Source organism: Mucilaginibacter sp. SG538B (assembly GCF_013376065.1).
GTDB lineage: Bacteria > Bacteroidota > Bacteroidia > Sphingobacteriales > Sphingobacteriaceae > Mucilaginibacter > Mucilaginibacter rubeus.
In genome coordinates this window covers 1-57,671 of the sequence record NZ_JABMJI010000007.1, presented here as the reverse complement: position 1 = coordinate 57,671, position 57,671 = coordinate 1, and the positions used below count along the sequence as shown (strand labels likewise).

Sequence of the window (57,671 nt, the reverse complement as noted above, 5' to 3'; positions counted from 1 at the left end):
TGTCAATGTAGCCGGGGTTCCCTGGCAAATGGTTATTGTTGACGCTGCAGGCGATGGAGGAGGTGGGGGTGTTGAAACCTTAAGGAGCACCACATTACTAAGCGCCGGAGTTGTACATGCCCCGGAAGAAACCATACGGCGATAATAAGTATCATTTTTTAAGACCGGCGGGTCATAGTTTTTTGATACAGCACCCGGAATATCATTAAATGTTGCGTTATCTGTGGATGACTGCCATTGATATGAAAAAGTACCATCGCCCCCCCCGGGCACACTACCCGTAATAGCCCCCGGATTGCCAGTTGAACAAAATTGGGTAACAGCTGGCGCTACTATCGTATTGTTGTTTACCGCTGCTATCGGCCTTACGGTAACATCATAATAAGAATCATAATCTACTACGCCGGCGGTAGAGATCCTGCGGCGAAGGCTGTATACAATACTCGAAGCAGATGTATTTGTTAACGAAGATGTGATATAATCTTTTTGAGTATTTGCCGACGGTGCATTTACCCAGTTCCCGTTGTTATTTATTTGCCATAGATAACTGTCGGGCACGGGGTTTTTTATATCGCCGTTAAGTACAGCTGCAGCAGCGGAGCAAATGGTAATTGCCTGCAGGGGGGCAACCGTAATATGGTATGTAGTAAACCGTGGTTCAACAGACCGCGGCTCCGTGTTAACAGTCAATGGGTTTTCAAATGCCCGGCTAAAACCAGCGGACGGGAGAAAAAACAGGCAAAATATTGCCCATAATACTATTTTATATAGAAGTGCAGGTTTAGGGTGCATAGCTTAAATTAACGGATAATGATAATAATTATCTTTCATATTACTAAACTTTCAAAATATTTAATCACTAATCAAACGGTTTCAACGCCAACCAGCGTTAAGTTGACCCAATCAGTTATGTTAATTAATTATTTTATTGTTAATCCAGGTTTATTAATAACGTTATATTACAACGGTATCCTAAGCCCTTCTACGATATAATTAATTATAATGTTCACATTATCAAAAAATTTCAAACTAAGCTTTACTGCAATTGAAGCTGTTACAAATTTTACCTTTTAAAGGTGAGTGCAAACCCGTACCGGTTGAGTGCATGATGTAAAAAACCATGAGTTATCGATAATTCAATTTACATGAAGTACATTCAATAAGGGACTGATGAAGGGCAACCTGCGCCGGTAGCGGTTTTATTTAATTAACCATAAACGGTAAATGCAGCCCGGCTAATAACATAAACGGCAATATTATTGTGAACGCCGCGGCAATAAAACTATATAAAGGCCTGGAATACTATAGCAATTAATACAACTTAACTCATACCTTTTTCAGGATGCGATCAAATACTATATTAATATCTTCTGAAATTTTTAAAATATATGCCAAAAACACGTAAACCACGCCCACGATAACCGATCTGTAAATCATATCTGCAAATACATTCTTTAACGACGGAAGATAAAGCCCGATAAGCAGGCAAACCGTAAAGATCAGTAATATATATACGTGTGCCATTGCGAGAGGCTGCAGGTTAAACTTAATTTTAACAAATAACCAATAAGCAAAGTTTAGTACAAACATGGTGATCAGGTATGATAAGGCAGCACCCATCATGCCTAACAGAGGTATCAGGACCAAATTTGACAGCACACAAAAAACCACCCCCGAAACAATAAAAACAGTGGTAAGCTTGTAATATTTAGATACATTCATGATGTAGCCATTTAACCCTCCTGTCATATCAACCAGAAAGGCCACGCCCACTATAATAAATACATTGAAATAATTGGCGTACTCAGGTTTATGTAACAACATTATAATAAACGACCTGTTAATAACCAAGCCTATGAAAAGCAGGCAGCCGATAAGCATTTGTACTACTGATGTTTTGTAATAAATTTTACCAATCTTGGCCAAATCATTAGTAACCCATGACTGGGCTATTATCTGCAGTGAGGTGCGGCTCAATGCCTTGGCCGGTAAACTTATCACTACCGCAATGGCGAAAAACGTACCATAAATACCTACATAACTAAATGACTCTTTGGTAAGCATGCTCAGCATCAGGGTATCAAGGTTCTGGATCATTACAAAGGAGCTGCCACTTAATACCGTAAAAATGCCATAGCTCAAAAACGTTTTTCTTTCGCTTAGCAGCTGAGCACCAACAGTCGAAAACTTAAAGTGCCGGCCTTTGCTAATATAGGCAAGCAACACCAATACAGCCACCAGGTTAGCTGTTATATATATCATCAAAAAAACATGATAATCAACCAGCTTAATGGCTATGAGCAAAACGCCCGCGGTTGTGAACAAACGTAACCCTACTTCGCGCAAAAAGGAAGAAAGTACATTTTTAAATACCGTAAGCGCCAGGTTTTCCAGAACAGAAAATACAAGCGTAAAAAATGACAAAGGAATAAGGTAATAGAAATACCTGATTAGTAGCGGTGCTCCATTCTTATTCTTATAGTAACTAATAATAAAATCCTTAAAAACTACAAAAAGCACCGTGAAGATCGCAAAACCTATCAGGCTCCAAACAGTAACAAAAGATGCGAAACCGCCATGTTTTTTATCGTCGCTGCGATAGTAAGGGAAATATTTAAGAATGATATTACCAATACCTAATCCTGCAAACTGTGCATAAAGCAGCGATATAGTCCCCATTAAAATAAAAAAACCGATCTCTTCTGTGGTAAGGATCCGCTGAAAAAGAATGATAAGGTTAAAGAAACCTAAAGCAACTCCCGCATACAATATGAGGCTGTTAAAAAATCCCTGTTTTTGTAATAGGTTCATTTAATTTTGTTATTGCTGATGCTGCTTTGGATAATATGATCAAGCAAAGCGATGCGCATGTGAATATCATAATTATTAATCATGTGGTTCCGCGCCGCTTTACCCATTTGCACGGATAATTCAACCGATTCCGCAAGGATGCTCATTCTTTCGGCCATTCCGGCTATATTGTATTCATCAACCAAAAAGCCTGTCTCGCCATCAATAACAGCTTCCTTGATTCCCGAATGGCGGGTTGAAACTACCGGCAAACCTGATGATGATGCTTCGAGCACGGTAACCGGGGTACCTTCTTTGTCGCCATTGGCCGCTGTAACCGAGTGTTGTACAAATGCCCGCATGGTTTTCATTAACGTGCGTATTTCTTCAGGCTTTAATACCCCGGTAAGCGTAACCTGCTCATTAAGCCCAAGGTTGGCAATCAGCTCCCGGGTTTCATCAAACAGCGGTCCGCCCCCAACCATCCACAGCCTGGCATCGGGGTGTTTTTCCTGTAAAATTTTAAAGGCCTTAACTAAGGATTGAGGAGATTTCTTTTCAACAAAACGCCCTACGAATAAAAAATCTTTAGCGGAGGCTGATGTATCAAGTAAAGGGAAAGCAGCAGTATCCACTCCGCATGAAGCGGTAAACACTTTATCGGCAGGAGCCCCCATTTCTTTCAAAGTAGCAGCCATATCTACCGATACAGCAATAAAGGCACTCGCGTACTTAAATGCATCCTGGTAAAGTTCGGCATACTCAGCAACTGTATCGCGATGATAAACATCGGCTCCATGAAAATGAATAATCAGGGGAACTCCGGCTAATTTACAAGCTTCAGTAACAGATGCGCCAACCATGCCATATTCAGCAAATACAGCATCTATTTTATGCTCTTTTAAATATTTATACAAGGCGCAGGTACGTACCTTGATATTTTTCCTCTTAAAGATTCTTTTTTGGATGAGATAACTCAGCAAGCCCAGTTTTGAGCGGATCAGGGTTTTACCTTCATGATCATAAACAGGAAAGGCGCCGCCGTATAAAACTTTTTTATTACCAGCCAGGCCATCAATATGCGCTTGTATAAAGGTCTCGGAAAAAGCAGACTTATTGGGCTTTATGATGCATAAATTATACGCCTGGCTCATTTCAACCTAACTTTTTACGGACATAATACCGGCGGAAGAAACTGCCCATTTTATACATCGCCTTATTAAAGATCCTTCGGCTGCGTTGTGACGCGGTTACCGGTTTTGGATGAAAGAACGCGGCTTCGAAATCGTCATTTTTTTCCAATACGATGTGTGCATAATCGCCTACGTTCCACACGTTTTTGAGTTCGTACAGGATTACCTCAGTACCAGTATCTGCAGCCAATTTACCAATAACCTCAAAAGATATATGCTCATCAACAGGCTGCATGGTTTCGGGCTTATTAACTAACGACCATTTTAAGTTAGCCGGTGTAGGGACCGTTAAAACAATGCGGCCTTTATTGCGCAATATTTTTGCAAGCGCGGCATGAACAGCAGGCCTGTCTGTAACAGCTATATGTTCATACACATCCATAAAAACAATCAGATCAAACTGCTCATTAAAGGTATCGGGGGTAAGGATGCTTTCCTTAAAATTGAGCTTGCTGTCGCCAAAAAGCTTTTGAGCAATCTGGATAGACATCGTGCTGATATCAATTCCAGTAATAACGGCATCGGGCCAGTATTTACGCATCCGCGAACATATATTGCCCATACCACAACCTACTTCCAAAATGCGGACCGGTGCTGAAGGCGTAAAACGCCTAATAGTTTCCCACCCAAACTCAATACGAGGGTTCACTACTATGTAATCATTAAGCTTGTTTTTGACGTGCTCATCATAATAAGACACAACGTTTTCGCGGTTCGGATTTTCAGTCATTACAGAGGATATAAAGCTATGCTTTGCAGGTACAAAGTTAATAAATAATATTAAAGGGGGTTTTGGGCAACAATTATACAGATAGCGCAGCCACGCTGTACCTGCGTTTTATCTTAACAAAGGTGTATAATCGGTCGTAGCATTTCATGCGGCTAAATTAACAGTTTTATTGTAGTTTTTCACGAGTAGGCTTTAAAGTGAAACAGGTTCTTCCAAAAGGAAAAACCTGTTTCACTTTATTAATATGGTCGGAATTAATGTATTGCAGTATACAGTTTTTTAATTTCTTTATCCGAAAGCACCCTGTCATACAAACGCATATCGTCCAAAGCGCCTTTCAGGAAGTATCCGGGAGAGGGTACATCAGGATTATCTTTACCAATGTAAGCGTCTGCGGCTATCGTGATATTTGGAGAAGCAAACCCGTCAAATGTACTATCTTTTACACCATCAATATAAAGCGATAGGGTGTGAGTAGTATAATTATACACAGAGGTTACCATATGCCAGTTATTCAAAGCAACAGCTCCACTGGTAAGTATTGTTAAAGGACTGGCTCCTTCGTTAAAGGTAACCAATCCCAAACCACCCTGCCCGGTAGATACAAAGTCATACCCGGAGATAGAAAGATTCCATCCATTACCTAACCCTGGCAATCTTTTAGCTATTATCTGTGAAGCAAATGAATTATTATATGCATCAAGCTTCACCCAGGTAGTAATTGTAAAATCTGTATGAGATAGCCTGAGTGTTTGTTTGTCTTTGACAACGATGTAGCTATTAAATCCATTAAAATAGTAAGCACTATTAGCATTCCCAAATCTATCAGCAACCTGTGTTAAATTATATCCGGAGCCATTGTTACCGTTGCCAGACACGTCAGATGTATTGGCGCCAAAAGGATAATAAGCTATAAGGCCAACCTTAAGGCTGTCTTTAACGGTTACGATACAGCTTATTGATTTTGTTTTTTCAGCATTGCTCACCGAAACTTTTGCATTTCCTTCACCTTTGGCTTCGATACGGCCTAATTTGCTAACAGTTATAATTGAGGTATCTGATGACAACCAAACCAGCTTCGTTGTATCAAAATTTATAGGCCGAACCTTTACGTCTAATTGTACTGCCTGCCCGGTATACATGGTAAGCGTATCCCGCAATGAAATTTCACTAAGAGTTTTTGTACTGTCGGTTACCGGTTTAGGTTGGTCTGCAATTTTGGTACAGGACGTGTGTGCAAATGCATATAATGCTACCAGCAACGACAAAGGATAAAATTTCTTCATATGATAAGGTCATGGTTGTTAGCTGCAAATATAATAAGTTCATCTCAGTTACAAAAATTCCCACTGTCACCTCATCGCATTTTATAATAAATTAGTGTTAAAGTCGCATATTTTGCCGAAATTAATTATCCTTTATAATGGTTTTCATTGCTGCCTTTTTCTTAGCAGCTGTTTTTGTAGTCACCAGCACAACACCATTTACGGCCCTCTCGCCGTAAATAGCCACAGTATTTTTATCTTTTAACACACTTATCTGTTCGATATCGTTCGGATTAATTTTACTTAACGATGTACCCTGGGCCAGGGCTATCCCATCTATAATAATTAAAGGCGCTGATTTACCGCTATTCTTGTCACTAACTATCACATGCTGCCTGGTGGTATCAACAACCAAACCGCCATATATTGGCCTGTCTTCGCCCGGCGGATTTACAACATCCCCGGTTTTATTTTCGCCTGGCTTTGCAGATTTATCATCGGCCAGTGTAAAGCTTATCGGCACAGAATACTGTACTTTCACCGGCTTGCCATTCTGAATTCCAGGTTTCCAGGCCGGCGATATACTAAGCACTCTTAAAGCTTCTTCGTCGCAACCTGAGCCTATCCCTCTTACAACCTTCATGTTTGATAACGACCCATCTTTTTCAACAACAAAAGTTATGACCACCCTGCCCTGAACATTATTATCACGGGCGGCTTTGGGATACCTCAGGTTAGTCATCAGGAACTTTCCAAATGCTTCTAACCCACCCTTAAACTCAGGCACCCGCTCAACTGATGTAAATACCGGATCAGAACCTGATTGAGCCGAAGCTATTGAGAATGTTACAGGTGCAGTAGTCTTTGTAGTATCATCGCTGGGAGCAAGTGTAAAACTGATAGGCACTGAATATTGAGTCCTTACCGTACGATTTCCCTGCATACCGGGCTTCCAGTTAGGCGATAGTTTTATCACCCTTAATGCTTCGTTATTCAGATCATCCGTAATACCCTTTACAATCCTTTCATTTGAAAGCGTGCCATCCTTTTCAACAACAAAGGTTATGATCACCCTTCCCTGGATCTTTTGTTCTCGGGCTGTTGCAGGGTATTTTATATTGGTAGATAAAAATTTACCAAAAGCCCCCAGCCCGCCCGGAAACTCGGGCAAACGGGCAACCGCAGTATATACCGGTGAGGTATCAGCTGCTACAACCGGCCTTTCAAGTTTAAGAGGCTCATCAATAGTAATCTCCGCCACTTTACTGGCCGGCGTCGAGAAAACTTTATCGGCCTTAGTGTTGATGACCGCAATGGTATCACTATTATTAATTGTAGCTGATGACAGTACCATCATCAAAATAAACAGAGGGGCCGACAGTCCGTATTTAATAAGCGTTATGCGGTGCGATTTATTTTTTTGCAACATGATAATACGTTCTTTCAACAAACTTTTGTTAAAAAATGAATTAACCAAGTTGTGTGAAGGCGTATTGAATGTTTGGCTTAAAAGCAGCATGGCATAATCGGCCTTATCAGTACCGGCTTCAACAGCATGCCTGTCGGCTATAAATTCGTGAATATGCTTGATCGCCCGACGATAGAAATAAACAATCGGGTTAAACCAGTTAATGATCATCACCAGTTCAACCAGCAACACATCGGCCGAATGCCATTGTTTGGCATGTACATCCTCATGCGTGGCTATAGCCGCATTCTCCTCCCCATCGGCATTTAATTTCACGGTTTTGAAAAAGGAATAGGATACCTGTGATTGCGGCTGACTAATCACCTTTTTTAGCTTAAACAACTGCCAGATCAATCTGAGCGATAAAAAAACGATACCCGCCGCATATATAATAAACAACACCTCCCCTATACTAATAGGCGATTCTTCAATAGGTTTAAAGTGATAAACCAATACCGGGCTACTGTACAGGGTATACTTTACCTGCTGGGTAATAAATAGATTTTGCACCCAATTGGCCTGGATAACGGGTATCATAAATGATAGTAAAGCGGCACTTACCAGGTAAAGCCTGTTAAGCTGAAAAAAGGTTTCTTTACGAAGCAACAGCACATAAAACCCGTAAAACAGCAACAGGTATATGTTTACCAGTAATAAATATTGCCACCAGCTCATAATTACTTTTCTTTTAGTTTTTCAATCAGTTTCATGATCTCATCGGCCTCTTTCAGGTCGATCTTTTCTTTCTTTACAAAAAATGAAAACATGCGGTTAACGGAGTTGTCAAAGTAACCGCTCAGCAGTTTATCAGTGGCAAAATTCTGGTATTGCTCTTTGCTGATCACAGGGTGATATTCATGGCTTTTGCCAAACGCGGTATGCCCAACAAAACCTTTGGTTTCCAGGATGCGAATTATTGTCGACACCGTATTGTAGGCGGGCTTGGGCTCGGGCAACTGGTCGATAACGTCTTTAACATACCCTTTTTTTAACTGCCAAAGCACTTGCATAATCTGCTCTTCGGCGCGGGTTAACTCTTTAATTTCCATGTGCGTACTTTAAATATTAATACCTCGTGTATTAATGTGTTTAATTGGTCAAACTAAGGTAAGGGATGTATTTTATATTTGCAACTAAATTTTTAGTTATTAATTTATTAAACTTTTAATCACCATCTTCGTTAAGTTGATCACATCTAATTATACATGAACATAACCTTCCATGGTGCTGCCCGTAACGTAACCGGCAGCAAGCATTTACTCCGCTTAAACGACGGTACCAGCATATTATTAGACTGCGGCATGTTCCAGGGACTGGGCGAGCAAACCGAAGAAATGAACGAACATTTTGGCTTTAATCCCAAAGGTGTAACGCACATGATCCTTTCGCACGCGCATATTGACCATTGTGGTTTAATTCCGCGGCTGGTTGCCGAAGGATTTGAGGGAAACATTTATTGCACCCCGGCCACAATGGACCTTACACGCATCCTGCTGCTCGATTCGGCAAAGATCCAGGTACAGGACACCGAGTATAGTAACAAACACCGCATCCGCAAAGGCTTGCCGCTGCTTAATCCTTTGTACACCGAAGAAGATGTGATGGAGGCCCTTCGCCTGTTCAAAATTGTTGAATATGGCGAAGAGTTTGAAATTACCCCATCCGTAAAATTTAATTTTACGGATGCCGGGCATATTCTGGGCAGCGCGGCAGTGCATATTACCGTTACAGAAAACGGCAGGGATACCCACATTACTTTTAGCGGCGATGTTGGCCGTTATGACGATCTGCTGTTGAAAAACCCGCAAACATTTGAGCAGGCTGATTATATTTTACTGGAATCAACCTATGGCGATTCGCTGCATAAAGAACTGGAGCCTATTGAAGAGTCACTACTGGAGATCATTAAACAAACCTGCGAAGTAAAAAATGGCAAGGTGATTATTCCGGCATTCAGCGTTGGCCGTACGCAGGAATTATTGTACGCCTTAAACGGCCTGGAACTTAAAGGCATCCTGCCGGATGTTCCTTATTATGTAGATAGCCCGCTATCAGAAAAAGCAACCGAAGTATTAATGAACCACACCGAGGTTTATAACAAAAATGTGCAGGAAGTTTTAAAAACCGATGCCAATCCTTTTGGGTTTAAGGGTTTGCGCTTTATTGAAAGTGTGGAGGAATCAAAAGCGCTGAATAACGATCCGCGGCCCTGCGTCATCATCTCTTCATCAGGCATGGCCGAGGCCGGACGGGTAAAGCACCACATTAAAAACAATATCAATAATCAAAAGAATACCATTTTAATGGTTGGTTACGCAGAACCAAATTCATTAGGCGGCAGGTTATTGAGAGGTGATCATGAGGTACATATTTTTGGCGAAATTTATGAGGTAAAAGCCGAAGTCCGCTCAATCAAATCCATGAGCGCCCACGGCGATTATGACGACCTGCTCCATTTCCTGGCCTGTCAGGACCCGGCACTGGTAAAAACCGTATTTCTTGTTCACGGCGAGTACGAAGTACAGCAGCATTTTGCCGGGAAAATAAAAGCGCACGGTTTCCATCATGTTGAGATCCCGTATCAGCACCAGAAAATAGTTTTGGAGTAGGAAAATTAAAAAAGGCGTCATTGCGAGGCACGAAGCAATCCCCAAGAAGCAGAGCAGCTATGCAAGTTTATCCTGTACAGTCGGGGATTGCTTCGTACCTCGCAATGACGGCTGTAGAAGTCGTTCATTGATTTTTACCCTTTACTCACCTGCTTTATCACCGCGATAATATCCTCTTCGCCAAAAGCAGCTTCGGCGGCCTGGTAGGTTTGATAAGCAGTTTCGCCAAGCGGGGTAGCTAAACCGAGGTCTTTAGCCAGGCGCAGATCTTTAGCAATGTGTTTTAAGGCGAAAGCTGCCTGGTAATTATTGTTAACAATGGCATCGCCTTTTATTTTGATGAACGGGCTGCCCAGGGCACTGTTACTGATCAGCGTAATTAGTGCTTCGGCTTCAACACCGTTTTGCTGCGCCAGTGTCACTGTTTCGGCAAGGCCTTGTGCAACAATACCAAGCAAAGTATTGATGGCCAGCTTAGCCGCGTTACCTGCACCGGTACCACCAACCAGCATAACCAGTTTACCCATTTTTTCGAGGATAGGTTTAGCTTGCTCAAATGCACCGGCCTCACCTCCAACCATAATAACCAGCATAGCATCCTCCGCCTGTTTGACACTGCCTGATACCGGGGCGTCCAGGTAATAATTACCTTGAGCCTTGCATGCGGCTGCCATCTCCTTACTGATAGCAGGCGAAACTGTGCTCATGTTAATGATTATTTTGCCGCTTACTTTTGCGGCAAGTAAACCTTCATCACCATGAAAAATATCATTAATGGCCTTATCGTCTGATACCATGATAAAAAGAACATCAGCAGCATTCAACAATAAGGCAGGCGAAGCAGCTACACCAATGCCCTGTGCCTTAAACGCCTCTTCCTTATCCTTGCTTCGGTTATAAACACTGAGGGGATATCCTGCTTTAATCAATTGCTGCGACATTGGAATGCCCATTTTTCCTAATCCTATCCATCCTGTTTTAACTGTATTCATAGTAGCTATTTTGTTTTTGTTTTATATAGATTTTATTGATGTCAATTTCTCTCTTCTAAGTCATCTAAAAAGACGACAAAAAACCTAATTACCGAATATTTTTGCGGATGCGGCTCAACGATTGAGGCGTTACGCCAAGGTACGACGCGATATCGGTAAGTGACACTCTCCGGGCAACCTCGGGCTGCCGTTCCAAAAACAACCGGTACCTTTCCGACGAGTCGTAACCAAGATAGGTGTTGCGCGTTTTTATCTTCTCCATAAGCGTATGCTGCGAAATCTGATCGATCATTCCTTTGAGATAAGGCAGCTTTTCATATAAAGCCAGCAGGTTGTTTTTGCTAATAACCAATAATTCTGTATCGCAGGCGGCCTGAATACTTTCATCAGCGATCAGGTTGTTATTAAAGCTGTACAGAATGGTGCAAAACTGATTGTCCTTTAAAAAGAAATAAGTAACCTCATTTTCCTTCTCATTTCGCGCCATAATACGCAGTATGCCGTTGGTAATAAAAAAGAGCTGTCTTGCTACATGCCCCAGCTGCAAAAGCGTATCCCCTTCTTTAAATTTCATTGGCTCAAAGGCTTTTAGTATGAGCTCCTGATCATCAACCGGGATAGGTTTTAACTGCTGTAACCTGGCTATAAGTTGCTGTTGCATGATACAAAGATCAGGTAAAATTGAAGTAAAAGCATCAATAAAAAAAGTCCTTGCGAGGAACGAAGCAACAAGCCTCCTCTAAATCCTCCCCTGAGGGAGATTTTTATTTATCTCATTTTAAAGCCCTTCCTTCCGGGGAGGGTTTGGGTGGGGCTAACCCGCCTGCCCTATTTCCAATTTACTGATCTTATTGCCGGCACCAATCGTAAACTTAAAGTAGGTTTTGAAATCGCCCCACTGGTCGCTGTGAAATTTGCCGTATAGGTGCAGCCCGCCTTGCTCCACCTTATCGATACTGGTAAAACGTTCATGGCCTAAAGCTTTTTCAAAAAAACTTTTAAAGTCCATTTTATTACCATCATCAAAAAGCTGGGCATCATTGGTGAACAAAGCAAACCAAGCTTGTCGGTCACCGCTTTGCAGGGCATCGATGGCTTGTTTCACTACCGGGTTAGTTAACTTTTCGGCATTCATGGTATTGACGTTTTGGATAGTTGAAGTAGTTGCTTTTACAGATTGAGCATTTACAGCAGAAGTAATTAGCGTGCCGTATATGATATAATGATTAAGCGTTTTCATAACATGGTAGATGTATAATCAAATAATGCTGCTTTTTGAATTAAATACAGGTAGCAGCTTATAGCTAAGACTTTAAGCTGCTACCCTATGTTACTAAACTGACCATTAATTTGTTGCGCCGCCATTTACCAACAGGTGTTGTCCGTTCACAAATGATGAAAGATTGCTGGCGAAAAACTCGGCCACATTGGCCACATCTTCAACTTCGGCCAGGCGGCCCATCGGACAACTGTCAAGCAATTGTTTTCTTAATGCGGGGTAACTATCAGCTTCGGCAAAGATACCTGAATGATCAACAGCAAACGGTATGATAGAGTTAACTGTTACACCACGGTGACCAATTTCTTTCGAAAGGATATCAACCAAATACCTTGGCGTAGTTTTGCTGCCGCCATACACTGCCATTCCGGGTACCGGGAACGAGGTGGTGCTTGAGGCTATGTAAATAATGCGGCCGTTATCCTCAACATTTTTGGCAGCCTGCTGCATAGTAAAGTAAGTGCCTTTTGTATTAATGCCAAACACACGGTCGAACTGTTCTTCGGTAAAATCAGTTACCGGGGTTTCCACCAGTTCGATACCGGCGTTAGCTACTACGATATCTATTTTACCAAACGCTTCTTTAGCTTCTTTAAAAAGCCTTTCAATATCAGCCACTTTACTTACATCAGCCTGCACAGCTATTACGTTGGCTCCCATCGCTTTGATGTTGCTGACCACTTCATCGGCCGATACTTTATCGCGCGAATAGTTGATCACGATATCGGCGCCTAACGCTGCATAACGTTCTGCAATTGCTTTACCTAAACCACGGGCCGAGCCGGTTATTACTGCTACTTTATTATTTAATGAGTTCATGATTGTTTTTTTGATTACACCGATGAAGTTTGATTTCACCGATTGCGTTAATGATTCTATGATTATTATTCCTGTCTCTCGCTGTCTTGCTTCTTGACTCTTGCCGTCTTGCTTCTATCATTCCCCCTTCAGGGGGTTAGGGGGCTTACGCCATTGCGCCATTAGCACCGATATTTTGTGCTGAAATCCATTTAGCATCGTCGCTTGCCAGGAAGGTTACTATTTTGGCAATATCTTCAGGCTCACCGATGCGGTTAAAAGCTGATAATGACGCCAGGCGGTCGATCAGCTCCTGGGGTTTGCCTTTGGTAAACAATTCGGTATTTGTTGGGCCCGGAGATACTGTGTTTACGTTGATGCCCCTTGCTCCCACTTCTTTGGCAAATACGCGGGTTAATTGCTCCACCGCACCTTTGGTGGCTACATAGGTAGCATAAGTTGGCATCATAACGCGGGTAGTGGTTGATGAAAAATTGATGATACTACCGCCATTGGCCAGTTTAGTTGCGGCTTCGCGCATGGTATTAAATGTTCCGCGAACGTTGATATCAAACTGGCGGGTAAAATCCTCGTCGGTAGTGTCTTTTATTAATTTGGTAATCATGATGCCGGCGTTGTTTACCAATACATCAATTTTGCCGTAATGAGCTATCGCTGCGTCAAACATAGCTGCTACTTCATCGGCTTTGCTTACGTCGGCTTGCAGCGCAATGGCATCACCGCCTTGTTGTTTGATAGAGTTTACGGTTTGGTCAGCAGCTTCTTTGCCGCCTGCGTAGTTGATAATTACTTTAGCGCCTTCGGCTGCTAATTTGTGGGCTACTGCTGCACCGATGCCTCTTGAAGCGCCGGTTACTAATACTACTTTTGATGCTAATGTGTTCATGGTTTCCTTTGTTATTTATGTTTTGTTGCCGTTGATTGACAATACAAAGGTGGCAAGGGCGAGGCCCCTGAATGATACACATATCAAAGCATTACATACGAATATCTAAGAAGCTATTTAAAAACGATAATTTCCAAATGTAGAGACGCATCACATGCGTCTCCCGCATGCAATTTTCGCATGCCTTGCCTATGGAACACGGCTTATCCTACGGAAGACGCATGTAATGCGTCTCTACAAAAACCAACCTGTCCTGATGAGATTATAAAAACAGGGATTCCCGGCGATATTAGCTATATCCCCGCATGCGCCTTCCTGAACAGCACCGGCGACATATCCGTATGCTTTTTAAAATAATTACTGAAATGGGTAGCTTCAGAAAAACCCAGGCGATATGCAATTTCTTTAATGGAGAGTTTCGAGTTCTGCAACAGGGCCTTGGCCTCAGCTATAGTTTTTTCGGCAATCCAGGTGCTGATGGTTTTGCCCGTTTTTATTTTGATAACGTTACTCAGGTAGTTGGGATGAAGGCTTTGCGCGTCGGCGTAGTCCTGCACCCGGAAAGCCTGTTCGGCTGTACCATTGCTCAGGTCGCGGTAATGTTTTTCAAGCAGGCGTTTAAAGTTTTTTACAATTTCCGAGCTCCGGTTGCCTTCATATATCGGGTTATAATCTTTCCAGAAATATTCTTTGAATTTTAACAGTACCACCACAAACAGGTTACCGATGATCCGGTAACGATATGGGCTATCTGAATTGTACTCTTTCAGGATCTGGTGATATAAAATATCAAACTCCTCAAAAACTTCGGGCGTAAGTACACGGGCCGGAAATGTTTCGGCCAGCAGAAAAGGAAATTCGTCAAAAATATTGGCGTGCACGTTTTCCTTCAAAAACGATTCGCTTAGCGTAAACAGGTATACATCGCCAATACGCTCCCAGTTAAACGAACGGAAATGGCCCGGGTTGGTAAAGTAAATAGCACGGGGCTGCAGCTTATGATTTTGCTCATCAATGGTATAATCACCACTCCCATCTTTAATGAAGGCAAAAACAAAAAAGTTAAGCCTGCTCAAGGGCGATCTAAACGGCATTGGCTGATTGATATCTTTCAGATTAAAAACCGTAAAATCGGTATGTTTTATTAGCTCAAGCGGCAAGCCCAGGTGCTTGTATTGATCATAAAGTGTATTGAAGATCTGTTTTTCATTATCCTGGTGATGCATGGGGAGATGTTTGCATCAAAGCTATGAGGCCCAGAGGAGATTTGCAACAACAGGTTAATCAATAAAAAACGGCGCATCAGTTACGATACGCCGTTTTTATTTTATTGTCTAATATATTTTAATCAAAGCTTACGCTGCCATAACTGGTGCTGATGGTAATGGTTTTATCGCTGCCGCCTTTACCTAAATGGCCCTTGTAAGTTTTAGTCGGACTAAAACCACGTTCGCCATCGGCAGGGGTTTTGCTGGTGATGTTAACATCATGGCCGCTATAGTTAAAGCTACCGTAGTGAACAGTGATATCAAAATCAGCATTCTGGCCGTCACTCACTCCCAGTTTTACACTTGAGTAGGATGAATTAACCGAAAGGTTTTTCACATTTTTATCAACCTCTCCAATCTTTAACGCCCCACTGAATTTAACGTTGATATTACCCGATGTAGTGATACGGCCAATTTTGGCCGAGCCATAGCTTACATCTGCATTGAGTTTATCACAATCGCCAAGATTAAGGCTGCCATAAGCTACATCCAAATCGCTGCCGGTAAGGGTGCCGATAGTTGCACTGCCATATTTAACCCTGATCTGGCAAGCTGGGTTGCTTAAGGATTTGGCGTTAAGGCTGCCATATGAGTTATTGATATTGAGTTTACCGCTCAGGTCGGGCAACTCGGTATTGCCATATTTGTTGTTAATGGTAAGTGGGTTTCTGGCTGGCATATACACGGTATAATTAATCTCCATTTTGCGGAATGCGTTTCTTTTGCCAAACAATGATCCCCAGATGCCGCCCTCATTATCACCGTCGCCCTGATTAATGGATGTCCTGAATGAAACACCGGAACCATCTTTGCTATCCTTGATGCTTACGGCATCCAGCATCTTTTGCACCTTATCTTCGTCGTTGGCGCCAACTACGATCTGCACGTCAACTTTCACCTCACTTTTTGCCCAGGTAAACACCGTTACCTTACCATATTTATTATCAATGTTAATCACGTCATTGCCATCAACATTATAGCTTTTACTGTAGTTTTTGGTCTTCTCAATGATGTCCCCGTTTTGCAAATGTTTTTCATAACTCTCATCACCATCATAACTATAGCTAAAGTTCTGGTCGAAGTTTTTAAAGCCGAAGTTTATATTAGGACTAAGCATCTCAAATTTATCGGCAAACTTCAAGCTGTCAAATCCTTTAAACTTCATTTTAAATTTTAGCGTGTCGAGCTTTTTAAGTTTAAGGCTATCCTTAAACTTAAAAGCAAGCTGTTTGTTCAGCTTCAGCATATTTTGCATTTTAAAATGCAATTGCTTTTGCTGCTGCACGCGCAGGTTGCTCATTTCCTTTTGCAGTTCGCGCATTTTGGCGTTCAGCTCCTTCATTTTTTGCTGATATTCCTTGCTGTCGGTTACCGAAGTCCAGCCATCCCCGTTCAATTCAGCGGCGGGAGGCGGTGTAGGAGGCAATTTTGGCATTGCCGGCGCAGGCGGGGCTGCAGGACTTACCTGTGCAAAGTTTGCTGTACTTATGGCTAATAAGCCGATAAGCAGGGCCGGACTAAATATCTTTGGTTTCATTGTTTTGTTCCTTTTTCATCTGGTTAAACTGTTCAATTACATTTAATTGCTGAGTTAGCACCTCGGTTTGTATTTGCAGGTTCCGGATCATTGCACGTAAAACACGTTCCTGGTTAGGGCTGGTGGCTAAATCACTGTTTAGTTTTTTATAGGTGGAATCCATCTTGGCTATCTCGGCGCTGAACTCCTTGTATAGCTGAGGATCATTTTTAGATGCTGATTTAAGTTCGGTAAGCTTGGTTTCAACAAGCGATGCATAGCGCACCTGCTGTTGTGCGTACTCGGGGTTAATAGCGGCAAGGTCAACGCCTTTTGTGCCTTTTTGGCTTTGTATATATATGCCGAAGCCTATGCCCATTACAATGATCACCGATGCGGCCACTTTTAGCACGAAGCCCAGCGAAAAAGTCTTTGCTTCCCGCTTTTTTGGTTGTTCCTGCTCCTGGTCCAAAAAATTGAGCTGTGCCTCAATTTTACCCCACAAATCTGCCGATGGTTCTATTTCGTTAAATTCCTCGTTATTGTCGTGCATGAAATCTTCAAATCGCTTGCTCATGATACTTGTCCTTTCCTGTTTAAAATTTCAATTAACTTTCTTTTAGCTCTCAAAAACTGGGTTCTTGATGTGTTTTCTGATATATTCAATATTTGACCTATTTCTTCGTGGTCATACCCTTCAAGCAGATATAATGATATCACCACGCGATAGCCATCGGGCAACTGGTTCATGCCTTCTTTTACCCTGGCAACCTGGTACTGCAGGTCTTCATCGTCCCAGCTCTCGTCATCGGCAATATTTTCAAGATGGCCATCTTCCAGCTCAACCAGTTCCAGCTTTCGTTTGCGCAGCAGGTTGATCGACCGGTTCACAACAATCTGCTTAAGCCAGAGGCCAAATGTGGTATCCTGCCTAAAATCCTTCAGCTTGGCAAAGGCATCCACAAAAGCTTCCTGCAGCACATCTTCTGCTTCGGCAATATCGCCCACTATCCGAAAGGCCACGTTCAGCATAGCTTTCGAATACAATCGGTAAAGCTCATAACAGGCTTTTTTGCTCCCCTGTTTGCACTCAATTACCAGGTTGTAATGTTTATCAATATATATTGCTTCCAAATTCGTGACCGGCTTCAGGTTAATAGACGCAAGGCATTTTGCAACGTTGCACGTATGTGAAAAATATTTTTTTAATAAAGGATAATTTTTTTGACAGTTTTAAGTTAACGGGGGTTCAAGTAAGCATATCACCTAAAAATTCTTAACGGAGAGCGTAATTGCGAGGAACGAAGCAATCCCAAACTATACAGAGAAACTTGCATAGCCACTCTGCCTCATGGGGATTGCTTCGTGCAATGACGCTCTTTATTTTGAAATAGTGTCTAAAAAGCCATTAACTGCTTTGACTGCATTATCGTATCGTTGTTCACTCAGCCCGGATACGACCTTATAGTTAGCGTTAAGCGCCTGGAGTTCGCGGTGCCAAACATTCATAAAATATTCGCGCTTGGTTGGGAAATTACGCAAGGGATCATCCTGCCAGGGTAAATCGATATCCAGCAGTAAATAAAAATCATAGGGGTGATGAGGCAATTCGTCAAGCACCTCCTGCGGGGCGTTGCCAAACATTTCCTCGCTCCAGATCTTTACCGTTAAAAAAGTGGTATCACAAATCAATATCCCGTTAGCCTGCGGCAGCAGCTCCTTTTCGAGTGCCATCTGCCCGTGAAACATGTTCACCTCATCCTGCCAGGTGCAATCGCCCTTAAGGTTTGCACAATACTCGCGCGAATACTCCGGCACAGCTATCGTATTATAATGCGCCGCCAGGTATTCAGACATAGTTGACTTCCCCGTTGATTCGGGACCTACAACTGCTATTTTGAGTATTTTGTTCATGAACTATAAAGGTAAAGCAATGGCCGCGTGTGATTCCTCTCTTGAGAACATAACCGTCAACTTAAGGAATAAAAAGCGGGGAAACGAGCGATTCCCCGCTTGAGAGGGGCGGAGGTGTGTGTTTCTGCTTTGATAAGTATAACGCAGAAACACACACCTGCTACCGCTCATTCCTCCGCGCCCCCTCTCAAGAGGGAGTTTTAAAATCTTTTTCATTGTGGGCGTTGCCTGCGGCCGGGCTATCCGCTCATACTGCACCGGCCTTAGCCACGTGGCCGGTATCCGCTGCTATCCCTAACGCAAAAATTGTCTGAACTCGAATTTATTGAATTAAAGAATTATTGGAACTAAAATGGGAACTTCTGTACATTCCTTAATTCAATAAATTCCGGTTCAGACCTCCTCTATTCCGTTTTCTTCGGAACCCTTGTTGGTGTATCCTGGCCCGAAACTATAGTGCGCGAGCTTAGGGCTATCGCGCGGATGGTCGAAGTGATATTATTCACATCCAGCGAACTAAATTCATCGCCAACAGTATGGTATAATTTGTCAATATCGATCTGGTCGGTTGAGATGGTGTGGGCCGGTACGCCAACTTCGGCCAGCGACGCGTTATCACTTCTGTAAAACAGGTCCTGGTCCGGGTAAGGGTCCGGGTAAAACTTAAAGGCTGTGCCTTTCAGGTTCTTCTGCAGGATCTTGCCAAAATCAGATCTTTCAAACCCGGTAATAAATGCCGAGTTAGTGCCAAATTTAGATGCCTTACCAATCATTTCGATGTTGAACATGGCAACTACCTTATCTGCATCTATTTGTTTGGCAAAATACTGCGACCCGTATTCGCCAATTTCTTCGGCAGTAAAGGCTACGAAAATAAGCGTACGGGCATTATTGTTGAGCTTTTTATAGTATTTAGCCAGGCTCAATACAGCGGTTGTGCCTGAAGCGTCATCATCCGCGCCATTGGCAATGCTGTCTGTTACGCCGGGTTTATCAGGTTTGATAATCCCTAAGTGGTCATAGTGTCCCGAAAATACCACATATTCATTCGGTTTGGTTTTCCCGGGGAGGATACCGGCAACATTAAACAGTGGCAATTCTTCATTTTTGATATCACAGTTAACATCAAACGATGCTGTGTTATCGAACTTGCCCAATACAAATACCAGGGGCTGCTTTACTGTGCCTTTAAAATTTGTGCTGCCTGTCCCCAGGTACGACTTAACCCGGCTAAACAAGTCTTTAAATTTAGGGTCGATCAGCAAAAGTGTTTTTTTGCCGCTTTGTGAAGCTGCCCGGTACTCGGTCCTGAAATTTTTATCCGCACCAACGGTAACTACCTGTACATCTTTATCGCTTGCCCATTTAAACGAATCCGTACTGCTTGCAAACGCGCTGTCTGCAGCTATAGCCTTACCATTGATGCTTACAGTCAAGCTAACAGGGGTCGACCGTACCATCGTAAAGTTTTGACGGTAACCGGTATTGCCTGCCATAGGTTTAAGACCGGCCTTTTTATATTCGCCTTCAATAAATGTAGCGGCCTTTTCAATGCCCGGCGTAAAAGTGGCTCTGCCCTGCATATCATCGGCCGACAGGGTTTTAATGATGCGGGTCACATCATCTTTACTGATCAGTTTATTTACATCCTGTGCAAAACCATAAGCCGAAACGCTTAACAATGCCGCTGTTATTATCGAGATCTTTTTCATAGTTATTTGACTTTTGATTGCAGCCAGTTGTTACGGAAAGTTTCCTGTTCTTTGCTCAGTTGCTTGCCTGCCTTTTCAAAGGTTACCACTTCAAAGTTGGGGTTTTCCTCAAGTGTGATAGTGGTTTCATGGGCACCGGTCCGGTTTTTATAGTTTACTATGATCTTATCGCCCGGCTTTTTATCGGCAATGGCATCACTAAACCCTTTCTGATCTTTAATATCTTTTCCATCAACTTTCAGGATCACATCACCCGCATCGATGCCTGCTTTGTAAACCGGGGTGCCTATAGTCGTGCTCGACAATATTGGCAAACCTTCGGCATCCGCGGCGCGTACCTGCCCGGCGCGGCCACGGCCCGGCGTAACTGCCAGCGGACCGGCCCAACCTTTGCCCGGCTGTACTTTACGCAGTACCAAACCTGCTTTAGCCAATAGTTCTTCGTAATTGTTTTTATCGGTCCCGTTAATGTAACGCTTAAAGAAATCAGCAGCAAATTTGGGGTTGTTGGTTACTTTGCCCAAATCGGTTTGGAGATCGGGAATGGTATACGGTTTCATTACCTTACCGCGTGTAAGCCAAACAGCACGCATGTAATCATCAAGCGTCATGTTAAAGTCGCTGCGGAGGCGAAGGTCGAGCGCTAATGCAATGGCGCCGCCATAAGTGTAATAACTGGTAAAATCGTTAACGTTGTTGTTAGGATCTATAGATACACCGGCATCGGCAAAAACCGAATAGCGGCTCATTTGGGCGGCCGAATATTTGGCAGCGGCAGGTGTGTTTAAGATCTGGTTTACCAAACCGGCAATGGTTTTGGTATAATCATCAACCGTTACAAAGCCGGCGCGGGCAAGTAATAATTCGCCATAATATTGCGTAAAACCTTCGGCAAACCAAAGCTCGCTGCTCATGTTGGCATGTTCAAAGTTAAAAGGCTCCAATGATTTTGGACGGATGCGTTTTACATTCCAGCTATGGAAGTATTCATGTGCATAAACACCCATGAGGTTATTTTCAAATCCTTCAACCTTGGGTGCCGGGATAGTTATAGAAGTGGAGTTACGATGTTCCATACCGTCGCCTGATACAGCAGGATTTACATCGCTCACAAAAGTGTACTCGCCAAAATCATAAGTGGGCAGTTCGCCAAATACGGCTTTTTCTTCCAACACCAGCTTCTGGATCATCTTGCCGAAGTTATCAATCATCGCCTGGCTATCGTCTGAGTGCATGGTCAGGTTTATTTTTTCTTTCTTACCATCGGTATTTACTACTTCCCAACTGCTAACGTTGTAATTGGACAGTTCGGTAGGGCTATCCATCATATATTGCAGATTGGGTGCGCTGTACACATTTGAGCCTTCATGTTTAAGTTGTGAAGCTACTTTCCAGCCGTATTTATCAATGTCGTTAAACTCAAAGGTAAGGGGGCGTTTATCCTGCCCTACCACCCACATAAACGTGGCGGGCATATTCAGGTGGGCATGGCTCGGATCGATAGAAGCATAAGTGCCATCGGTCCAGTTGCCAAAAAGTGTATAGCTCACTTTCACCGCTGCCGGGTGTTCTCCCACTTCGTAAACATCGCCTTCAATTTGGGTTAAAGGCAGCTCCTTACCTTCAACATCGGTAGCTTTAACGTTATAAATATTTTTACCAAACTCATGGGTTGCATAACGACCGGCAGATGAGCGGCTCATCCGTACCCTGAAAGCCCCTGATGGTGCCTGCGGAATGGTCATGCTTATCTCAGCCTCATGATGGGCGGCGTTTGGGAATGATATGGAATAGTAAATAGCTTTTTGTGGTTCCTGCTGTGCCATAGCACTGCACGCAAGTACCGAGGCGGCGGTAAAGAGTAGTAATTTTTTCATCAACTTAAATTATCTGCGCTGAAATTACTATTAAATCACGAAAAAATAATATCAATATTATTATGCAGAAAATCGTTCTTAAAATAGGTAATGCAATCAGCAGGCGGATAAAATGATTTTTTTTTCGCTCACTTCTACATGTTAATTGTGGCAGGTTTAAAAAGCGTTAGCGTAAAGAACCCCTAAACCCCATTTAAAAAGGCTTAATCCGGTCGCATTCATTTTATTATATGTACATTTAAAGAAATTTGCCGGCTTATGATCCTTTTTTCAAAAAGAAATCTATACTACACCGATTACCAATGGACTACTTACATCCCGAATGATCCACGTGTAAATGGCAGGCCCGATCATACTGCGTTCAATAAAAATGAAGGGAACGAAATGGTATACCTGATCAACAAGTTAATGATGATATGGGATTATCGTTTTGCCAACACCGGCAATAAAATGGAAAAACTGATCCACGATAAGCTACCGGCCGAAATCTCCAGCCAGGAAGATGTGCAGAACTGGCTTAAATTAAACCTGAAATTTTAGGCAAAAAAAGCTAAAAACGGAATGCTTAAAGCTTAAAGCAGGAATAGCAGGAAGCAAGTTAATCGCTTTTCGCTTTGGGCGTTCGGCTTTAAGCTTCCGGCCCTATCCAAACAATAAGCTAAAAACCTCTTCAATACTGCTCACAATCTTAATGTCGATAGCATAGCGTGACAGATCCATCCGCTTTTTATCCTGACCGCTGGCAGGGAGATTGTATTTAGAGATAAAGATCTGGTTAAAACCAAGCTTCTGCGCTTCGGCAATGCGTTGCTCCACGCGGTTTACCGCCCTGATCTCACCAGAGAGACCGAGTTCGCCTGCAAAACAGGTTTTGAACGGGATGGGCATATCCTCGTGCGATGAAATAATGGCCGCCGCCAAACCAAGGTCAATAGCCGGGTCCTCAACCCTGATGCCGCCGGTAATATTCAGGAACACATCCTTTGCACCCAACCTGAAACCGCAGCGTTTTTCCAATACAGCCAACAACATACTCATACGTTTGGTATCGAAGCCTGTAGCTGTACGTTGCGGCATTCCATAAGCCGACGCACTAACCAAGGCCTGGGTTTCAATCAGCATCGGTCGCATACCTTCTAAAGTAGCCGAAATAGTGATGCCGCTCAATGGTGTTTCCCGGTGCGAAAGCAGGATCTCCGACGGATTGGACACTTCCCTCAATCCTTCACCCATCATTTCGTAAATACCCAGCTCTGATGCCGAGCCGAAACGGTTTTTGATGGTACGCAATATGCGGTAAACGTGGTGCCTGTCGCCCTCAAACTGCAGCACGGTATCAACCATGTGCTCCAGTATCTTCGGACCGGCAATCATACCGTCTTTGGTAATATGACCAATTAAAAATACCGGCGTCGAAGTCTCTTTGGCGAAGCGAAGCAATTCGGCGGTACATTCCCTAACCTGCGATACACTGCCGGGAGTTGATTCAATATGTGCCGAATGCAGGGTTTGGATCGAGTCGATCACCACCATATCCGGCTCTAATGATTCTATCTGTTTAAATATATTTTGCGTGGATGTTTCCACCAAAACATAGCAACCCCCCCCGCCCCCTAAAGGGGGAGCTACCATTCCGCTTAGCCCTGTATAGTTGCCGCTGTTGGCATCCCCTTCAGGGGGCGGGGGGGGCGTGATTAACCTTTCGGCCCGCATTTTTATCTGTCTTTCACTTTCCTCGCCCGATACATACAAAACTTTTTGGTTTGGCATATTGAGCGCAAGCTGCAGCATCAGGGTTGATTTGCCTATGCCCGGCTCTCCACCTATCAATACCAGTGAACCGGGCACTATCCCTCCTCCCAAAACGCGGTTAAACTCTTTATCGGGAGTTGGCACACGGTGCTCTTCGGTATAAGTGATCTCCGTTACGGCCACGGGTTTATTGGCCCGCTGCTGACTGGTTGACGCAGGCTTCCAGGCAGGTACCGCAGCGTTGCCTTTTTCAATCACCTCCTCAACAAAAGTGTTCCATTGCTGGCATGACGGGCATTTACCCAGCCACTTGGGCGATTCAAAGCCACAGCTTTGACAAAAGTACGCGATCTTGGATTTGGCCATTATTAATCAGATGTGCAGATTACAGATGTGCAAATATGCAGATTAATTTGATTTTTACTAAATTAATTAGCAAAACACATTGATAAATGCTACTCAATTACTTTTATTTCTTATCCGCATAGATCCTGAAATAGCCACACTCTTTAAGCGCTTCTTTATAATAAGCCGTATTATTGTATTTCTCTTTTAACTGTGTGAAATATTTGTGATACGCATCGGTAACAGGTTGACTGGCTTTTATGTCGGCAAACTTATCGGCACCTTTAAATTCCGGATCATTATATATTTCATTCAGGGCACATTTACTCAGCATAAATGTACAGCGGGCTCGCTGTTCATCTGTAGTGGCGTTTGTGCGGGCCAGTTGATAGTACTTCATCGCAATTTGCATCGATGTCAATTTATCATCCATGCGCTGTTCGCCTTCGTAATAATAGCGGCCGGTTGGCCCGGTAGCTACCACATCCGATTCGTAAAACAACCGGGCGTTACCGTAATACGTGATATTGTAACAGGCATTCGCGATGGCATAAGCATTACTGTATACGTTTTTGCCTTGCTTAATTTCTGTATTTATAGTATTAAGCGTTTGCAGAAAACTTAGCGGCGTATATTTTTGCTTTTGCGGGACTGCATGATCACAGTCATGGCAGTCAACTAATCTACCGGTAAAGGGGTTGCCTGCAAGCACAAAATCTTCGGGCTTCATTTTTTTGAGTTGAGCAATAGCTTCAGGTAACTTTTGCTGATAAACCAATGTGATAGCCTGATGGTAATATAAATTGTTAAGTGTTATAGGATAATAACGCAACATCGTTTGTTCAAAAGCAGTTTTATCCGGTTTATTTAACAGATCTATCATGTGTTGCACCCTTGCGCTATCCGCATAAAAATCCTGTGCATTGTTGTTAAAGCATACCTCCCTGATTGGGTTGCCTTGCTTTTTATAAAGCTGCGATATGGCAAGGTTACAAACCGAAATGGCATTATCAAACCGCAGGTCTTTGATCTTAATCTTACTATCGCGCAGGTTGGCAAGCCAGTTAAGAGGCTCCGTTAATTTTGCCTCCGCAGCGGCATCCATTTTTTTAAGGTTTTTGATATATAACATCAGGTCGAGCAACTTGCCCTGCGCTACAATCATTTTATCGCCGGCGGGGAACTGGCTTTTTGCTGTAGCGTAAAACTTACCGGCTGCGGTGTAGTTGCTATCCAAAAAGTTAAGGTACCCTGCCGCGAGGTTCCAATAGTAAGGCTTGGCTGTATTATTTTTAAGGGCAATGTTTTCAACAAGCCGTTTACCCTCGTTATCGGATTTTATTACCGAATCGGCAGGTTTACCACCTCCTGTTGTGGCCTCCCTGATATTAATCAGACGGCTTAGCAGCAGGTCCAGCTTTTCGGATTTTGGGTTGATGGCCGCGATAGTTTTTATAGCCCTTGCGGCATCATATTGTACCCCCATCATATGCCACAGGGTTATTTTCTCTTCCGGCGTTTTGGCAAGCCTGAGTGTGGCATTCCAATCACTTTCATTTTGCGGGTGGAAGCTCCAGAAGCTCGGGATCTTTAATTTATAAGTGTAATCATAACAAAGGCTGTACAGGTAGTTTGATAGGGCGTAGTTTTTTTGCCTGTAATAATATCCGGCTACATAGCCCATTGTACGGTAGTAAATGAGGTTTTTAGGAAAATTATCTTTGAACTGATTAAACAAGCTAACAGTTATTGCCGACGACGAATTATCCAGGAAGTAATAATAACGAACGGCTTGAAACCATAAACGCTCCTTGATAAAAGGATCTGTTTCGGCATCGAAGGCACTAATCAGCGTTGAAGCCAGCTTTACCGGCGAATGATTGGGCTTTACCTTATCCCACGAATAATATTGATCGTTTACCGAATAAACCTCACTTATTTTGGCCAGCTTAAGGTAGCTATAAAAAGCTTTGAGCATTTTTGCCGATACAGTACCAGTACTCATAACGGGGTATTTAGCGGGCAATACTTTGAGCGCGCCAGCTGATTTACGGGAAATGGAATCAACAGCGCCGGCACTGGCTTTAATAAGCAGGTACTGAAGTGACGCTTTGCTGAATTGATGGTTAAAATGATCGTACCATTCGTCAACAATAATATCGTTATACCAGGTATTGCTCCCATCAGTATAGCCTAAGCCATAGTAAACTTCGTTACCCGTGTAAAAGAAGGGGGAGTATTGCTTGTTGACAAAATATTCGGGGGAAAAAACTGAATATTCTTCCTCGTACGAGTCGGCACAGGCCCAGATTACGCCCGCTATCGTTAGCGTACAAAAACTAAAAACGAGCAGAAATTTGCGTAAGGGTTTCCTGGTTAAATTTTGAAAGGTCGATATTGGCCAGTTCATAGTAGATGATGGTTGTATGTTTTTGTTTAGGCAGATGCTGTGTTAATTGTTTGGCGGCAGCATTCAATGTATTGCTGTCCGTTTCTTCAAGTTTAAAAATATCATTTTGTTTGATATAAATTCCATCAAGAAAAAAGCTTGTTGTGGCCCGGTAGTTTGCCGCCCCTTCAATTGGTTCAAAATGAGCCCGATCAGTAAGTTGCCTTCGCCCTATTTTTCCATATACCTGGATCACCCGGCCCTCCCTGATATGAATAGCCCAGGAAAATAAAGGCAAGGCGATATCCAGCTTCAGGGGATAGCTGCCCAAGTAAACGATATACTTACCGGCATCATCTTCATTGTAAATTGAATTAGGCTGCTGCAGATCGGCGTTGAGCTTGCCCATGTTGTAAAACATCAGCACGCCTGCATCAACGGGTGGTATACCTGTACGCTCTTTAAATTTAACCTGGTGCAGCCTGATGGTAGCCTCCAGCCGTTTTTGGTTAAGCTTTTTAAATGCTTTAAGGAAGCTGAAGTATTTGTCCCGGGTACTTAATGACCAGTCGCAGTCGACCTGTACTTTGGTATAGCTGATCTTCTTTTCTGCGGACAGCTCATTTATTAGTTTATTGCAATGGCCGGCAAGGGCAGCAACAGCGGTATCGGCAGTGTTTTCAAAGGTTTTGTTGGTGATGTAGATAACCGGGGTAATATTTAAGCCCGCCGGGAGCTCATTGAGTTGCACAACGGCATTCGGGTATGAACGTTGTTCCTGATCATTCCAGCTTACATCAAAAAAACGGATATAGACATTATTGCCGGTTTGTTTTAATAAGCCGGCTTGTTGTTCGTTGAGCTTGAAGCCGGTTTTCCAGTAATAGAATGCAGTTGAGGCATTGCCGGGTTTTTTACAGGAGGTTAATGTAGATAGCAAAACTATAACTGTAAGCCAACCAAGAGATTTAAACATATTGAAACAGCAGACTATTTTATCGGAGTAAAGTACGGGATTTTTCGATAGATTGCTGAGGTGATACATGACTTATACTTTGCATGCGAACCACACAGCGCGGCCTTGCTACAGCGGAAAGCATAGGTTTAAGATAACGATCTACGATATGAAAAACATTCTTTTTATAAATGAACCTGATCTATACTTTGATAAAGATGAATTCATAGCCTGCCTTCCTGAAATTGGCGGAGAAGATGAACTGTTAAAAGAGCTGAGTGCGGTGCTTAAATTTCCCGGTTATTTTGGACATAACTGGAATGCCGTTTACGATTGCCTGTGTGATTTTCATTGGATAGAAAAGAAAGGAGTTGTACTGGTGCATAATGTTATGCCCATGCTTACCGAAGAAAAACTAAAAGCATATATAGAGGTACTTCATGATGCAACTAAAAGCTGGGGCATTGATGAAGCACATTATTTTAAAGTGATTTTTCCTGTAAAATCAATGCCATTTTTAGAGTATATTTTAATGAATCTCAAATAAAAGCCCAGAACTTGTTTTGTACTGGTCGAAGTACGCTGTCGCTTAACTTCGACCAGTACAAGACCATTAATACCTTACTTATTCAATTTCTTTTCAACCGCACTACGTTGGTTGGAGCCTGCTGATTTTTTTGCCGCTTCCACCTTTTTTGCGGTTGTTCCTTCTTTGCGCGCTTCATAGTTCAATTCGTGTGGTTGCTCTGATACAGAGTTCCTTTCCACTTTTACGCCTCTTTTTGACATAGCTTTTCTTATTAGATGTAACATATTAACAACGCTACATTTCAATGGTTTTAACCACCGAGTAAATAATTGTCTTTTTAAATTAATTACAACTAAATGAAATGTAGCTTGTTCAGCTATAAAGAAAAAAGCTATGAAATACCTATTTGCACAAAAAAACAATACCGGATTATGGATCACAGCCGGCATAACAGGAGTTTTGGCAGCAGGCGCGGGGATCTGGTTTTACTTGCGTGGTAAAAAATCAGATGAAACAGCCGGCCCACAAAAAGAACACGTCCAGGACTATCTTGAAGCCAAGCACCCCAAAAAGAAAAAACATAAAACCGATGTGGACGAGTTGGCAGACCTGGTACATCATCAGGCAACCTGAAAAGACTGTATACCCCTAACTGGTCGGAGTTAAGCAGCCGGCAAACTCCGACCAGCAGGGTTGTCGGCACGAAGCAACCGGAAACAGCACAACAACCATTATAAATGTTTATATATGAGAGGGAAACGTACCGGTACTTAAACAAGAATCTACTCTTCTGATGTCAGCATTACGGCGCACAGCGCTCTTATCGTTTCAGCTAACTTACCTTCGGCGTTTAACGCTACAAGTTCAGTCTCCCTAAAAACCCGTTTATGTGATTTCCCCTCGTGCTTCGCCTCTATAGTAATAAAGGCTTCGGCGTTTAAGCTATCCGGGCCAGATCTCGTTACCTTTAAAACTTCGAAGTTAGGCTCGAAAATCTCTTTTATTTTATCAATTATCTCCATATCTCAAAAATAAATGTATTGGTTTTAAAAAACATCAGATCAAATCGGGCTATTTTTCACATTTACTTATGTCTTGCTTTTAATAACCAACATTTGATTACCTCCTTTTTGAAATTCGTAATCCACTTTTTGTGTATCAATATTAAAATCGCCGCCAAGCACCTCAAGTAATTCGTCAAAAAACAGGGGAGCCCCGGCATTGAGGTTCAATATTGGGAAGATCCGCAATTCGGGGCATATGCGCATGATCTCCTGTATCGCTTCCGTATGAAACTTTAACCCCAGATTATCATACAGCAATAAAAAATGAGAGCTTAGGCCCAACTCAAATGCGTTATCCGCGAAAGAGGTTTTAGCGGGCATGGCATGTTTAATATATCTTTGCCGAAAGCAGTCCTGGTCAAAATCCCGCAGAAAATGGTTCATTGCGGTCATTCTTATTTCCTGCAGTTCTTCCACATCTTTAATGTTGTTCCAAACAAACTTATCGGCGTTAGCCCTCACCTGGCCTATCACTTCTACACAGGTTTCATCAATCCGTTTTCTGATATCATCAGTCGAAAATTGATATAAAGGATCGATGGAGGTAACCTGCTTACCCATTGCGTGCATCTCCGCATTAAAACTTGCCGGACCATCACCTATACTGACAATCTTTTTGGTAACATCATTGGCGCTGAGGTTAAACATTTGCTGATATTCGGTAAACGTGCGGCCCCAGGGCACAACGTTATTTAGTTCAAAAGCCATTATTGTAATTTTGTTATAGATAAAAAACAGACCCGTATAATGATACTGCCGGACGGATATTGAAAAAAGGACCTGATAGTCGTTATGATCCCGGCTGCACAAAGCTGTGACGCCACCAATTGAGTTTGGTTATGTGATAATTGATCATTGATGGGTAAGATATGATTAAAGACTGGCAATAGCAAGGTTTGTTATTATTCCAAATGCTAACCAACATAAGGCTTACGTCATCTCTGCTGCCATAAGGCTATTGCACCTGATACATATACCGAATACAGCGACAGCCACGACAGGTAACACTGTTTTGAATTGGATTTAAGGTACCCTAAAAACAAAAAAAGAGCAGATGCTCATCCAAACACCTGCTCTTTTTAAAGATCTTTAATTTGTGCCATTTTCAAACAGTTGCACTTCTGAATTTTTACAGTTTAATTTCTTCGTCTTTTGATGAGAAGAAATGGAATTCCGTGATCTGATACGATGGGTTACTTTTAACCTTTATCCATTGGCCATATTTTATAAACCACTTCATTTGGCGGTTATAGATACCTTTTTTAATAAAGGCTTCAATATATGGGTGCACACACAGAGTTATTCCTTTTTCGTTTTGCTCGGTAAGGATGTAATTGAAATTGTTTTCAATATCATCCATCAGCAAAATGGTTGGCCTTATAGTGCCAGTTCCGTTACAGGTAGGGCAAACCTCGCTGGTAACAATGTTCATTTCGGGCCTTACCCGCTGACGGGTGATCTGCACCAATCCAAATTTGCTCGGAGGCAAAATGGTGTGCTTGGCACGGTCGTACTGCATTTCGGCACGCAGAAAATCAAAAAGCTCCTTACGGTTCTGCGGTTTGTGCATATCGATAAAATCGATCACCACAATGCCACCCATATCGCGAAGGCGTAACTGCCTTGCAATTTCTTTGGCAGCTTCTTTGTTTACCTGGTAAGCGTTCTCTTCCTGGTTTTCTTTGCTGGCTGTGCGGTTACCGCTGTTTACGTCAATGACGTGCAGGGCTTCGGTATGCTCAATTACCAGGTAAGCGCCACCGGCAAGGTTAACTGTTTTACCAAATGCGCCTTTAATCTGCTTTTCGATACCGAAATGGTCAAATATAGGCTCCTTATGCTTGTGCATGCGGACTATGCTCTCCATATCGGGCGAGATTTCATGAATGTATGACCGAATTTCTTCGAACATACTATTGTCATTGGTATAAATGTGCTGAAAATCGGGGTTCAAAATATCCCTGAGGATAGTTGATGTACGCCCAATTTCGCCCAATACCTTTTTTGAAGGCTCAACAGATGGCAGCTTGGTAATAAACTGTTCCCATTTCGAGATCAGGTCAAGCAAATCTTTCTGTAGTTCATCAACCCCTTTACCTTCGGAAACTGTACGGATGATAACGCCAAAATGCTTTGGCTTAATGCTTTCAACTACTTTACGGAGGCGTGTACGTTCAGTATTGCTTTTTATCTTTTTCGAAATAGAAATTGCTTCCGAAAAGGGTACTAAAACAACATACCGGCCCGCTATCGACAGGTCGGAACTTAAACGCGGCCCCTTAGTTGATATGGGTTCTTTAGCTATCTGTACCGGGATAAGCTGGTTTTTGGTCAATATCTCGGAGATTTTGCCTCCTTTATTGATATCTGCCTCAAGCTTAAACCCATCCAGTAGCTTTGACTGATATCCCCCGCTACGTACCTGCTTGGTTAGTTTAAGCAGGCTCTGCACCTGCGGACCAAGATCAAGATAATGCAAAAAGGCATCCTTCTCATAGCCAACGTCAACAAAGGCGGCATTTAAACTGGGCATGATCTTTTTGATGCGGCCCAGGTAAATATCGCCAACTGTATAGTTGTTGCTTACCTGTTCTTTGTGAAGCTCTACGAGTTGTTTATCCTGTAATAATGCAATGGTAGCCCCGTTGGGGGATGAATCGATAATTAATTCTTTTATCAATTGCTACTCCATTTCTTATAACGGTAAAAACCGTGTGTTAATAAGTGGGTAAAAAACACTAATAAATAAAAAGTACCCACCCCGGTTTGGGGCAGGTAAAATCACTAATGTTTAGTCTTAAGTCGTTGGTCTTAAGTTTAAAGTCAGAAAAAAGACTTTATACTTAAGACTAAGAACTATCGACTTAACATAAATGCTTATTTCTTTTTATGTCTGTTTTTTCTTAAACGTTTTTTACGTTTGTGGGTAGCCATTTTGTGTCTTTTACGTTTTTTACCGCTCGGCATAATAATAATTTTAAAATGTGTGTTAGTTATTTAATTCCTTAATATATCCATCAATGCGCTGACTGAAAACAGGGTCAGGCATCATTTCTTTGCATTTCTGGTAAGCGTCAATAGCTTCCTTTTTCATGCCTAATTGCTTATAGCTTTCGGCTAAATAGAAAGTAGGTTCCAGTTCCTGCTTTTGCGCAAGCAGTGTTTTAAACCTGCTTACCGCTTTTTCATACTGACCCGATTTCATGGCGAACATACCTAAGTTAAGGTTAGCGTTCCAATTTTTCGGGTCTTTTTTAACAACCTCAAGCAACAGCGCTATACCCTGCATAGGGCCTGCTGCGCCATTAACGTAAGCTATGCCCAACCCGGTTTTACCTTCAAGGCTTTCGGGTTGTAATTTCAAAGCATTTTGAAATGCTTCGGCAGCATCATTCACAAACGCAGGTTGAAATAAAGTATCCTGTGTAAGTTTATATGCATCATTAAAACGGTTACCTGCATTTATCCAGTCTTGTACCTTGTTTTCTTTACGGGCTAATGCCTGGTAATAAAACGCCGCAGGTGCGGGCTGGTTAACATCATCCCAGTGCTTGGCAAGCTGTACTTGCAAAGATGGCGCATCTGCGTCTGATGCTTTTTTTAACTGGGCTTCAAGGCCATTGATCTTAGCCGCCAATGCATCCCCAATAGCTGCTTTGGCAGGGGCCGACACCATATCAACGGTAACATTAGCTGCCGGTTTAACAGCGCCTGCTGAGGCGGCCATGGCCGGTTTGCCGTTTTTATCGTCTTTTGGTTTTACCAAACCTTTTACGGGCAACCAATACAAATAGCCCATAATAACAACTACGGCTGCACTAACGACTATTTGTTTTTTATTCATGATGGCTTATAATTATTTTTTGCTGGTTTTGTTACCTGACTTTACTTTCTCAACAAAAGTTTTGGCCGGTTTAAAGCTTGGCACAAAGTGCTCAGGGATAATGATGGCAGTATTTTTTGAAATGTTACGTGCTGTTTTCTTAGCTCTTTTTTTAACCACAAAGCTACCGAATCCTCTTACATATACGTTTTCGCCGCCAACCATCGAGCTTTTAACAACTTTGAAAAACGCCTCAACAGTTTCCTGCACGTCTACTTTCTCTATACCTGTTTTTGATGAGATTTCAGTTATAATTTCTGCCTTAGTCATATCTTATTTACTTAATTTAATTTTATAAATACTTAACTGTTTTGGGGTTGCAAAAGTATTGCTTTATCCGTTAACAGCGAAATATTTATCCGTTTTTTTTTGCCAGCGGCGTAAAACCTACATTTTCGTTACAATTTTGAGTATGAGAGGCTTATAAATTACTGGTTAAACATCAATTTGCCGGTGTAAAGAAGTGTGAAAAAAAGTATGAAAATCTATCAATCCAACTGGTAGCAAAGGCCTTGTACTTTCACAGGTTAGTTGCCAATATTTATCGCCTGATTTTTAAATATTGATTGTCTGCTTCATGACTATGCCTCCTGCCCTCTCCTCTTGCTTCCTGATTCTTGCCTTCTTGTTTCCTGCCTTCTTGTTTCTTAATTACTTTTACAACAATGAATTTTACCGACGAACTGGTACAATGGTACTTAAACAACAAACGAAACCTGCCCTGGCGCAATACTACCGATCCTTATGTGATCTGGCTATCTGAGATCATACTGCAGCAAACCCGGGTAGAACAGGGCATGCCATATTTTTATCGTTTCCTGGAAAAATATCCTGATGTAAGCAGTTTTGCCGCTGCTCATGAAGATGAAATCCTGAAGCTATGGCAGGGACTGGGTTACTACTCCAGGGGGCGCAACATGCTAAAAACGGCCCGGTTGGTACAGGAGCTCCATAACGGCCGTTTCCCGGATAGCTATAATGAACTGATAAAACTAAAAGGTATTGGCGAATATACGGCTGCCGCCATCGCTTCGTTTGCGGCTAATGAAGCCAAAGCCGTGGTAGACGGTAACGTTTACCGTGTACTGGCGCGATACCTGGGTATCTATGAACCAATCAACTCAACCGGGGGTAAAAAAACATTTCAACAGGCTGCCAATGATTTTCTTAATAAGAAAATGCCGGGACTGCACAATCAGGCCATGATGGAGTTTGGCGCCATGCTGTGCAAACCTAAAAATCCGGCCTGTGGTATTTGCCCTGTCCGCCTGGGCTGCGTGGCCTTCAACACCAATGCTGTAGCCGCACTTCCGGTGAAATTAAAAACGGTAAAAGTACGTGAGCGCTTTTTTAATTATTTCCTGGTAACCAACGGCGATACCTTTTTGATGAACAAAAGGGGCGATAAAGACATCTGGGCCAATATGTTTGACTTACCTATGGTAGAAACAAGCTCACTTTTAACCCTGACAGCGCTATTGAAACACCCCGAAGTTTTAGCTGTTTTTGGTGATGATATTGAAGCTACTGAAATCTCGCCGGTGCATAAACACATCCTTACCCATCAGCGGCTTTTTGTAAGGCTGATAAAAATTGAAAACCAGCCACTCAAAACGCACGAAAACTGGGTTAAAATTAACGTTCAGAACCTGCCGGAGTTAGCTTTACCAAAAATCATTTTTATATTATTAAAAAATATTTTTAATTTGTAAAATAATTTTGCGTTAATTTATGGCATGTCTGGAATAAACAAAGTAATACTCGTTGGCCACTTAGGCAAAGACCCTGAAGTGCGGAATTTAGAAGGTGGCGTATCTGTTACGAGTTTCCCTTTAGCTACTTCCGAAACTTTTAACAAAGATGGCCGCAAGGTTGAACAAACCGAATGGCATAATATTGTAATGTGGCGGGGACTGGCAGAAGTAGCGGCCAGGTTTCTTTCAAAAGGGAAGCTGGTTTATATTGAGGGCAAACTCCGCACCCGCTCATTTGAGGATAAGGAAGGTATAAAAAAATATACTACCGAAATTGTGGCCGAAAACTTCACTATGCTTGGCCGCAAGAGTGATTTTGATACCGAGCCGTTAAAATCACCCTCAAAAAATGGGGACTCGTTTATAGATCATTTAAATGCCGAAGACTATTAAATTACCGATACTTACTAAAACATCTCCAAAAAAATGCCGGTAACACTTGTCACTGGCATTTTTCATATCCCGCAGAATTATAAATCGGTTATTGCTTAAAATAGTTCACACCCTGTGGCGCGGTACAATCGTCGGCCGGTCCGCATATATATGTCAACGTAAGTACATTCCCTCCGGCATTTAAAACCATAGTGTAGTTCGCCGTTACCGCAATGACGTTGCTAACCGCCGCCAGTTCGGAAACCGGACCAAAAGCATTGTTTTTATTTTGATAATCGGTTATATCATACAAGGTTAATATCGAATTCTGGATTTTATACTTTCCAACCCTTTTTGACGCTGTTCCGATAAGCTTTTTGGAAACCGAGTCGATACTGGTCACAGTACCTTCAAATGTGTGATCGGTTTTAAAATCGTATTCATATTGTGTCCATTGTTTTGAAAAAGCAGCAGGAACAATCCATTTTCCGGATATGTTTAGCTCGCTGTTTGTTGCCCTCTCTTTATGGCAGCCCCAAAAAGCGGTTACTAAAACAATGGCTAACAAGCCTAACACTTTGGCAGGATTCGTAATTTGTTTCATATCAATGGTTACGCTCAAAAAAAGCATAATGATACAGCAGCATATTCTTTTTCCCGGCAAACGCAAAAGCCCTCATATAATGGACTATATGAGGGCTTTGCCTGTTAATATGTTATCTTCCTCCCGGAGGGCATTTAGCTTTCAGATACTGTGTAAATAACGTGCGCAAATGCTGTGTTGTACCTTCGCCTTCCGATATCGAGTGCGTACGGTTAGGGTACGACATTAGCTGAAACTGCCTGTTGTATTTCACCAGTTCATCAATCAGCAGCTCGGCATTTTTGTAATGCACATTATCATCGCCCGTACCATGAATGTAAAGCAGGTTGCCTTTCAAATTCTTAGCATAAGTAACCGGCGAGCCTTTGATAAACACTGCACGGCCGGCATCATCGGTTGGTACGCCCATATAGCGCTCCTGGTAAATGTTATCATAAGTAAGCTGGTTGCCTACCGCTGCTACCGCTATCCCTGTTTTATAAATATCTCCATACTGGAACATCAGGTTAAGGGTTGATGAACCGCCGCCGCTCCAGCCGTGCACTGCTATACGTGCTGAATCGACAAATGGCCATTTAATGATCTCTTTGGCAGCCATAGCCTGGTCGCGGATGTTGATGATACCTATGTTCTTGTAAATAGCCTTGCGCCAGGCTGTGCCTTTAGGGGCAGGGGCGCCACGGCCTTCAACCGACATGTAAATATACCCGTCATCGGCCATACTGCCTTCATACAGCCTGTTACGGCCTGTTCCCCAGGTATCCGTTACGGTTTGTCCGGCCGGTTCGCCATAAACGGTAAACAGTACCGGGTATTTTTTATTGGGGTCGAAATTGGTCGGCTTTACCATCCAGCCGTCCATTTCAATGCCATCAACAGTTTTTACTTTGAAAAACTCGGGTTTATTTTTAGCGTTTTTATCAACGGCTATTACGGTACCGCCGATATGCTTGTGAGCTGGCAAACTGATCACCTCGCTTTGCGGATGGGTATAGCTGTTGCTGAAATTATGCAGCGCAACCTTACCATTGGGCGAAATATCATAGCTATGCGTGCCCGGTTCATCAGCAGGCGAAACACGCTCGGCTGTGCCGCCGCTTAATTTTATTTTGTAAAGATATTTCTGTGTAGCATTATCCGGCGAAGCAATAAAGTATACATAACCCAGAGCTTCGTCGATCATGTCGATGCCAATCACATCATAGTTACCTTTGGTGATCAGGCTTTCTTTGCCTTCGCGGGTTATTTTATACAAATGGCGCCAGCCGTCCTTTTCGCTCAGCCATAAAAAACTTTTGCCTTTTTCAATCCATCCCCAACCCACCGGGTCGCCGCCGGCTACACGGGCTTTAACATCAATCCATGAATCATTGTGCTCCTCACGAATAACACGGGTGGTACCGTTTGACACGTTACCGATAAACACGCGGCTTTCATTTTGCGCACGGTTCAGTTGTTCAAGAATAACTTCGTTTGAGTTATCGGCCCATTCCATATTAGGGATGTAGTGCTGTACGGCATCGCCGGGCACATTGATCCAGGTAGTTGTACCGGTAGCGGTGTTAACTACACCTACTTTGCATGAACTTGGATCTTCGCCCGCAACAGGGTACTCAACCGGCACAACATAGGGATAAACCGAATCGGTAGTGTTCAGCATCAAATAGGTTTTGATCTTGCTGGCGTCTAATTGCCAGTACGCAATTGATTTGCTATCCGGCGACCAGCGGAAACCATCGCGGCAGCCAAACTCTTCTTCATAAGCCCAGTCAAAAGTACCGTTGATAAGCGTTTGGGTACCATCGGTAGTTAATTGTTTTACCGAACCATCGGCCAAATCTTCCATGTAAATATTATGTCCGCTTACGTAAGCAGCTTTACTGCCATCAGGCGAAAACTTGGCAAACATTAATGATGATTCGGCCAGGTTTTTTCCCAGTTGCCAAAGCTTTTTGGTATTAGAATCATACACCCAGTAATCGCCACGGGTATCATAACGCCATACTTTTTTGGTATTGGTGTTGATAAGCACTTTTTTGTTATCATCGCTCACCGTAAACCTTTTAACACTGATAGGCGCTTTGCCCGCCGGCGTCAATTCTTCTTTGGTGATAAAAACAGTTTTTTTAGAGGTATCGCGGGCATCAATCATGATAATTTGCCCGCCGGTTATGCGGTAATACTGATAGCCGTCTTTTGTCCAGTTAACGGCGGCCCGTTGCGCCCGGGCCGTATTTTGCAGTAAGATTAACAATAGCGCAGTAAGGAAAAATAATCCCGAACGGTAAAATTTCATATACATTTAGTTTGAATTAATAGAGCGGCGATATTTTTATTTATTAAATAACGTCACTGTAAATTTTGCGTTAAATTAGCACAATAAAGAAATCTAAAGCCCTCTGTAATGAAAAAAATACCTCTATTGCTCACTGCCTGCATGTTATTTTTCACATCGGTAAACGCCCAGCGGGCCGACAGGAGCAAGTTCATTAAAGACAGTTTAGACCTCTATATCAGCAAGGCATTAACCAACTGGCGCGTGCCCGGCATAGCTGTTTGTATTGTGAAAGATAACAAGGTTGTGCTGATGAAAGGTTATGGCATTAAAGAGCTCGGCCTCATGAACAAGGTTGACGAAAATACCCTGTTCATGATAGGCAGCAATACCAAAGCTTTCACGGCAACAGCGCTTGCCATGCTGGAGGCAAACAAAAAACTGTCGTTAGATGACAAGGTAACCAAATACATACCGGAATTTAAGCTGGAAGACAAAAACGCAAGCGACCAGGTAATAGTGCGCGACCTCCTTTGCCACCGCCTCGGCTTCCGGACATTTCAGGGCGATTTTACTTTTTACAATACCAACCTTACACGCCAGGAGGTAATTCAGCGTTTGGGCAAGCTTAAAGCTACTTATCCGTTCCGTACACGCTGGGGATATACCAACGCGGCATTTTTAACGGCCGGCGAGATCATTCCGAAGGTTACCAACGGGCACTCATGGGAAGCTTACTTAAAGGAAGCCATTTTTGCACCACTGGGCATGGGCAATACTTTGGCCCTAAGCAAGGATTTGCCAACATCCTTAAACCGCACGGTGCCGCATACTATTGTCGACGGCAGGCTTACGCCAATCCCTTATTGCCAGATAGATGGGATCGCACCTGCGGGATCTATCAGCTCATCGGTAAATGACATGAGCAAATGGGTACTTGCTTTACTGAACGATGGTAAGGTTGGGCAGCGTCAGGTGATCCCTTCCGCAGCCATCCAGGCAACACGTGTACCGCAGGATATCGTGAGTAGTGTTCATCATATGAACGGCGAAAATAACTTTGAGCTTTATGGCTTAGGCTGGTTTATCCAGGATTACTCGGGCCACAGGCTGGTGATGCATGATGGCGGGGTTAACGGCTATTTGTCGTCAGTAACCCTTTCGCCGCAGGATAACCTGGGCATCATCATATTAACCAATACCGATCAGAACCAGTTGTTTGAGGCCCTGCGCTGGGATATTTTAGATGCTTATTTCAAACAACCCTTCCGCAATTACAGCGAAGGTTATTTAAAACAATACAAAGCCAATATCGCAACCGAACAGGCTGAAGATAAAAAGCTGAGGGATTCTGTCCTGTTAAACCCCAAACCAATGTTGTTGCCAAACAAATACATTGGCAAGTACAGCAACGATTTTTATGGCAGCATGGAGGTTACCCAGGGCGAGGGCAACAACCTCGAAATGCGCTTTGAGCATCACCCTAAAATGTATGCCTTGCTAAAACCACTGGGCGGTAACCGCTTTTATGTAACTTTTTCTGATCCCACGCTGGGGAAAGCTGTATTTCCGTTCATGGTACAAAACGGCGAGGTTACGGGAGTGCGCGTAAAAGTGGCTGATTTTGTAGAGCGGGGCGCGTATGATTTTAAAAAGAATTAGGGAGGTAGGGAAGGTTACATGAAGGTGAATGAACTACTCCTGCACGTCATGCCGAACTTGTTTCGGCACCCCACAGGACAAGTAGCCGGTTTACTCAGCATGGTTGCTTAGCGCGTGAGGTGTTGAAACAAGTTCAACATGACCGCAATTATCAAGTCATATGCAGACGCGAGCCCGTTCTTCGCCTCTGTACACAATTCTGTGCTATGAAGAAGATCCTTCAGCAGAAAACCACTGCATGTAACTTCACCTCTCCTCACATAAAAAAGCGGGATAATTTTTCCCGAAAGAAAAACTATCCCGCTGAAAATATTTAAACAATTAAGCTTATTGCAGCACAATCTTACGGATACGGTTGTTATAATAGTCGGCTACGTAAACATTGTTGCCGGCATCAACTGCAATACCCTGCGGCGAGTTAAAAATCCCTGCAGTGCCCACACCTTCCGCAAAACCGCTTGTTCCGTTACCGGCAATTACTTTTAATACTTTATCCTTGGTAATCTCCAGGATCCTGCCATTCTGATCGGCTATGAAGAGATTCCAGCTTTTATCAAACGCAATGGCCGACGGGTTGCCAACAACTCCGGTCCGTTTATTACCGCCAACAAAAGTAGTAACAACACCCGCCGGGGTTATTTTACGAATGGCATGATTAAGCGTTTCGGCTACATATATATTATTATTGGCATCAATAGCTATGCCGTTGGGCTTATTGAAAGTAGCGCTGGTTGCGGTTGCATTATCCAGGTAGCTCGCACCCCTGCTGCCTGCAAATGTGGTAACAACACCCGCCGGGGTTATTTTGCGGATCAGGTTATTGCCCATATCGGCTACAAAAATATTTCCGGAGCCATCAATTGCTAACCCGCGCGGACTGTTAAACGTTGCTTTGGTGCCCGTACCATCGGCATATCCGGCATCGCCGCTGCCTGCAAAAGTGCTTACCACACCTGCCGGGGTAATTTTACGGATATTATTATTGCCATAATCGGCTACATAAATATTGCCTGTTGCATCGGTAACCAAACTTTGCGGAGCATAAAACTGGGCGGTGGCTATAGGGCCGTCAACATAACCAATGCTACCGTTGCCCGAAAGTGTAGTGACATCTCCTGCTGCAGTAACTTTGCGTATGGCACTGTTAAATGAATCGGCTACATAAATATTGCCGTCGGCACCCACGGTTATCCCCTGCGGACTGTTGAAAAGAGCGGCGCCGCCCAAACCGTCAACAAAGTCGGCCGCGGTATTGCCCGCCAATGTGCTAACTGTTCCTCCTGTCGATGTTGTACCATCGCCGGTGGTAAACTGCACCACTTTACCGTAGCCTGTACCCGCGCTGTTTACAGCATATGCCCGTGCATAATAAGTTGTTTTAGGGCTTAAGCCGGTAAGCTTTGTAGTATAGGCGTACAAAATTACCGTATCGGTGGTTTTCTTATCGGCTGTGGTAGGAGTTTGATTGGTGGCGCTGTAACAGATACCGTAGCTGCTCAGGCTCACGTCAGTCGATCCATTAAATAAACCGCCTGTATAGGCTATGGTTCCACTTTCGGTAGTCACCACATCCATTGTGGTTAAATCAGGCACGGTTACGGGTGTAATGTTCCCTTTTTTACCACAGCTTGTGCCGGCCAAAGCAACGGCAAATAGAAACGCGGCAAATAAAATTGTTTTGGTAAAGCTTTTTTTCACGAGTTAGTTTAAAAGTTATATGTAGTAAGTAAGCAAAATTAACTTATCAATACGTAGCAAATTACTTTAAAGTAACATTTTAACAAATATTAACATACTTATTACTTACCAAAAGGCTCCGCCGCGCTGCAAACACAAATAAAACCAGTTAACTGCTTCCACACGGGGGCAAAACCATCAAAATCCGGCAACATTTTTGGTGTATACCTGTTATTAATTTACTATGAAACTCATAACGCTGTTCATATCCATTTTGATAGCTAATACAGCTATTGCGCAAAAACATGTACCACTGCCCCACGGAATGATATTTGGCGAAAAGCCCGACACGATAGCCTTGATGCCCGCCTCCAAACTGGAAGCTTTTATGGGTAAAAAAACACGGATCACTACGGCCGTTAGCGGTAAGGTTATTAAAGTAACTAAAGAAAAAGGCGGCTGGTTTGAAATGGATGCGGGTAACAACCGGGTTATAACAGCCCATTTTACCAATGCGGGGATAAACCTCCCCAGGCAATTGGCGGGCCGTACGGTAGTCATTTCAGGAATAGCAGCTAAACAATTTATTGCCGATGACCTGCAGCATATGGCCGGCGATACGGTTAGCGGCAAAAAACAGCATAAGGTAAATACCAACCCCAGCCGAAGGATCAGCTTTGAAGTAAAAGGATTAATGGTAGATAAATAAAGCTATTCAAGCCGGATAAACACCTACCCGTTTGTTACAATGAGCTGCCTTAATTTTTCAGAAACCTCGTTTTTGTTTACTGCAGATGCTTCACGTTTGCATTTCATGTAATGCTCGCGGGCAATTTTTTCGGCCAGGTCGCCGATAGTTTTTACATGCATCTCTTTGCCAAAACGTCCCGCGAGTTTTAAACCTATCCCGGCTATTACCATACCGGCAATACCTATGGCCAGGTAATAAAAGGCCAGAACAAAGCTAACCACCAATATCATGGAAAACAGGTTAACTATCCATTGCTTGGGCTGAAGCAACCGGATCTGGAAACCCATCTCTTCTTCAATAGCGGCCACAGCCTCAATACGGCTATCGCGCGGAAAAAGATCAGCGAGTTTGGTTTGGGGCTTTATGATATCTTTATCATACCCCGATGATGTATTGATGGCATTACGGAGTTTGTAAAACGCCTGCTGTGTGGTACAGCCATCATTTGTTTTCTTTACCTTTTCAACAACAACGTCGCAAAGTTTACCAAAGTTTTGCACATCGTTTACCGATGTATCGTTTAAACTGATGTTAAATGATTTTTCAATTTTCACTAAAACATCATCCATATCTTCAGGATCAACACTCTTCAGGTTGATTTCCTGACCATTAGCCGTATTAACTTTCAATCTATAGCAACTAAATACAACAATAGTGAACCTGCAATTAGGGTTGCAGGTTCACGTTATTAGCAATTAAACTACAAAGGCTGCAATTTAATGTTTTAATTATTTACTCAAATACATTGATTTCTCTTTGTACAGGTGTCTGAAGTATGGGTCCTGCAGGTTAGGGATAAAGCGGATAGCCTCACCTGTTGATTTCATCTCAGGTCCAAGCTCCTTGGTAACTTCAGGGAACTTATCAAACGAGAACACCGGTTCTTTGATGGCATAACCCCAAAGCTTGCGTTCGATGGTAAAGTCGCTCAGCTTATTGGCCTCAAGCATAACTTTTGTGGCTATGTTGATGTATGGCACATCATAAGCTTTGGCGATGAAAGGCACGGTACGTGAAGCACGCGGGTTGGCCTCAATCACATATACCTTATCATCCTTAACCGCGAATTGTATGTTAAGCAAACCGCGTACGTTAAGCGCTTTAGCTATCTTTTTGGTATATTCTTCTATCTGGTGGATTACATTGTCCGACAGATCGAACGGAGGCAATACAGCGAATGAATCGCCCGAGTGGATCCCCGCAGGCTCAATGTGTTCCATGATCCCAACAATGTGTACATCCTCACCATCGCTGATCGAGTCAGATTCGGCCTCGGCGGCACGGTCAAGGAAGTGGTCGATCAGCACGCGGTTGCCCGGCAGGTTGCGCAGCAGGCTTACCACTGCTTTCTCCAGGTCTTCATCATTGATCACGATACTCATACCTTGCCCGCCTAATACGTAGCTTGGGCGTACAAGTACCGGGTAACCAACCTTGTGGGCAACTTCAAGCGCTTCTTCCGCACTTTCGGCTACACCGTATTTAGGGTAGGGGATGTCAAGATCTTTCAGCAGGTCGGAGAAACGGCCGCGGTCTTCCGCAATGTCCATGTCATTGAATGATGTACCGATGATCCGGATGCCGTGCTCGTGCATTTTCTCGGCCATTTTAAGCGCAGTTTGGCCACCCAGCTGAACAATTACCCCATAAGGTTTTTCAAGCTCGATGATTTCGCGTACATGCTCCCAGTAAACCGGCTCAAAGTACAGCTTATCGGCCATGTTAAAGTCGGTTGATACTGTTTCAGGGTTACAGTTAACCATGATGGCTTCAAAGCCTGCTTCTTTAGCAGCAAGTAAACCGTGCACACAACTGTAGTCGAACTCGATACCCTGGCCTATACGGTTAGGGCCTGAGCCTAATACGATGATCTTTTTCCTGTCAGATGCTACCGACTCGTTTTCGCCTTCATAGCTTGAATAGTAGTATGGAGTTTTAGCAGGAAACTCGGCAGCGCAGGTATCCACCATTTTGTAAACGCGGTGCATGCCTAAAGCCTTACGGCGCTGGTACACATCTTCCTCGGTAACGTTGCCTAAAATGTGGGCTATCTGCACGTCAGAGAAACCTTTTTGTTTTAGCGTGTACAGGAATTCTTCGGGAACGTTGTTCAATGAATAACGGCGAAGCTCTGTTTCCAGGTTAACCAGCTCCTGGATCTGGTTCAGGAACCAGCGGTCGATCTTGGTTACTTTACGTACCGACTCGATTGGCACACCAAGGCTCAGGGCGTCATAGATGTGGAATAGCCTGTCCCAGCTTGGATGCTCAAGACTGGCCATGATCTCTTCGAGGTTGCGGCTCTGACGACCATCGGCACCTAAACCGGCACGACCGATCTCCAGGCTTTGGCAGGCTTTCTGCAAGGCTTCTGTAAAGCTGCGGCCAATGCCCATCACCTCACCTACCGATTTCATCTGCAGGCCAAGTTCTTTATTAGCGCCTTTGAATTTATCAAAGTTCCAGCGAGGTATTTTAACGATCACATAATCCAAAGTAGGCTCAAAATAAGCCGAGGTTGTTTTGGTGATCTGGTTTTCAATTTCATCAAGATTATAACCTATGGCCAGCTTGGCAGCAATTTTAGCAATTGGATAACCGGTAGCTTTTGATGCAAGGGCTGAAGAGCGTGACACACGTGGGTTGATCTCGATAGCGATGATCGCTTCATCTGCAGGGTTTACCGAAAACTGCACGTTACAACCGCCGGCAAAGTTACCGATGGCGCGCATCATTTTGATAGCCTGGTTACGCATTTCCTGGTAGCAGCGGTCGCTCAGGGTCATGGCCGGGGCTACAGTGATCGAGTCGCCGGTGTGGATACCCATCGGATCAAAGTTCTCGATAGAGCAGATAATGATTACGTTATCGTTGCTATCGCGCAGCAACTCCAATTCGTACTCTTTCCAGCCTAATACTGCCTGTTCAACCAATACCTCGTGGGTTGGTGAAGCCTGTAAGCCACGGTTAAGGGCAGCGTCGAAATCTTCTTTTTTGTGAACGAAACCCGCGCCTTTACCACCCAGTGTATAGCTTGGGCGAATAACCAGCGGGAAGCCAATTTCCTGCGCGCCTTCTTTACCTTCAAGGAAAGAGTTGGCGATCTTTGATTTGGCAACCCCTACGCCGATGTCAACCATCAGCTGGCGGAAAGCCTCGCGGTTTTCGGTTTTTTCAATGGCGGCAATATCTACACCGATAACTTTAACGCCATATTTTTCCCATATGCCGCGTTCAGACGCTTCGATACAAAGGTTCAACGCGGTTTGACCGCCCATGGTAGGCAGCACAGCGTCTATCTGCTGTTCGGTTAAAATTTTCTCAATGCTTTCGCAGGTGAGCGGCAGAAGGTAAACATGATCGCTGATAACTTTATCCGTCATGATAGTTGCCGGATTGCTGTTAATAATAGAAACGGAGATGCCTTCTTCTTTTAACGAGAGAGCGGCTTGTGAGCCGGAATAATCAAATTCGCAAGCCTGGCCGATAATGATTGGGCCGGAGCCAATGATCAGAACGGATTTGATGGAGGTGTCTTTGGGCATAGGGCTTTTTTTAAGTCAAAAGTTCTAAGTCAAAAGTCAAAGGCTGCTAAGCCTTTAAACGGTTTTTCCTATGCGCTGAAAGCCAAGAAATCCCGACTTCAGCGTCGGGGTGCAAAGATAGAGTTTTAACAAACACCATTCATGTTTTTTTTCAGATTTAATATTGTCGCCATAACACCGGGCCTTTTTTAAGTTTCGGAGCACATTTTCTTAAAACAATAGGCTTACTATTTCCGTAAAATCTCACTATATTTACTTACAGCCCGGCCTGTAATTTCCAATTGAACCTGTAATTGCGCCAGGGCGCAAATACGTTATATTTAAGGACTATGATAAAGAAGTCTGTTTTTCCGTTGCTTGCGGCTATTTTATTTTGGGGCAGCTGTGCTATGCTGCAATCAGTTGTTAAATCAACATTCCCGTATACCGCTACTATGGTTATCCCGGCGTCGGCCAAAGTTGATGAACCTGAAACCGCAATAAGCACGGGTAACAGCTTTGACCAGGATTTTACTAAAGATGGCAACAATGCCAGCAGGATAAGCGAGGTACGCATCATATCAGCCAAACTGCAGTCGAGCGACCCATCAGATTATAACATTGGCAATATAGCGTCATTAAGGGTATACATGGCTAAAAATGATGGCAGTGAAGAGGTGATGGTGGCCATACGTAAAGATATCCAACCCAACGCCGGCAACAGCATAGTACTTGACATTGACAACTCACACTTTTTAGACGAACTGGTGCGGCAGCCAAGCGTACGCATCCGGATGGTTTATCGCCTGCGTAAAGCTACGGCAACTGATGCGAGCCTGAAAGTATCGTTGGGAATTGGATCGTACCCGGCTAATTAAGCTTACCTGCCTATCGCAAAAGAAACCGGAACGCTGTATCTAACTTTAACCGGAACGCCAAATTGTGTTCCCGGAACCCATTTTGGCGAGTTATTGAGCACCCGCACAGCTTCATCATCAATAATGGGAGCAACAGATTTACTCACTTTAATATCTGTTAATGTTCCATCCTTTTCCACAACGAAAGAAAGCACCACAGTACCTTCAATACCCTTACGCAGGGCATCATCGGGATATTTGATATTATTTGATAAAAACCTGCCGAACCGCTCAAGTCCGCCTTTAAATTGCGGAGGCAACCCACGAGATTTCAGGTAAGTATTAACTTTTCCCTCTTTAGTTGTAGCTGTGCCTGATATTAACACCCCGTTATCATAAATTTCGGTAAAAGTAGTTTTGAAGTCTTGAAAATCACCTTTCCACTGTCCATCGCGTTTACCGCCTTTTACAGGGCCTTCTTCTTCAACATAACCAAATTTGTTATCGTAACCTTTAAAGTAGCCATTACCCTCAGAAACCTGGTCGTTTCCCAATGAATCTTTATTGGCTATGATGAGGTAATTGCCAGACCTGTCGGCTGTACGGTCTTTATTACCTTCGGGATACGAAAACTGTGCGTATAACCTGCCATTGGGATAAAATTCCATATCCTCACCTGCCTTTACCCCGTTTTTATAGCTAATAACCGATTGCCTTTTGCCATTAGCATAGTAGGTAACACATTGCCCTTCAAATTGCGGCGGATCGATCTTTACAGATTTTCCGATGAGTTTTTGAGAGCCGCTGGGATAAAATTCAAAAACATTATATAACGTTGAAGCCGAGTCTGGCTCACGCACCACACGGATATAGTCGGCACTATCACGTATACCAACATACTTACCGTTATTTTTTATAAAGTAAACGTTTTGGCGCTGGGCATAGGCCCCGGTTGCAATAAGAAGAAAAAGGGCGATTGTAAAAAGCGGTTTCATAAATTGCGGCTTAGGCGCCGCTAATTTACTTAATCAATTTATTATCTGAATCGGGAAATATCAAAATTGGCTCATAATTGCGGGCTTCTTCAACCTCCATGTAGGCGTATGACATAATGATCACGATATCGCCAACCTGTGCCAGGCGGGCGGTAGCGCCGTTAAGGCATACAGTGCCTGTTCCGCGTTCGCCTTTGATAACATAGGTTTCAAAGCGGGCGCCGTTATTATTGTTCACTATCTGAACCTTTTCGTTGGGGATGATATTTGCAGCCTCAATCAGGTCTTCATCAATAGTGATACTGCCCACATAATTCAACTCCGCCTGCGTTACCTTAACCCGGTGAATTTTGGACTTTAATATTTCAATTATCATGGCGCAAAGTTAGGAATATTTAGTTCATGGTTCATAGTTGATAGTTCATAGTAATTGTTAGCTGATTGTAAATAGTTTATGGTTATTCTAAACCAACCCACTACCAGCAATTTTGCTAAAAACCATGAACCATGATCTATGAACCACACGCTACCCAATCAACACATTATCAATCAATCTTGTTTTACCTACACGTGCTGCAACAAGGGCAACAATAGTTTCGGATGCTGGGGTGGCATGATGCAGTGTTTTGCCATCGGCTATTTCAAAATACTCCAGCTCAACGCCGGGTTCGTTGCTGATCATTTGGGCTGCCTGCTGCTGCAGGGTGTCAATTTTGTTGATATCGAAGTTTTCCTTAACCCAGTTAAGTGCTTTGGAGAGAATGAGCGAGTGTTCCCTGTCATACGGGGTCAGGTGGATATTCCTTGAGCTCATGGCCAGGCCATCGGGCTCACGCTCAATCGGGCACATCACCAGCTTAACGGGCATCTCCAGCACCTCAACCATTTTACTAATCACCATAAACTGCTGATAATCCTTCTGCCCAAAAAAAGCGATATCGGGCTTCACAATATTGAACAGCTTATTTACTACCTGAGTAACTCCCTGATAATGCCCGGGCCTGAATTTTCCTTCCAGCAGGTATTCCAGATCGCCCATGTCAAAATGCCATTTTTCATTATCAGCATACATCTCGGTAACCTGCGGATTAAACAAAATATCGCAGTTAACTTCCTCAAGGCGGCGGATATCGTCAGTAATAGGGCGGGGGTATTTTTCAAGGTCCTTAGGGTCGTTAAACTGGGTGGGGTTTACAAAAATGCTGCAAACAACCTGCGTGCTTTGCTGCTTTGCCAGTTCAATTAAACCCAGGTGCCCTTTATGCAATGCGCCCATGGTTGGTACAAAGCCAATTACTTTTACCGGCTTACGGTTAAAATAATCGGTTATCTCATTTTTAGTGCTGAATATTTTCAACGTAATAGGTGTTACAAAATTTGGCAAAGGTGTACAATTGATTAAAAATAACCAAAAGTTACTTGCATAATTCGTTGGCAGTTTATATAATAATAGTTATATTTGCAAACTCAAATTTTTTGACTTCTTTACATTTTAAATACTGATTTAGTGATGGGTAAATCTAAGCTTTTGTTTATAACTCATGAAATGTCCCCTTTCCTTGAACTCACAAAAATTGCTGAAATAACACGCCAACTTCCGCAGGCCATGCAGGAGAAAGGTTACGAGATCCGTATCCTTATGCCGCGTTTCGGCAATATCAATGAGCGCAGGAACAGGCTTCATGAAGTGATCAGGTTGTCGGGTATGAATATTATTATCGACGATAATGATAACCCGCTGATCATCAAAGTAGCATCTATCCCGGCGGCGCGTATGCAGGTGTATTTTTTGGATAATGAAGAATATTTTCAGCGTAAGCATGTATTTGCAGACAAAGACGGTAAGTTTTATGCCGACAATGACGAGCGTATGATTTTCTTTTGCAAAGGTGCATTGGAAACTGTTAAGAAATTAGGCTGGGCACCGGATGTGATCCATTGCCACGGCTGGATGAGCGCGCTTGTGCCTGCTTATCTGAAAACAACCTACAAAGACGATCCTACATTTAAGCACTCAAAAATCATTTACTCTATTTATGAAAATGATTTTAAAGAGCAATTGCACAATGATTTTGCTACAAAAGCCATCATGAGCAATATGAACGAGCAGCATGTGGAGCCGTACAAAGGCGGCACCAATTCGGCCTTGTATGCCGGTGCAATCCACTACTCAGACGGTATCGTTTTGGGCAGCCCTGATATTGATGCAGATGTGTTAAATAATGTTAAAAACAGCAATAAATCGGTTTTAGAATTTGATTCTACCGCAGATTTCGAAAATTATTACAATTTTTACGACGAAATTACCAACGACGAATTGGTGGATGTTGCATAAGACTTAATATTATATATGAAATTTTTCCGATTAGACTTATTGACCCTGTTAATAAGTCTTTTTATTTTGAACAGTTGTAAACGCCAGGATGGTATTGGTTTGGGCGTCAATGATCAAAACGAGATCAATGGCAACCTGATAGTTGATACTAACATCGTTATTAACACTGTTGTTGATGATACTGTGGCTACCTCGGGTCAAACCCGGACACCACTTGCCAACTTTACCGATCCTGTATTCGGCACAACAAAAAGTATTGTTGCTTTAGGTGTTAACCTGCCTAACGGCGCCGCTTACACTGTTCCTGCAGGCACTCTGACAATTGACTCGGCTGTACTTGTGCTTAGATATTCTGACGGTTTTTATGGCGATTCGCTGGCTTCACGCTATAAAATAAACGTGTATCAGCTTCAACAAAAGGTAGAAAGCAAAACCTACTACAGTAATAACCACTGGGATGCCGATCTGGGCACTTTGCTTGGCTCTAAGACCTTCACAGCCCGTACGCATGATAGTATCACCATAGCACGCATCCGTACCGACACATTAGATACCGTTCAGCGCGTAGCACCTCAGTTACGTGTGCCGCTTAGTAAAGCCTTTATCTATAACAACCTGTTTAATGCAAGCGGTGCTGTACTTGCATCACCAACAACCTTTCAAAGTACTGTAAAAGGTCTTTACCTTTCGTTAGACAAGGCACAGGCCAGTGATGCCGGCGGTATTATACAGCTTAATCTGGCCTCATCGCAAATTGATGTATTTTATAAAGTTGTTACTGCTGCTACCAGTACTACAAGCAGTACTATTGATACTGCATCGGTAACCCTGCCGTTCTTTAACCGTGCTGCCGAAATTACGCATACCTACAGTACTACTATCCAGGCAGCACTGAATAATACAACAACATCGCAAAATACGGTTTACCTCCAGGGGCTTGCAGGCTTAAGGGCTAAGCTTAGTTTCCCGGGCCTTGACAAGCTTGTTGACTCATCGATAGTATTAAACCGTGCCGAAATTGTAATAACACCACGTGCCGGTTCAGGTGTACCTTATGCGCCTTTACCTAAGCTTACCATGTACAAGCTGGATATAGCCAAACAACGGGCACTGATACAGGATGCCTCGGCAAGTGACCCGCGTTCGCAAACAAGTTTATTTGGCGGCAGGTATGACCGTACCAAAAAAGAATACCACTTCCTGGTTACGGCTTTTGTTCAGGACCTGATCCGTAAAAAAACAGTTGATTACGGTACCTACATTGCCCCGGTTGATACTACACTTATTAACACCACAACTGGTATTGACGTGGCACCGTCAACACAAACGGCAGCCCGTACGGTGATAGTAGGGAGTGATAAGTCAACCCCGGGTTACAGCATCCGCATGAACATCATTTATACCAAGGTTCGCAAGTAAGATATCTCTCAATAAACAAAAGAATCCCCGCTTAGGGGATTTTTTTGTTTAAGGCAAATACACTTTTTAAAATACTTTTTTAAGTATTTTAAAACTTCCTCATTTTCGAAAAAAATCAAAATAATTATTGCAGATATGTGTTATATAGCTGTTTATTTTGCGGCGTTTAACATTTATACTTGATTATTTTATGTGCGGAATTGTTGGTTATATAGGATTCAGGGATGCTTATCCCATCGTTATAAAAGGGCTTCACAGGCTCGAATACCGGGGCTATGACAGTGCCGGTGTTGCCCTGCTTGATCATGACCTTAAAGTTTATAAAAAGGCCGGCAAGGTTGAGGACCTTGAAAATTTTGTGAAGGGGATTGACCTGAAGGGGACAATTGGAATGGGCCATACCCGCTGGGCCACCCACGGCGAACCGAGCGACCGTAACTCGCACCCCCATTCATCGGGCGACAGGAGGCTTACCATTATCCACAACGGTATTATTGAAAACTATGGCGTGATCAAGGAAACCCTTGCGGCAAAAGGCCATGTTTTTAAAAGCGATACAGATACCGAAGTTTTAATACACCTGATTGAGGATATCCAAAAAGCAACCGGCCTTGATTTGAAAGATGCCGTGCGCGTGGCATTAAACAAAGTAATAGGCGCATATGCCATTGTGATCATGAGTGCCGATGAGCCCGATCTGCTTATTGCAGCCCGTAAAGGCAGCCCCATGGTAATTGGCGTAGGCAAAGGCGAATACTTCATAGCTTCAGACGCTACACCTATTGTGGAGTACACTAAAAATGTGATTTACCTGAATGATAACGAAATTGCCTATGTACACCGTGAAAACCTGCTGGTAAAAAACATCGACAATTCGGTACAGACCCCCTATATCCAGGAACTGGACTTAAAGCTGGAAATGCTAGAGAAAGGCGGCTACGACCATTTCATGATGAAAGAGATCTATGAGCAGCCTCGTTCCATCCGCGACTGTCTGCGCGGCCGTATTTACCCTCAGCAGGGTAAAGTTCAGTTGGGTGGTATTAAGGAATACACCGAGAAGCTTAAAAACGTTGACAGGATCATTATCGTGGCCTGCGGCACCTCCTGGCATGCAGGTTTGGTAGGCGAATACCTGATTGAGGAATATGCGCGTGTGCCGGTAGAAGTTGAATATGCCTCCGAGTTCAGGTACCGCAACCCAATCATTACCGAAAAAGACCTGGTGATAGCCATTTCCCAATCGGGAGAGACAGCAGATACCATGGCCGCCATTGAACTGGCTAAGGAAAAAGGCGCTACCATTTTCGGCATTTGCAATGTGGTCGGCGCATCTATTCCGCGTTTAACGCATGCGGGCGTTTATACCCATGCCGGGCCCGAAATTGGCGTAGCATCCACCAAAGCCTTCACCGCCCAGGTAAGCGTGTTAACACTAATAGCTTTTTATATAGCCCAGCAGCGGGGTAAAATCACCCAAAGCAAAATGGTTGAATATTTAACCGGCTTAAACGAGATCCCGAACCTGGTACAGGAGGCGCTGAAATCAAACGAACATATCCGGCAAATCGCGGCCCGGTTTAAAGATTCGACCAATTGCCTGTTCCTGGGCAGAGGCAGTTCATTCCCTGTAGCCCTGGAAGGCGCTTTAAAGCTCAAGGAGATCTCCTACATCCATGCCGAAGGTTATCCCGCCGCCGAGATGAAACATGGCCCTATCGCTTTAATTGACGACGAAATGCCTGTAGTATTCATCGCCACTAAACATTCATCGTACGAAAAGGTGATCAGTAACATACAGGAAGTAAAAGCCCGCAAAGGCCACGTAATTGCTATTGTATCCGAAGGCGATACCGAAGTAAAAGGCATGGCCGATTATGTGATAGAAATTCCGCAAACCAATGAGGCGTTTGTACCGTTAGTTGCAACCATCCCGCTGCAGTTACTGGCTTATCACATAGCTGTAATGCGCGGCTGTAATGTTGATCAGCCCCGTAACCTGGCCAAGTCGGTTACCGTTGAATAAGGAATAAAATCAGATTTTTACCAGCCCCTGCCAGTAACGGCAGGGGTTTTGTTATTTTTGGGAAGAAACAAATACCTGCTACCTATGAGTTTTGAAATGTTTACCCAGGCCGAGTCCTGGATTTCCCTGATCACACTTACGCTTTTGGAGATCGTTTTAGGGATCGATAACGTGATATTTATTTCCATCCTGTCTGATAAATTGCCTGCCGCCCAGCAAAGCAAGGGCAGGCGGATTGGTTTGGGCATGGCCATGATCACCCGTATCCTGCTGCTATTATCCATTAGCTGGGTAATGACGCTTACCGCCCCCTTGTTTAACCTAAGTTCGGTTTTGAGTATTACCAGCCCGGAATGGGTTGAAAAATTGGCTATTTCCGGCCGCGACCTGATCCTGATCATTGGCGGCCTGTTCCTGATCTATAAAAGTACTGCCGAGATCCACCATAAAATTGAAGGTGAAGAAGAAAACGAAGGCGCAGTAAAAAAGCATTCGTTCTGGGGCACAATCATCCAGATCATGCTGCTGGACATCGTCTTCTCGCTCGATTCGGTGATCACCGCCGTAGGAATGGCCAGCCACGTGGAGATTATGATCCTGGCCGTTGTTATAGCCGTAGGCATTATGATGTGGGCATCAAACGGGGTAGCCTCATTTGTAAACAAGCACCCTACTGTAAAAATGCTGGCCCTGTCATTCCTGCTGCTGATTGGCGTTTCGCTTTTGGCCGAAGCTTTTGAACAGCATATCCCTAAAGGCTACATCTATTTCGCCATGGCGTTCTCTGTTTTGGTAGAGGTGCTGAATTTAAAAATGAAAGCGAATAAGGGAAAGAAGGTGGTGAAGAAAGGATAATAAAAAAACATCTCAATGTGAGTATTTAAATCCGGTTATCTCTGAAGGAGAAATGACAAAAGGGGCCTGTCAGTCTGAGCCCGTCGAAGACTCGCGCGCAGAGGCCTGCCCACCATGCTTCGAGAACCTCAGCATGACACCTCTTCTTTTATTATGTCATGGATAGATAACGCGTTAGCCCCTTTAAGTCTCCCCAAAAAAGGGAGACTTAAAAAGCGGCATTTCTTAAAGTCCTTTCCTTTGGAGAGGGTTTGGGTGCGGCTAACTCGATGAATGACTTAATGACCCAATGACAAATCTATAGCGCCACTACCATCGCTTTACCTGCATATTTAACAACCTTATCAGCCTTGGCAGTTAAAGCTACATCCGAGCCATGAGCGCCTTTAACCATCACAATATTAAACGTGCGGCTTTTCAGCTGGCCCGGAAAATGACCTTTAGTATCGGATATGCTAAGTTTACGTGTTTTATCGTTCCAGCTTAACGTAAATGTAGCTGATTGTCCTTTTTCGTAATTGTAGTTATCGTTTTCATCCTCATAAAACTTAAATGAGGCATTAGCGCCGGGGTAAATCCGAAGCTCGATATTGCTGTTTGGTTTTTCGGTAGCATATTCAACATCCGGGCCCATTGGTATAATTGAGCCTGCTTTTACATATAATGGCAAAATCTCGATAGGTGCCGCGGCGCTGATGGTTTGGCCGCCGTCAAGCAGCTCGCCAGTCCAGAAGTTATACCATTTGCTGGCGGCAGGCAGGTAAACCTGGCGGGCCTTGGCTTTTTTATCCGCATCACTTGAAGTATATAGTTGTTCGGTTACCGGGTTAACCATAAAGGCCGGCCCAAACATATACTGGTCAGGAATGCCGTAAACCTTGCTGTCGCCGCGATAATCAAATGCCAGCGAACGCATAATGGTATAGTTATCGTTAGTTACACGGCCTGCCAGTGAGTAAATGTATGGCATCAAACGGTAACGGAGTTTATCAAAGTTAAGCAGGATCGATCTTGTATTTTCATCCCAGTTTTTGCTGAAGATAGCGCGCTCACCTTTACCGTGGATGCGGAAAATAGGGCAAAACGTACCGAACTGGAACCAGCGGGTAAATAACTCGCGCTTATCCGGCTGCGACCAATCGGCAGGTTTCCAGTGATAGTGATAACCGCCGATGTCTGACGTCCAGTAAGGGATGCCAGAGGTACAGGTATTAATACCTTGTGGTACCTGGTCTTTAAAATCATGAAAAGTACATTCAATATCGCTCGACCATAATGTAGAGGCGTTGCGCTGCTCGCCGGCAAAAGACTGCCTTACCAAAAAGAAAGCACGTTTACCCGGAATATCCCTTCGCCAGCCTTCGTATACGCCTTTGGTGTGTTGTAGGGAATAAGTGTTAAAATAATCAATGCCCTTGCCTATAGCAAAATTACTTTGACGGCGGGCGTCAAGCAACGCGCCATTATCCGGCTCGCACTGATCAATCCACCAGGCATCCCAGCCGTAGCGCTTAATGAGGCTGTCGCGGGCCTGGTCCCAGTAAAGTTCACGGGCTTTAGGGTTATGGGCATCGTAATAAGTATCAAAAGTATGGGTAACCACGTTATCCCAGGTGATATCAGTTAAACCTCCCATTTTGTTCAGCGCGTCATAGTTAGGAGTGCCTTTGCCAAACACCGGCCAGATGGAGATCATGGCGTGGATATTGGCCGCGTGCAAAGCATCAACCAATTTTTGTGGATGCGGGTAACGTTCCGGTTTCATTACATGTGAACCTATCGGCAATGGGTCCCAATAGTACCAATCCTGCACAATCACGTCAACAGGGATGTGATTATTGCGGTAATTATCCTTTACAGTAAGGATCTCGTCCTCGCTCAGATACCTGTCCTGCGATTGAAACAAACCGTAAGCCCATTTACCAAACATCGGCGCTTTGCCGGTAGCTGTACGATAAAGATCGATGATATGGTCAAAGCCAGGGCCGTAAAAAAAGAAATAATCAACCTGTTTACCGCTTTCGGATACATATTTAAATTTAGTGTTGTCCGCTTCGGCACCATAAAAATTACTGGCCGAATAGTTATCCCACATTAAGCCATAGCCTTTTGTTGATAACAGCACCGGGATAGCACCTGTAAGATATTTAATAGCCAGGTCCTGGTTACGGCCTTTATAATTGATCGACATAGAATCTAAGGGATGGCAGCCTAAACCAAACAAGGCCTCATCCTTCGGCGACGCAAATTGTGTAGTAACGTTATAAGTGCTGATCCCCGCGATGGTTGCCGGAGTAATGGATTTATTGTCGCTGTCTTCGGCAGTAATCACGTTACCCTTCAAATCGGTATAGGTGATAGCATTGGTAGCCTTATTGATCTTTACTTTCAGCTTTGCCGTAGTAATAACCACCTCGGTTTTCCCATCAGTAACCTGGTACGCTGAGTGCTGAACCCATTTATTACTCACAACCAATGATGACTTGGTCTCAAAAGCATCAAAGATGGTATATTTTACTTCAACGATATCGTCCCTGCGGATAAGCACTTTCATCAAACCTTTGTCGAGCGTGAAAGTAACGCCATCAGCCGACTTTTTGAAAGATTTAATAACTGCCATAGCCGGCATGGCGGACAAGCCAACCAAAAGAAAAATAAACCACGCAATCGATTGCCTAACTTTTGCGCCTTTATGAAATACCTGTTTAAACATCATGACTATCACTGATTTGGTTTATACTGAGTGTGAGATTAACACTTAATTTGACACCGTGAATATAGCGTACTTTTTTTAATTGGAGTAATTTTTTTAATGTCGAATTATCAGTTAGCTACTAAAAGCCCCGAATATTGAGTATATCTTAAAAGTGATACGATTACCACGCCTTTTAATCAAAGTGGTGATACTATATTGTCAGTGTTCCAATGTTAAAAACAGGGTGTTCTACTAATGGAACGATGTTTTATAACTTACTGATTATCAATAGCAATCCGTTCATACCGACTGAAAGGAGGTTTTGACCCGTTCGTAACAATCTGCTTATTAAGTATCATTATTGCGCTAAATTAACAAGTGTTCAGCCTTATAAAAATGGAACAGTGTTTTTTACCGGTGACGATGCCTTCGCCGGGCCACCGGGTAAATAGTTGATTGGCGAGATTGAGGCAGGCTTATCAAAAAAGGCTACCAACGCAAAAAAGCCTTAGTAATTAGCTAAGGCTTTTGCGTTGGTTACACTATTGAAAGTGATAAAGGGTGGCACCGACCTACTCTCCCACGTTTTACCGCAGTACCATCGGCTCTGGCGGGCTTGACTTCTCTGTTCGGAA

At 43.4% G+C, this 57,671-nt stretch carries 50 protein-coding genes (1 of these 50 running past the window's edge); 13 read left to right on the top strand and 37 right to left on the bottom strand.

The features are described 5' to 3' along the window. The 7 genes from FHW88_RS27690 to FHW88_RS27660 form a co-directional block, all read right to left on the bottom strand. Positions 1 to 792, bottom strand: the 5' end (the start) of a protein-coding gene (locus FHW88_RS27690) for a gliding motility-associated C-terminal domain-containing protein (protein ID WP_176628800.1). It extends 2,043 nt beyond the left edge of the window; 792 of the gene's 2,835 nt are visible here — the first part of the coding sequence; it begins with the start codon at positions 790 to 792; its stop codon lies beyond the left edge, outside the window. A gap of 534 nt (positions 793 to 1,326) precedes the next feature. Further along, on the bottom strand, positions 1,327 to 2,811 hold the full coding sequence (locus FHW88_RS27685) for a polysaccharide biosynthesis C-terminal domain-containing protein (protein WP_176628799.1): 1,485 nt from the start codon (positions 2,809 to 2,811) through the stop codon (positions 1,327 to 1,329). Then, positions 2,808 to 3,944 (bottom strand): glycosyltransferase, encoded by a 1,137-nt coding sequence (locus FHW88_RS27680; RefSeq protein WP_176628798.1) that lies wholly within the window; start codon positions 3,942 to 3,944, stop codon positions 2,808 to 2,810. The genes FHW88_RS27685 and FHW88_RS27680 overlap by 4 nt, the downstream gene beginning before the upstream one ends. Before the next feature lies 1 nt (position 3,945). Continuing rightward, a complete protein-coding gene (locus tag FHW88_RS27675; RefSeq protein ID WP_090534691.1) occupies positions 3,946 to 4,713 on the bottom strand; it encodes a class I SAM-dependent methyltransferase in 768 nt (255 codons plus the stop codon). A 254-nt stretch (positions 4,714 to 4,967) separates the two neighbouring features. Further along, positions 4,968 to 5,999 (bottom strand): LamG-like jellyroll fold domain-containing protein, encoded by a 1,032-nt coding sequence (locus FHW88_RS27670; protein ID WP_090534689.1) that lies wholly within the window; start codon positions 5,997 to 5,999, stop codon positions 4,968 to 4,970. Positions 6,000 to 6,120: 121 nt separating this feature from the next. Further along, positions 6,121 to 8,121: a M56 family metallopeptidase gene (locus FHW88_RS30270; RefSeq protein WP_176628797.1), complete on the bottom strand. Its 2,001-nt coding sequence runs from the start codon at positions 8,119 to 8,121 to the stop codon at positions 6,121 to 6,123. A gap of 2 nt (positions 8,122 to 8,123) precedes the next feature. Then, positions 8,124 to 8,495: a BlaI/MecI/CopY family transcriptional regulator gene (locus FHW88_RS27660; protein ID WP_121233788.1), complete on the bottom strand. Its 372-nt coding sequence runs from the start codon at positions 8,493 to 8,495 to the stop codon at positions 8,124 to 8,126. 156 nt (positions 8,496 to 8,651) lie between these two features. On the opposite strand from FHW88_RS27660, the gene FHW88_RS27655 reads away from it, so the two are divergent. After that, on the top strand, positions 8,652 to 10,055 hold the full coding sequence (locus tag FHW88_RS27655) for an MBL fold metallo-hydrolase RNA specificity domain-containing protein (protein ID WP_176628796.1): 1,404 nt from the start codon (positions 8,652 to 8,654) through the stop codon (positions 10,053 to 10,055). A gap of 134 nt (positions 10,056 to 10,189) precedes the next feature. Here FHW88_RS27655 and FHW88_RS27650 read toward each other — a convergent pair whose 3' ends face one another. From FHW88_RS27650 to FHW88_RS27595, 12 genes are all read right to left on the bottom strand, one after another. Beyond that, the gene (locus FHW88_RS27650; protein ID WP_176628795.1) at positions 10,190 to 11,047 is read right to left on the bottom strand and encodes an NAD(P)-dependent oxidoreductase; all 858 of its coding nucleotides are present in this window, start codon (positions 11,045 to 11,047) and stop codon (positions 10,190 to 10,192) included. 88 nt (positions 11,048 to 11,135) lie between these two features. Further along, positions 11,136 to 11,708 (bottom strand): Crp/Fnr family transcriptional regulator, encoded by a 573-nt coding sequence (locus FHW88_RS27645; protein WP_176628794.1) that lies wholly within the window; start codon positions 11,706 to 11,708, stop codon positions 11,136 to 11,138. A 153-nt stretch (positions 11,709 to 11,861) separates the two neighbouring features. Beyond that, positions 11,862 to 12,287 carry a hypothetical protein gene (locus FHW88_RS27640; protein ID WP_254780272.1) on the bottom strand — a complete coding sequence of 142 codons (426 nt, stop codon included), beginning with the start codon at positions 12,285 to 12,287 and terminating at the stop codon, positions 11,862 to 11,864. 105 nt (positions 12,288 to 12,392) lie between these two features. Beyond that, positions 12,393 to 13,145 carry an SDR family oxidoreductase gene (locus tag FHW88_RS27635; protein WP_176628793.1) on the bottom strand — a complete coding sequence of 251 codons (753 nt, stop codon included), beginning with the start codon at positions 13,143 to 13,145 and terminating at the stop codon, positions 12,393 to 12,395. A gap of 145 nt (positions 13,146 to 13,290) precedes the next feature. Next, positions 13,291 to 14,031, bottom strand: a complete 741-nt coding sequence (locus tag FHW88_RS27630) for an SDR family oxidoreductase (protein ID WP_176628792.1) — start codon at positions 14,029 to 14,031, stop codon at positions 13,291 to 13,293. Between the two features lie 293 nt (positions 14,032 to 14,324). Next, entirely contained in the window at positions 14,325 to 15,257 is a 933-nt protein-coding gene (locus FHW88_RS27625; protein ID WP_176628791.1) for a helix-turn-helix domain-containing protein, read from the bottom strand. Between the two features lie 118 nt (positions 15,258 to 15,375). Continuing rightward, entirely contained in the window at positions 15,376 to 16,836 is a 1,461-nt protein-coding gene (locus tag FHW88_RS27620) for a hypothetical protein (protein ID WP_176628790.1), read from the bottom strand. Beyond that, positions 16,817 to 17,392: a hypothetical protein gene (locus tag FHW88_RS27615; protein ID WP_176628789.1), complete on the bottom strand. Its 576-nt coding sequence runs from the start codon at positions 17,390 to 17,392 to the stop codon at positions 16,817 to 16,819. The genes FHW88_RS27620 and FHW88_RS27615 overlap by 20 nt, the downstream gene beginning before the upstream one ends. Further along, the gene (locus tag FHW88_RS27610) at positions 17,389 to 17,949 is read right to left on the bottom strand and encodes an RNA polymerase sigma factor (RefSeq protein ID WP_091175659.1); all 561 of its coding nucleotides are present in this window, start codon (positions 17,947 to 17,949) and stop codon (positions 17,389 to 17,391) included. Before FHW88_RS27610 ends, FHW88_RS27615 begins: the two co-directional genes overlap by 4 nt. Positions 17,950 to 18,195: 246 nt before the next feature. Further along, entirely contained in the window at positions 18,196 to 18,729 is a 534-nt protein-coding gene (locus FHW88_RS27605) for an AAA family ATPase (RefSeq protein ID WP_176628788.1), read from the bottom strand. A gap of 404 nt (positions 18,730 to 19,133) precedes the next feature. Beyond that, on the bottom strand, positions 19,134 to 20,441 hold the full coding sequence (locus FHW88_RS27600) for a M20/M25/M40 family metallo-hydrolase (protein WP_176628787.1): 1,308 nt from the start codon (positions 20,439 to 20,441) through the stop codon (positions 19,134 to 19,136). Positions 20,442 to 20,443: 2 nt separating this feature from the next. Next, positions 20,444 to 22,318, bottom strand: a complete 1,875-nt coding sequence (locus tag FHW88_RS27595) for a M61 family metallopeptidase (RefSeq protein ID WP_176628786.1) — start codon at positions 22,316 to 22,318, stop codon at positions 20,444 to 20,446. 258 nt (positions 22,319 to 22,576) lie between these two features. Here FHW88_RS27595 and FHW88_RS27590 point away from each other — a divergent pair, with 258 nt between their 5' ends. Next, positions 22,577 to 22,858: a hypothetical protein gene (locus FHW88_RS27590; protein WP_090534662.1), complete on the top strand. Its 282-nt coding sequence runs from the start codon at positions 22,577 to 22,579 to the stop codon at positions 22,856 to 22,858. Between the two features lie 102 nt (positions 22,859 to 22,960). Here FHW88_RS27590 and radA read toward each other — a convergent pair whose 3' ends face one another. The 3 genes from radA to FHW88_RS27575 form a co-directional block, all read right to left on the bottom strand. After that, positions 22,961 to 24,436 carry a DNA repair protein RadA gene (gene radA / locus FHW88_RS27585; RefSeq protein WP_176628785.1) on the bottom strand — a complete coding sequence of 492 codons (1,476 nt, stop codon included), beginning with the start codon at positions 24,434 to 24,436 and terminating at the stop codon, positions 22,961 to 22,963. A gap of 103 nt (positions 24,437 to 24,539) precedes the next feature. After that, positions 24,540 to 26,825, bottom strand: a complete 2,286-nt coding sequence (locus FHW88_RS27580; RefSeq protein ID WP_176628784.1) for a hypothetical protein — start codon at positions 26,823 to 26,825, stop codon at positions 24,540 to 24,542. After that, positions 26,755 to 27,780 carry a hypothetical protein gene (locus tag FHW88_RS27575; protein ID WP_176628783.1) on the bottom strand — a complete coding sequence of 342 codons (1,026 nt, stop codon included), beginning with the start codon at positions 27,778 to 27,780 and terminating at the stop codon, positions 26,755 to 26,757. Before FHW88_RS27575 ends, FHW88_RS27580 begins: the two co-directional genes overlap by 71 nt. A gap of 148 nt (positions 27,781 to 27,928) precedes the next feature. Here FHW88_RS27575 and FHW88_RS27570 point away from each other — a divergent pair, with 148 nt between their 5' ends. Next, on the top strand, positions 27,929 to 28,306 hold the full coding sequence (locus FHW88_RS27570) for a barstar family protein (protein WP_176628782.1): 378 nt from the start codon (positions 27,929 to 27,931) through the stop codon (positions 28,304 to 28,306). Positions 28,307 to 28,380: 74 nt separating this feature from the next. Here the strand turns inward: FHW88_RS27570 and FHW88_RS27565 are convergent, their stop codons facing one another. After that, on the bottom strand, positions 28,381 to 28,548 hold the full coding sequence (locus FHW88_RS27565) for a DUF3606 domain-containing protein (RefSeq protein WP_176628781.1): 168 nt from the start codon (positions 28,546 to 28,548) through the stop codon (positions 28,381 to 28,383). 133 nt (positions 28,549 to 28,681) lie between these two features. Here FHW88_RS27565 and FHW88_RS27560 point away from each other — a divergent pair, with 133 nt between their 5' ends. Then, positions 28,682 to 28,921 (top strand): hypothetical protein, encoded by a 240-nt coding sequence (locus FHW88_RS27560; RefSeq protein ID WP_176628780.1) that lies wholly within the window; start codon positions 28,682 to 28,684, stop codon positions 28,919 to 28,921. Positions 28,922 to 29,070: 149 nt separating this feature from the next. On the opposite strand, the gene FHW88_RS27555 is transcribed toward FHW88_RS27560, so the two are convergent. From FHW88_RS27555 to FHW88_RS27535, 5 genes are all read right to left on the bottom strand, one after another. Beyond that, complete coding sequence (locus FHW88_RS27555) at positions 29,071 to 29,310, bottom strand: hypothetical protein (RefSeq protein ID WP_176628779.1); 240 nt, start codon at positions 29,308 to 29,310, stop codon at positions 29,071 to 29,073. 66 nt (positions 29,311 to 29,376) lie between these two features. Next, the gene (locus FHW88_RS27550) at positions 29,377 to 30,060 is read right to left on the bottom strand and encodes an SAM-dependent methyltransferase (protein ID WP_176628778.1); all 684 of its coding nucleotides are present in this window, start codon (positions 30,058 to 30,060) and stop codon (positions 29,377 to 29,379) included. Between the two features lie 421 nt (positions 30,061 to 30,481). Further along, positions 30,482 to 32,032 (bottom strand): ribonuclease E/G, encoded by a 1,551-nt coding sequence (locus tag FHW88_RS27545; RefSeq protein ID WP_090534648.1) that lies wholly within the window; start codon positions 32,030 to 32,032, stop codon positions 30,482 to 30,484. A gap of 309 nt (positions 32,033 to 32,341) precedes the next feature. Then, positions 32,342 to 33,196, bottom strand: coding sequence for a tetratricopeptide repeat protein (locus FHW88_RS27540; RefSeq protein WP_176628777.1), 855 nt, complete (start codon positions 33,194 to 33,196; stop codon positions 32,342 to 32,344). Positions 33,197 to 33,208: 12 nt separating this feature from the next. Then, on the bottom strand, positions 33,209 to 33,505 hold the full coding sequence (locus FHW88_RS27535) for an HU family DNA-binding protein (RefSeq protein WP_090534644.1): 297 nt from the start codon (positions 33,503 to 33,505) through the stop codon (positions 33,209 to 33,211). 395 nt (positions 33,506 to 33,900) lie between these two features. Here FHW88_RS27535 and mutY point away from each other — a divergent pair, with 395 nt between their 5' ends. After that, entirely contained in the window at positions 33,901 to 34,947 is a 1,047-nt protein-coding gene (gene mutY, locus FHW88_RS27530; RefSeq protein ID WP_176628776.1) for an A/G-specific adenine glycosylase, read from the top strand. Between the two features lie 24 nt (positions 34,948 to 34,971). Continuing rightward, a complete protein-coding gene (locus tag FHW88_RS27525; RefSeq protein ID WP_090534639.1) occupies positions 34,972 to 35,382 on the top strand; it encodes a single-stranded DNA-binding protein in 411 nt (136 codons plus the stop codon). A gap of 88 nt (positions 35,383 to 35,470) precedes the next feature. Here FHW88_RS27525 and FHW88_RS27520 read toward each other — a convergent pair whose 3' ends face one another. Together FHW88_RS27520 and FHW88_RS27515 are read right to left on the bottom strand one after the other, a co-directional pair. Further along, positions 35,471 to 35,965, bottom strand: coding sequence for a hypothetical protein (locus tag FHW88_RS27520; RefSeq protein ID WP_139160079.1), 495 nt, complete (start codon positions 35,963 to 35,965; stop codon positions 35,471 to 35,473). Between the two features lie 112 nt (positions 35,966 to 36,077). After that, positions 36,078 to 38,261, bottom strand: coding sequence for a S9 family peptidase (locus FHW88_RS27515; RefSeq protein ID WP_410505747.1), 2,184 nt, complete (start codon positions 38,259 to 38,261; stop codon positions 36,078 to 36,080). Positions 38,262 to 38,369: 108 nt separating this feature from the next. On the opposite strand from FHW88_RS27515, the gene FHW88_RS27510 reads away from it, so the two are divergent. Beyond that, positions 38,370 to 39,902, top strand: coding sequence for a serine hydrolase (locus tag FHW88_RS27510; protein ID WP_176628774.1), 1,533 nt, complete (start codon positions 38,370 to 38,372; stop codon positions 39,900 to 39,902). Positions 39,903 to 40,229: 327 nt separating this feature from the next. Here FHW88_RS27510 and FHW88_RS27505 read toward each other — a convergent pair whose 3' ends face one another. Beyond that, entirely contained in the window at positions 40,230 to 41,600 is a 1,371-nt protein-coding gene (locus FHW88_RS27505) for an NHL repeat-containing protein (protein WP_176628773.1), read from the bottom strand. Positions 41,601 to 41,823: 223 nt separating this feature from the next. Between FHW88_RS27505 and FHW88_RS27500 the strand changes: the two genes are divergently transcribed. Beyond that, positions 41,824 to 42,288 carry a DUF4920 domain-containing protein gene (locus tag FHW88_RS27500; RefSeq protein WP_176628772.1) on the top strand — a complete coding sequence of 155 codons (465 nt, stop codon included), beginning with the start codon at positions 41,824 to 41,826 and terminating at the stop codon, positions 42,286 to 42,288. A 23-nt stretch (positions 42,289 to 42,311) separates the two neighbouring features. Here the strand turns inward: FHW88_RS27500 and FHW88_RS27495 are convergent, their stop codons facing one another. Then, on the bottom strand, positions 42,312 to 42,959 hold the full coding sequence (locus tag FHW88_RS27495; protein ID WP_176628771.1) for a hypothetical protein: 648 nt from the start codon (positions 42,957 to 42,959) through the stop codon (positions 42,312 to 42,314). Positions 42,960 to 43,058: 99 nt separating this feature from the next. Beyond that, positions 43,059 to 45,875 (bottom strand): carbamoyl-phosphate synthase large subunit, encoded by a 2,817-nt coding sequence (carB, locus tag FHW88_RS27490; RefSeq protein WP_090534624.1) that lies wholly within the window; start codon positions 45,873 to 45,875, stop codon positions 43,059 to 43,061. Between the two features lie 329 nt (positions 45,876 to 46,204). Here carB and FHW88_RS27485 point away from each other — a divergent pair, with 329 nt between their 5' ends. Further along, positions 46,205 to 46,732, top strand: coding sequence for a hypothetical protein (locus FHW88_RS27485; protein WP_090534622.1), 528 nt, complete (start codon positions 46,205 to 46,207; stop codon positions 46,730 to 46,732). Positions 46,733 to 46,734: 2 nt separating this feature from the next. Here FHW88_RS27485 and FHW88_RS27480 read toward each other — a convergent pair whose 3' ends face one another. The 3 genes from FHW88_RS27480 to panC all read right to left on the bottom strand — a co-directional run bounded on the left by FHW88_RS27480 (position 46,735) and on the right by panC (position 49,090). Next, positions 46,735 to 47,706 (bottom strand): energy transducer TonB, encoded by a 972-nt coding sequence (locus tag FHW88_RS27480; protein WP_176628770.1) that lies wholly within the window; start codon positions 47,704 to 47,706, stop codon positions 46,735 to 46,737. 25 nt (positions 47,707 to 47,731) lie between these two features. Continuing rightward, positions 47,732 to 48,082, bottom strand: coding sequence for an aspartate 1-decarboxylase (panD, locus tag FHW88_RS27475; protein WP_090534618.1), 351 nt, complete (start codon positions 48,080 to 48,082; stop codon positions 47,732 to 47,734). A 150-nt stretch (positions 48,083 to 48,232) separates the two neighbouring features. Next, complete coding sequence (gene panC / locus FHW88_RS27470) at positions 48,233 to 49,090, bottom strand: pantoate--beta-alanine ligase (protein WP_255485466.1); 858 nt, start codon at positions 49,088 to 49,090, stop codon at positions 48,233 to 48,235. Positions 49,091 to 49,216: 126 nt separating this feature from the next. Between panC and FHW88_RS27465 the strand changes: the two genes are divergently transcribed. The 4 genes from FHW88_RS27465 to FHW88_RS27450 all read left to right on the top strand — a co-directional run bounded on the left by FHW88_RS27465 (position 49,217) and on the right by FHW88_RS27450 (position 54,341). Continuing rightward, positions 49,217 to 50,041 carry a glycogen/starch synthase gene (locus tag FHW88_RS27465; RefSeq protein ID WP_176628769.1) on the top strand — a complete coding sequence of 275 codons (825 nt, stop codon included), beginning with the start codon at positions 49,217 to 49,219 and terminating at the stop codon, positions 50,039 to 50,041. Positions 50,042 to 50,056: 15 nt separating this feature from the next. Beyond that, positions 50,057 to 51,460, top strand: a complete 1,404-nt coding sequence (locus FHW88_RS27460; RefSeq protein ID WP_176628768.1) for a DUF4270 domain-containing protein — start codon at positions 50,057 to 50,059, stop codon at positions 51,458 to 51,460. Between the two features lie 190 nt (positions 51,461 to 51,650). Then, the gene (gene glmS / locus FHW88_RS27455) at positions 51,651 to 53,486 is read left to right on the top strand and encodes a glutamine--fructose-6-phosphate transaminase (isomerizing) (RefSeq protein WP_090534611.1); all 1,836 of its coding nucleotides are present in this window, start codon (positions 51,651 to 51,653) and stop codon (positions 53,484 to 53,486) included. Positions 53,487 to 53,570: 84 nt separating this feature from the next. Beyond that, positions 53,571 to 54,341 carry a TerC family protein gene (locus tag FHW88_RS27450; protein ID WP_176628767.1) on the top strand — a complete coding sequence of 257 codons (771 nt, stop codon included), beginning with the start codon at positions 53,571 to 53,573 and terminating at the stop codon, positions 54,339 to 54,341. A gap of 298 nt (positions 54,342 to 54,639) precedes the next feature. Here FHW88_RS27450 and FHW88_RS27445 read toward each other — a convergent pair whose 3' ends face one another. Beyond that, positions 54,640 to 57,057, bottom strand: coding sequence for a TIM-barrel domain-containing protein (locus FHW88_RS27445; protein WP_176628766.1), 2,418 nt, complete (start codon positions 57,055 to 57,057; stop codon positions 54,640 to 54,642). Positions 57,058 to 57,671: the final 614 nt, after the last annotated feature.

Bases quoted from the DNA above. Each gene is read 5' to 3' on its own strand.
- FHW88_RS27655 (WP_176628796.1), top strand. From the start codon at position 8,652: ATGAACATAACCTTCCATGGTGCTGCCCGTAACGTAACCGGCAGCAAG.
- FHW88_RS27650 (WP_176628795.1), bottom strand. From the start codon at position 11,047: ATGAATACAGTTAAAACAGGATGGATAGGATTAGGAAAAATGGGCATT.
- FHW88_RS27645 (WP_176628794.1), bottom strand. From the start codon at position 11,708: ATGCAACAGCAACTTATAGCCAGGTTACAGCAGTTAAAACCTATCCCG.
- FHW88_RS27520 (WP_139160079.1), bottom strand. From the start codon at position 35,965: ATGAAACAAATTACGAATCCTGCCAAAGTGTTAGGCTTGTTAGCCATT.
- FHW88_RS27450 (WP_176628767.1), top strand. From the start codon at position 53,571: ATGAGTTTTGAAATGTTTACCCAGGCCGAGTCCTGGATTTCCCTGATC.
- FHW88_RS27625 (WP_176628791.1), bottom strand. From the start codon at position 15,257: ATGCATCACCAGGATAATGAAAAACAGATCTTCAATACACTTTATGAT.
- FHW88_RS27685 (WP_176628799.1), bottom strand. From the start codon at position 2,811: ATGAACCTATTACAAAAACAGGGATTTTTTAACAGCCTCATATTGTAT.
- FHW88_RS27525 (WP_090534639.1), top strand. From the start codon at position 34,972: ATGTCTGGAATAAACAAAGTAATACTCGTTGGCCACTTAGGCAAAGAC.
- radA (WP_176628785.1), bottom strand. From the start codon at position 24,436: ATGGCCAAATCCAAGATCGCGTACTTTTGTCAAAGCTGTGGCTTTGAA.
- FHW88_RS27640 (WP_254780272.1), bottom strand. From the start codon at position 12,287: ATGAAAACGCTTAATCATTATATCATATACGGCACGCTAATTACTTCT.
- FHW88_RS27480 (WP_176628770.1), bottom strand. From the start codon at position 47,706: ATGAAACCGCTTTTTACAATCGCCCTTTTTCTTCTTATTGCAACCGGG.
- FHW88_RS27590 (WP_090534662.1), top strand. From the start codon at position 22,577: ATGATCCTTTTTTCAAAAAGAAATCTATACTACACCGATTACCAATGG.
- FHW88_RS27555 (WP_176628779.1), bottom strand. From the start codon at position 29,310: ATGGAGATAATTGATAAAATAAAAGAGATTTTCGAGCCTAACTTCGAA.
- FHW88_RS27615 (WP_176628789.1), bottom strand. From the start codon at position 17,392: ATGAGCAAGCGATTTGAAGATTTCATGCACGACAATAACGAGGAATTT.
- carB (WP_090534624.1), bottom strand. From the start codon at position 45,875: ATGCCCAAAGACACCTCCATCAAATCCGTTCTGATCATTGGCTCCGGC.
- FHW88_RS27660 (WP_121233788.1), bottom strand. From the start codon at position 8,495: ATGGAAATTAAAGAGTTAACCCGCGCCGAAGAGCAGATTATGCAAGTG.
- FHW88_RS27575 (WP_176628783.1), bottom strand. From the start codon at position 27,780: ATGTTTAAATCTCTTGGTTGGCTTACAGTTATAGTTTTGCTATCTACA.
- FHW88_RS27580 (WP_176628784.1), bottom strand. From the start codon at position 26,825: ATGAACTGGCCAATATCGACCTTTCAAAATTTAACCAGGAAACCCTTA.
- FHW88_RS27635 (WP_176628793.1), bottom strand. From the start codon at position 13,145: ATGAACTCATTAAATAATAAAGTAGCAGTAATAACCGGCTCGGCCCGT.
- FHW88_RS27465 (WP_176628769.1), top strand. From the start codon at position 49,217: ATGGGTAAATCTAAGCTTTTGTTTATAACTCATGAAATGTCCCCTTTC.
- FHW88_RS27485 (WP_090534622.1), top strand. From the start codon at position 46,205: ATGATAAAGAAGTCTGTTTTTCCGTTGCTTGCGGCTATTTTATTTTGG.
- mutY (WP_176628776.1), top strand. From the start codon at position 33,901: ATGAATTTTACCGACGAACTGGTACAATGGTACTTAAACAACAAACGA.
- FHW88_RS27620 (WP_176628790.1), bottom strand. From the start codon at position 16,836: ATGAAACCAAAGATATTTAGTCCGGCCCTGCTTATCGGCTTATTAGCC.
- FHW88_RS30270 (WP_176628797.1), bottom strand. From the start codon at position 8,121: ATGAGCTGGTGGCAATATTTATTACTGGTAAACATATACCTGTTGCTG.
- FHW88_RS27595 (WP_176628786.1), bottom strand. From the start codon at position 22,318: ATGAAAAAATTACTACTCTTTACCGCCGCCTCGGTACTTGCGTGCAGT.
- FHW88_RS27550 (WP_176628778.1), bottom strand. From the start codon at position 30,060: ATGGCTTTTGAACTAAATAACGTTGTGCCCTGGGGCCGCACGTTTACC.
- FHW88_RS27670 (WP_090534689.1), bottom strand. From the start codon at position 5,999: ATGAAGAAATTTTATCCTTTGTCGTTGCTGGTAGCATTATATGCATTT.
- FHW88_RS27515 (WP_410505747.1), bottom strand. From the start codon at position 38,261: ATGAAATTTTACCGTTCGGGATTATTTTTCCTTACTGCGCTATTGTTA.
- FHW88_RS27565 (WP_176628781.1), bottom strand. From the start codon at position 28,548: ATGTCAAAAAGAGGCGTAAAAGTGGAAAGGAACTCTGTATCAGAGCAA.
- FHW88_RS27445 (WP_176628766.1), bottom strand. From the start codon at position 57,057: ATGATGTTTAAACAGGTATTTCATAAAGGCGCAAAAGTTAGGCAATCG.
- FHW88_RS27540 (WP_176628777.1), bottom strand. From the start codon at position 33,196: ATGAATAAAAAACAAATAGTCGTTAGTGCAGCCGTAGTTGTTATTATG.
- glmS (WP_090534611.1), top strand. From the start codon at position 51,651: ATGTGCGGAATTGTTGGTTATATAGGATTCAGGGATGCTTATCCCATC.
- FHW88_RS27500 (WP_176628772.1), top strand. From the start codon at position 41,824: ATGAAACTCATAACGCTGTTCATATCCATTTTGATAGCTAATACAGCT.
- FHW88_RS27680 (WP_176628798.1), bottom strand. From the start codon at position 3,944: ATGAGCCAGGCGTATAATTTATGCATCATAAAGCCCAATAAGTCTGCT.
- FHW88_RS27605 (WP_176628788.1), bottom strand. From the start codon at position 18,729: ATGAACAAAATACTCAAAATAGCAGTTGTAGGTCCCGAATCAACGGGG.
- FHW88_RS27535 (WP_090534644.1), bottom strand. From the start codon at position 33,505: ATGACTAAGGCAGAAATTATAACTGAAATCTCATCAAAAACAGGTATA.
- FHW88_RS27570 (WP_176628782.1), top strand. From the start codon at position 27,929: ATGAAAAACATTCTTTTTATAAATGAACCTGATCTATACTTTGATAAA.
- FHW88_RS27460 (WP_176628768.1), top strand. From the start codon at position 50,057: ATGAAATTTTTCCGATTAGACTTATTGACCCTGTTAATAAGTCTTTTT.
- FHW88_RS27675 (WP_090534691.1), bottom strand. From the start codon at position 4,713: ATGACTGAAAATCCGAACCGCGAAAACGTTGTGTCTTATTATGATGAG.
- FHW88_RS27600 (WP_176628787.1), bottom strand. From the start codon at position 20,441: ATGAAAAAGATCTCGATAATAACAGCGGCATTGTTAAGCGTTTCGGCT.
- FHW88_RS27630 (WP_176628792.1), bottom strand. From the start codon at position 14,031: ATGAACACATTAGCATCAAAAGTAGTATTAGTAACCGGCGCTTCAAGA.
- FHW88_RS27510 (WP_176628774.1), top strand. From the start codon at position 38,370: ATGAAAAAAATACCTCTATTGCTCACTGCCTGCATGTTATTTTTCACA.
- panD (WP_090534618.1), bottom strand. From the start codon at position 48,082: ATGATAATTGAAATATTAAAGTCCAAAATTCACCGGGTTAAGGTAACG.
- FHW88_RS27560 (WP_176628780.1), top strand. From the start codon at position 28,682: ATGAAATACCTATTTGCACAAAAAAACAATACCGGATTATGGATCACA.